Raw genomic sequence first — 57,671 nt, 5'->3', positions numbered from 1 at the left:
AAAATATTCATGATGCGGGTGTTCATTTTCATCCTATACACCGTGTTCTTTTCGACTGTAAGAGTGATGATTTCAAGACAGACCTTCTCGCTTTTCCAGGGGTTTCCATCAAAGATGCAGATTCACAGAAGGATATGGTAAGAGAGGTTAAGTCTCTCAGTGCTGAAGGTAAATTTGCCCTGGGTATGATTACTGCATCTGAATATTCAGTCGTAACTATGGATAATAAGGAAGCATTCCTGGCCTCTGAAGCCTTTCACAAATTTCTTGATCCATGGATGGAAAAAGGTTCTTTTTCTGAAATTGATTATATTCATGGAGATGATGTACTCAGAGAACTCTCTGAAAAAGAGGGGAATATCGGGTTTTATCTTCCCCCTGTGAATAAATCCACCTTCTTCTCGTTTATAAGCAGCCGTGGTCCTATGCCGCGCAAGACTTTCTCCATCGGAGAAGCTGAAGAGAAACGATATTATCTGGAAAGCCGTAAACTGGTACCCTGATGTTCTATATTTCCAAGATCATAACAGCCTTTATTATGCCTCCCGGCCTCATTCTGGCTGTTATGATTTTTATTCTTTTCTTTATCCGTAAAAAAAGATTTCCATTTTTTCTGCTCCTCAGTCTTACACTGTTCTTCTATCTATTAAGCAGCAGGTTCATTTCTGAAGCTCTGATCTATCCTCTGGAAAGCTATGCTGTGGAAGCTGGGAGGGATGCTTATGGTGAAGCTGAACTAATAGTTGTTCTGGGGGGAGGCAGCGTTGTACAAAAAGATGAAAACGATCGGCTCCGGAACAGTCCTGCAAATGTAACTGCAGACCGTCTTCTTGAAGCAATACTGCTGCAGAAAGAGACTGGGCTGCCCCTGCTGTTTACAGGAGGGAATGTTCTTAAGGGCAGGGATGCCCCCGGTGAGGCCGAGGGTGTCCGGATAATCCTGAAACGCTACGGACTCTCTGAAGATATGTATATTCTTGAATCAGAGAGCCGTAATACCTATGAAAATGCTTTGTACTCATCAGAAAAAACCTCGTATAGAGATATTATTCTGATAAGCTCTGCATTTCATCTGAAACGGGCTGCCCTTTGCTTTGAAGCATCCGGTTTCAGAATATCCTCACTTAGAGCCGTAGACTTAAGGGTAGATGAAAAGAAAATAAGTGTTCTTGATTTTCTACCTTCCATGGGAGCCCTGCAGAACAGTTACACAGCACTCCATGAGTACTGGGGACTGCTCTACTACCGGCTCTATTATTTTTCTTCAGTCTGATTCAACTTTTCCGAATCACCTTCAAGGTTCATGGCCCCCAGTCTTTCGGCCAGAGCGGGATGGCTGTAATGAAATGCACTGTATAGACTGTGTGGTGTCAGGTTGGAAAGATTATCCTTACTGAGCATCATAAGAGCACCCTTGAGTGCCGATTTTTCCTCTACTGAATTACAGGCATAGGCATCGGCCTCATACTCATGTTTTCTGGACCAGAAATTACCCAGGGGTGACAGAAAGAATGAAAAGGGTGATGAACAGAACATCAGAATTATCAGAATTGAATGATAGGCTGGAGCCTCAAAAGAGAAGGCATTGTAGAGGGCTTCCCAGTTCATGCAGAGGCTTGTGATATATAATGCTGCTGTAATCATGAGGATTGAGCTCAGAAGTCTTTTGGGGATGTGCCTGAGCTTGTTGTGACCTATCTCATGGGCAAGTACAGCTTCAAGCTCTTCATCACTCAGGGATTCTACCAAAGTATCAAACAAAACTATTCTCCTGAACTTTCCCAGTCCAGTGAAATAGGCATTGCTATGACCCGAACGTCTGCTTCCATCCATTAGAAATATTCCGTTTGTACCGAATCCGCAACGCTCTGCCAGAGCCATCAATCTTGTTTTCAGGTTCCCGTCTTCAAGGGGAGTGAACTTATTGAACAGCGGAGCAATGAGAACAGGGTAGAGAAGAAGCACAATCAGTTGAAAGGCTACAATGAAGCCTGAAGCATAGAGCCACCAGAAAGCTCCTGTTTTCTCCATAAAGAAAAAGAGTCCCCAGAGCATGGGAGTCATCAGAACCACTGAGAGAGCACTCTGTTTTAATGAATCAGTAAAATAGAGGGACAGGCTTGTTTTATTAAAACCGAAATTCTGTTCAATCACAAATTGAGAGTAAAAGCTCAAGGGCAGAGATGCTGCTGAAAAAATCATGGAAAATACAAAAATATAAATAATGCTGAAAAGAGTTCCTTCATGTAAAAATCCAAGGAGGAAGTTTTCCAGCATACCGGGAAAACCGATTAATATAATCAGCAGTAGAAAAATAAAGGACCATGCTGAACTGATAAGTGAGAAACGTCCTTTTACAAGACTGTAGTCTACGGATTTTTTATAATTTTCAGGATCTATGCTGCTGCTGAAAACGGCAGGAACTTCATCCTTGTTGAGGATAATACTGTTCATATTCATGACAGAGAGCATCCAGGAAGCAATAAACTCGGCAATATATAAAACAACAAACAGTGTCAAAATCATTGTGGGTGACATGTTTTCTCCTTTGAAACGAATTCGGGTAGATTGTGAAAAGATTCAGAAACAAAAAAACCCTGCCGTAGCAGGGTTTCTCATACAGGTTGTTGATTAAAGTGCTGCGATAGCTTCTTTCATCTTACCGTTGGCAACAGCAGATTTACACTGCTTGCAGATTACTGCTTTTTTCCCATCAAATTCCTGTGCGTAAACGACTTTGATAGCTGTTCTTTTACAGAGAGGACAAGTTCCTCTACCGCTTTTTACCAATTCTCTGATTCCCTGACCTCTATGTGCTTTAGACATAATCACTCCTTAAGTAAAATACAGGTTATAAAAACCCTATCTAATTTTAAAATATCTATATGAATGCAGTAATACTGTTCAGAATCCTTCAGCTGCAATTAACTGATGCGGAAAATCCGAAGATTTATGCATTTTAAACCTAGAAAACTATAAAGACTGAACAGTAAAAAGTCAATGCTGCTAAACCCTTGAGTGAATTAGAAATACAGTATGGAGTCAATTCTTAATTCTCTTTCACTGAAATCCCTCAGATTTATTCCATAATCGAAACTCAGAGAGAAGCTCGGGAGAAAGACTGGGAAAAGAATCAGAGAGAGGCCGCTTGTATACTGAATGTCTTCACTGCGCAGATTTTCACCGGTACTGATTACAAATCCCATATCTACAAAGGGGACCAGCTGCAGCGCTGTGACCTTTTTTATTGTTACGATATTAATGGGAAAACTCTGATTCCAGAAGGCTCCGATGTGTCCGGATAATTTATAATCAAGTATACCTCTGAGTCTGTCACCGGCATTTCTCTTAAAATCGTTGTAGTAGTAAAAAGAAGAAATCCTGCTGCTGTAATTAAAAAAGGGTGTGTAGATGTATGATTTAAACATTCCGTCAATCCATAGATTGATTTTATTATCGTTTACATCGTATTCAATCTGATTTTCTATACTTGCATCCAGCCCCTGTCTCAGGTTGCCGATCCAGTTTACATCGTCCCATTCAACCATGTGGTTATAAGCCGGAATAAGTCCGCTGCTGCTGAAGTAATCATCATCATGACCTGTATCGTTATACTCAAACTCATAGTTATATGGCCAGCGAAGTATGGGTCTGGTGTAGTAACTCAGATGTTCAGTTATTGGAAATTTCATGCTGACTCTGAGAGTGGACTGTATATAGTCATAGATAAGGTTGGTATCACCATCATCATCTGCAGCTTTTACGGTTTCCCATAACTGATTAAATCTGAAATCCATCAGGTAGGGACCAGCTCTTACATTCATCCAGTCAGAAGTGATCTCTGATTTAACCTCGGAATAATAGAATATGGTAGTGAAATCTGTAAGTGACCCACCTACGTTTTTATAATCCATGTTCAGCCCCATAATCATTCCGAGGTTATCATCATATTTATATATGGGCAGGGGAAGAAGGGTCCAGGATTCTACAAGACTGACTGTAATCTCAACAGTTGTAAGGAAATTATCCTCATAGATATTTTTATAAGAGGTCAGTACTGATTTATAAATTTTTTTGTTAACAAGTATATTTTTCTGTTTCTGAATATATGCATTTAATTCATAAGTGCTCTTGAATACATGCTCATAATCCCAGATCAGCACCTTTTCCAGGGCATTGGAACTGGTATTGCCATCACTCTCATAGATGACCTTCTCTATACGGAAATTATTTACAGGGAGATCTTCACCATGCAGAAAAAGTACAGGGAGAAGAAAAAAAATAAGCAGTGGGAGTCGTAGATCGTGTTGAAAAGTGCTTCTTCCAGAGTTCATAAACAGTATGATAGCTGTTCTGTTATCATAAATCGAGATATTTTTGATTTTTAATCGTTTTTAATCTTATTGCAGGTACAGGCATTTGTTATTAAGATAGGCGTATGATTGAATCGATTGGACGATGGTTCAGGGAGAAACTCAAGGGTTTCAGTTATGCTTTTAATTTCTTTCTCTTTTTACTAAAGGAAACAGCTAATTTCCCCTGGAATAAACGGGTCGGTTTCAAGGTACTGATCATGCAGATCTATTTTACCGGTGTAGAGGCTCTTTCGGTAATTGCTCTTATCTCTTTAGGTATCGGTGCTGTTATCATCATTCAGGGAATGGCAATCCTCCCCATGTTCGGGCAGAGCAATCTTATGTACACCATCCTGATAATGGTTATAACCCGTGAACTGGGACCCATGCTCACAGCCTTTATCATCACAGCGCGTTCAGGAAGTGCGATAACCACAGAACTTGGCAATATGGTTATCAGTCATGAAATTGAAGCTTATCTCTCCGTAGGAATACACCCTGTCTCCTATCTGGGAGTACCCCGGCTGTACGGTGTTATACTCTCAATGTTATTTCTGAATATTTATTTTAACCTTTTCGGGCTCCTTGGTTCCTATCTGGTTGCCTCATTTCTTCACGAAATACCCTTTACAGATTATCTTATGAATCTTGTACTGGCACTGACACCGGCAGATATTATTTCTTCGTTTCTCAAGAGCATTATCTTTGGTTTTATAATAGCCGTTGTTTCCATATATTACGGTTTCAATGTAAACAGAGCCGTAACAGAAGTTCCTCAGAACACAATTAAATCCATAGGGATGAGTATCACCCTCTGTATTATCGCCGATGCCATTCTGGTCATAGTGACCAGGCTTTAGGAGCATATATTTTGAATTGGAATGAAGTTCCTGTTATTTTAAAGGATATAAGTCTGATTGTAGGTTCTGAATATATTCTGGATAGCCTTTCAATCGATTTTATACCATCCAGGGTTACCGTTCTTATGGGCGGTTCAGGCTGCGGGAAATCTACAGTATTAAAAGCTGCTGCAGGTCTGACTCCTCTCAGCGCCGGAAAAGTGCTTTATGGAGATCAGTCAATTTACAGCCTGAATCAGAAAGAGTATGCAAAGATGCAGCAGAACACTGGTTTTATGTTTCAGGACGGGGCCCTGTGGGCAAATAAAAATATAATAGAAAATCTGAGTCTTCCAATAATCATTTCAGATAATTCTGTTAAATCCGAGAGTGTCGAGAAAATGGTTATGGACGGTCTGAAAGCCTTTAATATGGAATTTGCAAAGATGATTCGTCCAGCGGCTCTTTCAGCCGGTGAAAAGAAGATTATCTCATTTCTGAGAGCCGTAATTACGGATCCAGATATACTTTTTCTTGATGAGCCCACTTCATTTATTGACAATCGCAGTTCTCTAAAACTGATTAAGAATCTTTTTCGTTTCAAGAAAGAAGGGAAGACCATAATTATGGTTACCCATGACCTTAAACTGGCTAAAACTCTGGGAGATTACATTGTATTTATGAATGACCGTAAGATAGAACTCTATGATACAGTGGAAGCCTGTCTGGAGTCAGATAATGAATTATGGCGGAACTTCATAGAAGACCGCAGCTCGGATTCAATGGATGAATAGAAAAATTAAAACTATAATAGAGAAAGGTAAGTAATATGAAATTCGGATTCAGGCATGCTGATAAATTTGTCGGCTTATTTATTCTGGTAGCCGTAGTCTTTCTCAGCTCATCACTTGTGGTGACAAGTATCAATAGAAGATGGTTTGCCAGGGATTATGAATATTTCTCCCGTTTCTTTTCTGCAAACGGACTGAGTGTCGGGATGCCTCTGAAGCTCCGCGGCTTCGAAATAGGAAAGATAAAAAGCTTTACCCTCAATTCAGATAATAAGGTAGATGTCACATTGGTTATTTATGACACCTATATTGAGAAAGTGACCGAAGGTTCGGTCCTGGAACTGGCAACAAACCCTCTTGGTCTTGGAGGCGGTCTGAATTTTTATCCCGGTATTGTGAATGATGATGCTCTTGTGGAGTTCAGTTATATCCCCTCTAACCAATCCAAAGAGGGGAAGGCTCTCTTAGCCAGTGATAAAGTGGACAAACCGGGTGGAGAAGATGCAATAAATGCCATTATGGAAAATATCAACCCCATACTTCTGGGTGTTGATAACATGATAGCCTCCATGACAGGAATTATGGATCAGGTTGAAAGTGCTCTAGCCGGAAACCAGGCGACTCCACTGGGCGGTATGCTGGTGAACCTGGAAGATACAACATCCGAACTTAATACAATTCTACCTGCGGTGGAAGCCATTCTCCGTGAAGTTGAGAAAATGACTCATTCCCTGAGTACCCTTATGGTGGAACTGGAGGATCCGACGGGGCTTATTCCAACTCTCCTGGACCCCAGCGGTTCACTTGAAACCATACTCAATGATGATAATGAACTTTATGGGCACCTTATAGGCATACTTGTGGAGATTCAAACCAATCTTGAGAATCTCAGTTCCATGACCAATGATCTTAAGGGGATCACACCCGAACTCAATATGGTCCTTGATGAAACCAGCAGTGCTATTCAGGAAGGTAAGAAGGTTCTTGAAGGACTTTCAAACAATCCTCTGCTAAGAAAGGGAATTTCTGAAGAAGCTTCTGCCGATTATCAGCATGGAACACTTCGGGATGAGGAGTTCTAGATGAAAATAATAAAAATTTTCCTATCAATACTGGTTTTTTCAATTATTCTCGGTTCCTGTTCATCCATTCCCAAGGAAGAGCGGCTTGCCGCTGTGAATGAGAAAAAAGAGCAGTCAGCACTGTTTTTGAGTCAGGGGCATAATGAGTACGGCTGGAAGAACTATGAATCATCCATGACCCTTTATAAATCATCCTTTAGTCTTGCTGCTTCTGTGGACTGGGGGGAGGGGATGATTCGATCTCTTGTACACCTGAGCCGGAGTGCTGACCGTATCGGAGAGAGTGATAAATCACTGGAGTATATGGATGCCGCAGAAGAGCTCCTGAAAGATATTGATAATACAACTTTACTGATTCTTGTAGGTAACAGAAAGAGTGAATGGCTGTTGTTCAATGAGAGTCCACAGAAGGCTATAGAACAATCTGAGGTTGTGATTGCTCTTATAGATTCAGAGAAGTCTGAAGAAGTGGGAGAGAGCTGGAGAATTCAGGCCGCGGCTTACAAAAGAATGAAGAATTATGAAAAAGCCCTTGAATCTATAGAAAATGCCCTTTCCCTCGATGAAGAGCAGCATTATGTTGCTGAGCTGGCCAGTGATTATTATATCCGGGGATCAATACTATCCCTGAGCGGAAGAGAGGCTGATGCCATAGATTCAATGTATCTGGCTTTACAGAAAGATAAATTTATTGAGAATACTCCTGCCATTGCACAGGATTTGTATGCTTTGGCTCTTATTTATGAGAAAAGCGGTCAGAATGAAAATGCAAATCACTATTTTCAACGTTCGTATCTGGTATATAAGGGAGTACGGGAGGAAGTACCCCCCGTACTCGTTGAAAAACTCAAGAATGGTTTAAACAGTCCTCTCCTTTTCCAGGAAACTGATATCTTTTGATCTGTTGTCACAACAATCCATCTCCGATAAAATAAATCCAACACAAATATGTTTTAAAAGGATGCACATATGTTTGGATTTATTGTAATCGTAATCATCGGTGCATTGGCGTTCGCTGCTATCAACTATTCCGCCGTTAAGAAAAAAAGTGCGGGATCCGAAGAGATGCAGTCAATTGCCAGTGCAATTCAGGAGGGAGCAGACGCATTTTTGCGTCTTGAATACTCCCTGATCCTGAAAATTGTTATTGTAATTGCAGCACTGCTGCTTGTGGTCGTCTCCTGGTATGCCAGTGTGGCATTTATCCTTGGAGCCTTTATGAGCGCCAGTGCCGGATGGATAGGTATGAAAATTGCCACTATATCCAATGTCCGGGTGTCAAACACTGCCAATGAAACCAAAGATATCGGTGCCACATTGAAGGTCGCCTTCCAGGGTGGATCTGTAATGGGTCTCTGTGTGGGTGGTTTTGCTCTGTTGGGACTGGCTATTGTTTACTATGTCTTCGGTGTTCTGCTGGGGCAGGTTGATCCTTCCCACCTGGTGATCAAAACAAACTGGCTCGGAATCAATGATATTCCCTTTACAATGACCGTTTCCGGTTATGCACTGGGATGTTCCATCATCGCTATGTTCAACCGTGTGGGTGGAGGTATTTATACCAAGGCCGCCGATATGGGTGCCGACCTTGTAGGAAAAACTGAGGCAGGGATTCCTGAAGATGACCCCCGTAACCCTGCTACCATCGCCGATAATGTTGGTGATAACGTAGGTGATGTTGCCGGTCTCGGTTCAGACCTTCTGGAAAGTTTTGTAGGAGCCATAATATCAGCAATGGTTCTGGCTTCCTACATCTTTTTTACCAGTGGACACTCTGATAATCCCGTTTCAGCTGAGCTTGTAAGCAAACTAATATCATTTCCCATTATTTTTGCTGCGGCCGGACTTGTTTCATCCATGCTGGGAATCTTTATTCTTCTGAAAAGTAATGTCTCTGCAAAACCCCATGCGGAGCTGAACAAGGCAACATTCATTGCTGCAGGGCTTACTATTACAATCAATGCTGTTCTGACCTGGCTTGTTTTCAGGGGAATGGATCTGTCTGCAGCTGGATTTCAGCTTGGAGCTCTCTCTCCCTGGATCTGTGCTGTACTGGGAGTTGTCAGTGGTATTCTGATCGGCCAGATGGCTGAACGTTATACAAGTTATGACTACAAACCCACAAAGGGCATTGCAGCTGCTTCCATGGAAGGTGCTGCTCTTACAATTACCCAGGGTATGGCTGTGGGTATGAAATCTGTAATTGCTCCTGTAATCACACTGGGTGTTGCTATTATTGCTGCACACTCTGTTGCGGGTCTTTACGGTGTGGCCATGGCTGCTATCGGTATGCTCTCATTTGTAACAATGACAGTTTCTGTTGATACATACGGTCCCATTGCAGATAATGCAGGGGGAATCAGCGAGATGGCTCATCTTGATCCTGAAGTAAGAGAAATTACTGACGAGCTTGATGCTGTAGGAAACACAACCGCAGCAATCGGCAAGGGTTTTGCAATCGGATCTGCTGCACTTGCTGCTCTGTCTCTTTTTGCATCCTACCTCTATGCTCAGGCAGGTCCCAAGGCGGCCGAAGGTGTTGATCTTGTTCTTAATATGATCAACACGATGACACTGGCCGGTGCTCTTGTGGGTGCTGCTCTCCCTTATCTGTTCTCAGGTATTCTTATTGAGTCTGTTGCAAATGCAGCCCGGGCAATGGTACAGGAAGTACGTCGTCAGTTCTCAGAACATCCTGGTATACTTACCGGAGAAGAGACTCCCGACTACAGGGAATGCATCTCAATCTCCTCTGCAGGTGCACTTAAGGAGATGAAAATTCCTGCACTTATTTCAGTGGTCACACCCCTGGGTGGCGGATTTATCTTCGGACCTGAGTTTGTAGGTGGTCTTCTTATCGGAACAACCCTCAGTGCCATCATGCTGGCTCTTTTTACAGCCAATGCAGGAGGAGCCTGGGACAACGGTAAAAAGTATGTGGAAAACGGTCACTACGGTGGCAAGGGATCTGATGCCCATTCAGCCGCAGTAATCGGTGATACCGTAGGAGACCCCCTCAAAGATACAGTCGGTCCTTCTCTGGATATCCTGATCAAGATCATGGCAGTTATCTCCCTGATCTCAGTTTCCATTTTCAGCAAATTCAACCTTTTTTCATTGCTGAGCTCATTGATATCATTATAATTAAACTTATCAACCGGTATTTTTTATAATTTTATGAGAGATACCGGTTATCAGAAGGAGAAGAATATGGCTGTACATTACTATCTGACAGTATTTCCCATGGAAGCGATGGTAGCTTCTCAGTTAGAACCCGAACAATTCGGAGCTTATATGGCTCTTGGTGATACAAAAGCGGCTGCGGAGCAGCTGATGTTTATTGAAGTGGAAGGAGGATTCGGTGATTTCTTTGACTGGGATTTCGCAGCAAAGAAATGTAATCCTCATTCCGACGGAAGACCTAAAAGATCACTCTATCTCTCAGTTTACAGAGCCCTTGAAAATGTTCCCCTTGAAGCACTGGGTACAATGTATCTGGTTACTAAAGACGGACGTTCACTGGCCATTGAAAAGGATGAGTACAAGGCCCCTGCAAACTGGCCCGGATTTGCCCTCTACAGAGAGTACTGTCCCATGTCACCTCTGGCTGTAAGTTCACTGGACCCTAAAAACTATGGTGATTATATGACCGATCCTGTAAACAAGGTTCATGCTCCCAGCATTCTTTTTGCAGACCTGCGAGTAGGCAATCTTGACGATATAGAGAATTCCGGTAATGTCGGAAATCTCTATGACAAGAATCTGGATCATCTTAAAGACTGTATTCAGTCTCTTCAGTCCGGAAAAAGGAAGATGACTAAAATTGTCGACCGTTCCAATTTCAATACATCCTTCTACCAGATTCTGGGTGAGGGACTGTATGTTTCAAGTGATACGGGGATTGTCATGTACCCCATGCCCGACCGTGATGCTCTTAAAAAGAATCATTATGACTGGGCAAAATCAGCATTGATTTACTAAGTTAATATATTTTATTTATCTGGTAGTCGGCTGTTGAATAAGCCGGCTACTTTTTTTTCATATTGTTATTTACTCAGCTCTGTATATAATAATTGATAGTTCGCAACGGAGGGATAGATGGAAATACACAAGGAAATGTTCCTGATAAGGAATCTTCTTTTGATGCTGGTGGCTATTGCGGCTCTATTCATCATGAAATCTCTTGCCGGGATTTTGCTGCCTCTGGTTTTTGCACTTCTGCTGAGTATTCTCTATCTTCCTCTTATTATGTTTTTGGAGAAGAAGCATTTTCCAAAAGGGCTGGGTATCGTTCTTATCGTGGTGATGACACTGGGGATCATTCTTGTTGTTGCTAATGTCTTTATTTCAACAATAAATGAAATCATAAATCAGCAGGATTATCTTATAACTCAGCTTCATGACAGATTTTTAGCCATTGCTGCACTCCTGGGAGAGATACCTTATCTTGATATAGATGCTGCAGTTCTGCAGGATGGACTGAATAACCTTTTAAATAAAAATATGATGACATCCGCTGTTGGCGGATTACTGAAAGGGGCAAGCAGTTTCGGATCATCTTTTTTGATGTTTACCCTCTATTTTATTTTTCTCCTTCCCGGTATGTCCAGGTATGAACATTTTATACGTTATGTCGGTGGTGATCAGAATTCTTATCTTGAGGATTACGAAAAGATTCAACAGAATATCTCTACTTATATGATTATTAAAACAACAATCAGTTCTGTGACCGGAACAATTGCCTGGCTGATCTGTACAATGCTGGGTTTGAAATTTGCTTTTTTCTGGGGATTCCTTACATTTATTCTGAATTTCATACCCAGCATAGGTTCAATTATTGCTACTCTGCTGCCCTCTCTTATGGGTCTTATCCTATTGGAAACCTACAATGAGTTTCTTCTCCTCTTTCTTCTTTTAGGGATAAATCAATTGATTATCGGTAATTTTCTGGATCCAAAAATCATGGGAAACAGGCTGCGCCTTAATACTGTAGCCGTACTATTCGGTCTGGTATTCTGGGGTGTTATCTGGGGAATCCCGGGTATGCTGCTATCAGTACCTCTATCGGTGACCCTTAAGCTTATACTGGAAAAATCCAGCTCATGGAGTGTCCTTGCCAGAATAATGGGTTCAGCTGAACCTGAAGAAAAAGAAACAAAGGAATCTTTTTTTAAAAAAATATTCAAAAACAGAAAGAAGAAGGATTCATAAAGCTTCATGTACGACTCATGGACTTATTGAATCCACCGGATTATTCTCATATAATGTTCTTTTATAAAGTTAGGAGTAAACTCACATGACTGTTGATGGATTATTTGAAAAATTGAGCAGGATCGAATTCGGTGAAATGCCGGAGGAGCACCTGAGGACTATATGCGAAAAATATCTTCCCATTATCAATGAGATTGAAGACCTTAAAAAAAAGACAGAGACTGTCATTCTGGCCCATACCTATGTTAAATCAAATATTCTCTATTCTGTAGCTGATTATGTAGGAGATTCCTACGAACTCAGCAAGATTGCAAAAAATGCTGATCAGAAAAGGATCATTTTTGCGGCTGTGCGCTTTATGGGTGAAACTGCCAAGATTCTGAGTCCCGACAAGGAAGTACTTATTCCCGGGTCAGATCCTGCCTGTTCTCTGGCAGACAGTATTACAGGTGAAGATGTTAGAAAACTCAAGAAAGAGTTTCCTGACTATGCATTTCTATGCTATATCAACACCAATGCTGATGTAAAAGCGGAATGTGATGCCTGTGTCACCTCTTCAAATGTGTACAACATTGTAGAAAAATATCCTTCTGATAAAATCTATTTTGTACCCGATCGTCTGATGGGACAGAATATCATTGATGAGATGGAGAACAGGGGTGTTAAAAAAGATATAAAAGTCTGGAACGGCAGCTGTTATGTACATGAAGAGTATGAACCTTCCATGGTCGAGGCGTTGAGAGCCCGTTATGATGACCTGACTGTAATGGTTCATCCTGAATGCGGACCATCTATCGTAGAACATGCAGATTTTGTAGGAAGTACTTCACAGCTCTATAACTATGTTAAAGAGCATAAAGAGGGGCATTTTCTTATGCTGACTGAGTGCGGACTTATTTCACGAGTAGAAGCCGAACTCCCTGGAAGACACTTCGTAGGCAGTTGTTCACTGTGTAAATATATGAAATCAAATACTCTGGAAGGTATTCTGAGAGTTCTTAAAGATCCAAAACCCGAAGACTCTATTCAGATTGATGATGATATTCAGGACAATGCATTGAAATGTATTAATCGGATGTTTGAAATCGCAGAATCCTGATCTTTCTATTAATAAGTAATACGGCTGTAATGGACAATACGCCGCCCGCCATGGTTGTCCATTCGGCTTTTTACCCCGGAAAAATGCTCATATGAGAAAAATGGTATTATGATCATCTGTCGGTGCTGACTGCTGGCCTGCCCATAAACAGCAGTAGAAAAAAGAATTGTCATCTTTTTTCATGTTGAAACTGTCCTTTTAGTCTGTTTAGAAGGGTGGAGCTGTATTTATGCCTTTCAAAGGGTTTTATTCTTTTAATATGATAATGATTTCCTGATTCCTTCATCCACTTATGAAGACACTCTGCAAGAGCATCCTGATCATGGCCCAGACATATATAGTCGGGCCTGATTTTTTCCAGAACTGAAAATGAACCGATTTTCTCATCTGCCAGGCAGGCTTCTGTGACCAGTTCATGATTCTGGATATAGTGGAGTCTGCTTATCTCATCATGGAGAGGATTCTTTTTCTTAAAGGAATACACAAAGCTGTCACGGGCAACAACCACTATCAGCCGCTGTCCAAAGTCATATGCCTGTTTTAAAAAATATTCATGTCCCGGATGTATAGCATCAAAAGTTCCGAACACAAGTGATGTTTTCATTAATTATCTACCTTATTACTGGATCATAACACTTTTTAACCTACTCTGAGTAGTCATGTTATTGAGGGTTCTTAATTAAATAAACAGTTGATTTAAAAGGTAAATATGATATATATTTTTATATATTAAGATATATATACTTTATTTAAAAATAATTTGTGTAATTTATGTAAAGAAAATTGCCATTTATTCATGAGTTGAATAAATAAGCCGTAACATAATTAGGTTGATTTTGTCTTAATTAGTAGAAAATGAATGATTAATCACTATTTTCCCTTTTATTATAAGTGTGTTATATGACAATTGTTGTCATATTTGATCATTGTATGATAAATGTGTGAACAGCATGTGAAGAAGCTGTTTTGTTCACTATTTGCTAATAGCGAACGTTAGGTATATATTATTAAAAAATGATTTGAAAATACTATTGGAGGCATTACATGCAGGTATTAAAAGAATCCGTTAGACAGAGAATCGTAACCTCTGCAAGGAAAGAATTCCGGAAAAAGAGCTTTGAAAAAGCTTCAATGAGAGCCATTGCTTCATCCGCTGGAATGACAGTTGGTAACCTTTATCGTTACTATAAGAACAAAGAAGATTTGTTCGGTTCAATTATTGAGCCCCTTTACAAATCACTTATGAATCTGAAGAAAGAAATTCAGACAGTTGAAGAAGACAAGATTTCCTGGCTTCTTCAGAGTCTTAAAGATCTTCAGAAAGAGTACAGAATCGAATGGCTTATACTTTCTGCCGGTTCCTCCGGATCAAAGTATGAAAAAGCTCTTGATAATGTGTACGCACTTCTTCAGTCCACTATTAAAGATGTACTTGAAGAAAACAACAAAGAGTCCAGCCTTGCAGCACCCGTTGCATCCGCTATTCTCCATGGTCTGAGGACCATTCTGCAGACAGAGAAGAAGAATTCTCCTGAAGTTATTGAAAACTTCCTGCAGTTCATGATGTCAGATATGATTGAACGTGTAGCCTCCTGATAACTCTATATATTATCTAAAAAGCTATATGAAAAACAGGGCTGTTCCTTTTACGGAGGAACAGCCTTTTTTTATGCCCAGACAGTCTTTGCCCCAGGGTTTCTATGACTGACTGTCAGAATAATCATACTATTTGTAATATTCTCTGCTTATCTGACTGGCGAGTCTTACATTGTTGAAAACAAGCTCTACATTGCTGTGCAGACTGCTTCCCTTTGAAAGTTCAGCAATTCTGGAAAGCAGGTAGGGTGTTGATTCCTTCCCCTTGACCCCGTCTTTTTTCATATCCTTCAAAGCGGTCTCAATAACAGAGTTGATCTCTTCAGGGTCCATGGAGAACTCATCGGGTATGGGATTGGCAATCACAACGCCGCCCTTCAGATTCATCTCCCATTTTGCTTTCAGTAATCCGGCGATTTCTGCGGGGCTCTCCATAGAGTAATCAACCTTGAAGCCGCTTTTTTGTGTATAGAAAGCAGGAAGTTCTTCGGTCTTGTAACCAAGAACAGGAATACCATGTGTTTCAAGATATTCCAGGGTCAGTCCAAGGTCCAGTATTGATTTTGCACCTGCACAGATAACAGCCACATCAGTCTGTGCCAGTTCCTGCAGGTCGGCAGATATATCAAAACTGTTTTCCGCCCCCCTGTGTACGCCGCCGATTCCACCTGTGGCAAAGATGGGAATTCCGGCCATACCGGCAATGATCATAGTGGAGGCAACGGTTGTGGCTCCGTCTTCTCCCCGGGAAACCAGATAGGGAAGATCACGCCGGCTGGCTTTGTGAATAGCCGTACCTTTTTTCCCGAAATATTCAATTTCATCAAGGCTGAGTCCGGCTTTGAGTCTGCCGCCGATTATGGCGATAGTTGCAGGAATTACACCTGCCTCTCTTGCGATCTTCTCAACCTTCAGAGCTGTTTCTACATTCTCCGGATAAGGCATACCATGGGAGATTATTGTAGATTCCAGTGCTAATACAGGCTTTTTTTCAGCCAGTGCGTCAGCCACTTCTTCTTTTATATCAAGATAACTGCTGTTCATATTCATACTCCTTGGAAATATTTTTCAGTAAATCAATTGAAAGGTTTTCATTTATGGCTCTGGTACTCAGAAGAGATGCTGCGGCACTTAGATTTGCCAGCCATGAGGATTCAGCAGCAGAGAGTTCAGCGAGTCCGGCAAGAACCAGTGCTGCCGAGGCGGCATCTCCCGCACCTGTAACAGAGAGAGGATTAAGTTTCAACGGAGGAATCAGTGCCTTCTGATTTTTGTCCATTGAAAAGATGCCTTTGCTGCCGGAGGAAATAAACACCCTGGCGGCTCCCTCTTCAATAAGTTTTTCGCAGGCTCTGAAATAGTCGGCATCACAGTTAAGATCAATTCCTGTGTAGCTGGCAGCTTCTATCCTGTTTGGTTTGATGGTATTTACATATGGGAGAAGTCCCTTTAATCTGCCGAATTTTTCAGTGGATACGGGATCAACCAGAATGATTTTATCAGGATAAGTATGACAGATATAATCAAGACTCTCTCTGGGAAGATTGGTGTCAAGTACAAAATGATCCTGCTTCTCAAGATCCTCTCTGCGGGATTCGAAGAATGATGGTGTCAGTTTATTGATCAGATCCATCTGATTGACCGCATAAATCATTTCACCTTCTTCGTTGAGAAGAGCCGAGTATATGCAGGTCGATTCATTTTCCATCTTTATACAGGGGCTGCAGTCAACACCCGTGGTTTCGGTCCTTTTAAGAATGCTCTCTCCGGCTTCATCATCTCCGCAGATACTCAGAAGAGAACAGTTTAAACCAAGGAGACTGCTGTTTTCGGCAATATTTCTGACAACTCCGCCGGGTGAGCGTTTTATAATCCCCGGTACTGAATCTCCAGGTATCAGACGACGATGAGCCTGCATCTGTATGTCCTGATTGAAGCCGCCGATGTATAGCAGCTTTATTCTGGAAATCTGAGCCTCTTCAATTCTGGTAAATAGATTTTTCATCAAGTTTGCTCCTTAAGGATAGACGGGAAATTAAGAGCACAGAGACAGTGCATTACGGCTCCCAGGGGGAGGGCGTCTTCATCCATATTGAAACAGGAGTGATGAAGGGGGAATATACAATTTTTCTCTTCATTTCTGCATCCCAGCCAGTAGAAGGCTCCCGGGATTTTCTGTAAATAGTAGCTGAAGTCTTCACCTGCCATTCGGGGCTGAGGCAACTCTTCCATAATAAAATCATCATTCAGTAATCTTGATGTTTCAAGTACAAAGGAACTCATTTCGGGTGTATTAATCAATGGCGGGTAACCCGGGATAAGTTCGAAGGTATAACTTGCTTTATAGCGGCTGCAGTACATGCTCAGCGTCTTCTCTATCTCAAGCTGTATCTGTTTGCGGATTTCTTCAGAGAAGGTTCTGATGGTTCCTGACAAAGAAACTGAGTCGGGGATGACATTCGGCCTGTATCCACCATGTATACTTCCCAGTGTCAGGACCGCAGGCTGCACCGGGTCGATGAGTCTGCTCACTATAAACTGAAGAGAGTTCACCACCTGAGCTGATATGGCAATGGGATCAACTGACTGGTGGGGCAGGGCTGCATGACCGCCCTTTCCGGTGAGAACTATGTTAAAGCTGTCGGTAGAGGCCATGGCTCTGTCATGGTTGATGCCTCCCTGTCCGCAGGGCAGCTGAGGATCCAGATGAATGCCGAATATACCCTTAAGAGAATCAAGAACTCCTGATTCCATAACAGGCAGAGCTCCTCCGGGATCTTCCTCTCCGGGCTGAAAGATGAAATATGTATCCTGAGGCAGTTCATCCTCTCTTTTCTTAAGAAGAAGAACCGCTGCCATCAGCATGGCCATATGTCCGTCATGACCGCAGGCATGCATTCTGTTTTTATTTTTGGAGGCAAAGGGCAGCCGGGTATTTTCCGGTATCTCAAGAGCATCCATATCCGCTCTGAGACCTACAGGGTTTTCGCTGCTTTTCCCTTTTATTTTTGCTATAACAGTGTGTCCAGGGGTATCACTTAAAATCTCAATGAAATTGCTTTTAAGAAAATCAATGATATAGGCTGCTGTCTCAGGCACTTCAAGCGCAGTTTCAGGATTCCGGTGGAAATGTCTGCGCCATTCGATCATAGTATCCTGAAGATCCCGGGCCTCTTGAAGAACTGTGTCATTATTCTCATTCATAGAGTCTCATTATAAGTAGAGATCTCCTCCTTAGCAAGCTGTCAGGCACAGTTTGCACAGCAGCTGTTTTCCTGTATGATAATCTCAATATCAATGTATTGGCCTTCAGGCCCTGAGCGAATAAAAGGTATAGGAGATCTAGATGCTTCAGGAAGTTCTTAATAACAGCAGAAAAGTTGTACTAAAAATCGGGAGTAATACTCTTTCCCGGGAAGACGGAACACTGAATCGTGACTTTTTTAAGGATCTCTCTTCTCAGATAAATATATTGAAAACCAGGGGCTGTCAGGTTGTTATCGTCTCCTCAGGTGCACGAATTGCAGGAGTATCGACCCTGGGAAAATGGAAACGGAAGGAAGATCTGCATTACAAGCAGGCTCTCTGTTCCATCGGACAGGTGGAGCTGATGGATTCTTATAGAAAAGAACTGAAGGAATTCGGTTTTGTTATAGGACAAATTCTACTGACCAAAGATGACTTCAGTGATCCAAACAGAACTCTCAATATAAGAAATACCCTGTTCACACTACTGGATGAAGGAGTCATACCAATCATTAATGAAAATGACTCTGTTTCTGTAGATGAGATAAAAATCGGTGATAATGATAATCTTGCAGCTTTGACTGCAAATCTATGGAATGCAGATCTTCTGCTTATTATGAGTGATATTGACGGAGTCTATAATAAGGATCCCGGTGAATATGCCGATGCACAACTGATCGAAGTTATTGAAGAGGCTGAAGCCCTGAGTCAGAAAATAGAGATTGGCAGTAAAGGTGATTTCGGCACCGGTGGTATTCTCACAAAGATCGAAGCTGCCTGTAAGGTGAATGAATACGGTATCCCCATGATTCTGGCCAATGGAAAAAGAAAAAACCTGATCCCCGGCCTCCTGGAAGGTAAATATCCGGGAACTATCTTTGTTCCCTGATATCTCTATTCAGGATTCTCCTGCCGCATACTGATAGTTATACAGATTATAATATAGTCCCTCTTTACTTATCAGCTCTTTGTGGGTTCCAGACTCAAGAAGATGACCTTCGGAAAGAACCAGTATCCTGTCAGCCCTCTGTATGGTGCTTATTCTATGGGCAATAACCAGTGATGTTCTCCCTTCGAGGAGTTTGTCCATAGCCTTCTGGATAAGCTTTTCAGTTTCTGTATCAATATTGGCAGTCGCTTCATCCAATATGAGAACAGCCGGATTATGGGCAACGGCTCGTGCAAAGGAGAGGAGCTGTTTCTGTCCTCCTGACAGATTTTTACCTCTTTCCTGGATCTCAGTCTCATATCCCTTTTCCAAGGAATCAATAAACCTGTCCGCCTGTACTGTTGATGCAGCTTTTCTCAGATCTTCATCACTCATTTCAGAACCCAGAGTAATATTCTCTTTCAATGATCCTGAAAAGAGAAAAACATCCTGCTGTACCGACTGAATAGATTTTCGGAGATGGGAGAGGCTGTAATTCTCCAGAGGTTTTCCATCAAGAAGAATCTGTCCGGAATCAATATCCCAGAGGCGTGTTGCCAGAGAGGCGATTGTTGTCTTTCCCGCCCCTGTATAGCCTACAATTGCGATGGTCTCTCCGGGTTTTGCCCTGAAGGAGAGATCTTTGAGTACAGGTTCTCCCTCTCTATATGAAAAACATACATTTCTGAATTCAATTTCGCCCTGTATTCTTTCGTCCTCAAGTTCTCCTTTGTCAGCTATTCTGTGATCCTCCTCAAGTAATGAAAAGACTCTCTCGCCGCCGGCCATGGCTGACTGCATTATTGAGAACTTTTCACTCATATCCATCACAGGTCTGTAGAACTTCTGTATAAGATCTATAAAGGCTATCAGTATTCCCAGAGAGAGAACCTGTCTGTTCAGCATGATAGATCCAGTGTAGATGACTACAGCAAGGGAGACGGATGTGAACAGATCAACCATGGGTCTGAATACGGCAAAGACATACATCTCAGCCATTGAGGCCTTGAGGAGTTCCTCATTATCTTTATTAAATTGATCCCCTGTGGATTTCTCTTTACCGAATATTTGAATGATCTCCATTCCGGCCACATGTTCTGATAGGAAACTGTTAACCCTTGATATCCAATGTCTCTGTTTCCGGTAGGCGCTCCGGGCTCTATTACGGAAAAATATTGAGCCTATGAGTATGGGGGGAAGGGTCAGGAGCGTGATTCCCGCCAGCAGAGGATTGAGGATAAAAAGAGTGATAATGACACCGCTCATAATGGCAATGTCCTTTAGCATGGAGATTGTAACTGAAGTAAAAAACTCGTTTATGGTCTCCACATCACTTGTAATTTTTGAAACCAGAGCACCCACTGGAGTATCTCCCAGGAAGCTCAGAGACTGATGCATGATATGAGAGAACATTGTCAGCCGTATATCTTTCATGACTCCCTGGCTGGTCCAGGCCATGGTCATTATCTGAACAAATGAGAAAACAAGTATAACCATGAGAAGAAGAAAGTACTGAATCACTCTTTTTTTCAATCTTACTACATCATCACTTCTCAGAGCTTTGCGGTCCTCACCGTTAAGCTGCTTAAGTATCCTCATGGGTATGGCATTGAAAGAGTTATCAAGAACTGTTCGCTCATGGAGAGATGAGAGAAGGGCCGGATCAATATCAGAATCCGGAAATACATACCACTCTTCAGAGGCCATCATGGCTTCAGCTTTGATTTTCACCCTGTCACTGCTGCTAATACCCTTCAGATCACTGACCAGTAGAAAAATACGTCCGTCTTCCGAGTGATGATATTCATCCGCATCAGGCAGATCGCTGTACTCCAAAGAGCTGTCTATCCACACCCATCTGGCCATAATATTCCGGTCAATACTCTTCTGAAGTATTATGGGAAGGGCCAGTTCTGCAACTGTGGAAAATAAAAGGGCAATGACTGCCGCAACAAACCAGAGTCTGTATTTCTTAGTAAAACGGAGTAGTTTCAGGATTATTCCTGAATCAAAGTCTTTTGCTTTTTTATTTTCACTCATGATTTATCCAATGATTGAAGTTTATATATTTTCTGATACAGGCCGGGGGAGGCAATAAGATCTTCATGTGTACCGCTCTGTTCGACAGCCCCTTCTGACAGCACAATGATCCTGTCGGCATTCATCAGTGTTGATACTCTGTGTGAGATCAGGATATTGCTTAAATCCTCACGTTTCTTAAAAAATCGGGAAAGAATGAACTCCTCTGTTTTTGTGTCAACAGCAGAGAGGGCATCATCCAGAATCAGAAGCTGCGGGTTGGAGAGAAGAGCTCTTGCCAGTGCTATACGCTGTTTCTGACCACCCGAAAGACTGATTCCCTTTTCGCCGACCTGAGTCGCCAGTCCCAGTGGAAAGTTTTTTAGATCTCTGTCCAGAGTCGTCAGTTCAATGATTTCCTGCAGCTCTTCCTCCGAGGCATGGGGGGCTCCTAATCGGATATTCTCTTCGATGGTGGCAGAGAAGAGAAAAGTTTCCTGGGGAATAATGGATAAAGACTTACGCAGTTGAGATAATTCAAGATCATGCAGATCAATACCATTGTAGCTTATTCGCCCCGGCGTGCTGTCCAGTATACGGGGGAAAAGGTTGACCAGTGTACTTTTTCCACTACCTGTTCTTCCCAGTATTCCGATGGTCTCACCGGCATTCAGTTCAAAATCCAGCTGTCTGATAACATCTGTATCACCAAAAGAAAAATCAAGTTTCTCAACTTTCAGTTTTTCAAATACCGGTACAGTTACGGGATTAGCACAGTTCCTGATATCTGCCTGTTCATTGAGAATGGAGTTGATCCTCTTTAGTGATGCAGCACCTCGCTGCAGAAGATTAACAGTAAATCCTGCTCCGATCATCGGCCAGGTCAACATTCCCAGGTAACTCATGACAGCCACAAAGTCGCCGGCCTGCATAGTTCCCCATATGACCATTCTTCCACCAAAGAACAGAAGAAGACAGGCTGTCATGCCTGTAAGAAAGCCTACGATGGGCATCATGAATCCCCAGATTTTAACAAGACGGATATTGGCTTTTATATAATTATTATTATCTTTGTCAAAGCTGCTGAGGGTCGCATTTTCCTTTCGGAAAGTTTTGATGACCCGAATACCGCTGAGGCTCTCCTGAACTCGGGACGTAAGGTCTGAAAATCTCTCCTGAACATTCCGGAACATATCCCCGAGAAATGATCCCATAAACAAAACAAGAACTGTAATAACAGGAAGAGGAATAATTGTTATGGCTGCCAGTCTGGGATATTGTGAAAACAGAATCCATAGAATTGCTATGGTCATGAATATACCGTCGGTAAATGCAACCAGAGCCATGCCGCTGGCCATACGAATTGCCTTCATATCATTAGTCATTCTGGCCATGATATCACCGGTCTTATGTTTTCCGAAAAAGGTGGAGCTCATGTTTAGAAGGTGATGAAAAATCTGTGCTCTTAGATTCTTCTCGATCTTTCTGGATGCCCCGATGATGAACTTTCTCCAGAAAAAACGTCCCACAGCTATAACCAGGGCAATAACGCACATGGTTAGAACAAGTCTGAGGATTTCGGCTCTATCAGCAGATCCTGATGACATGATATTCAGTGTTCGTTTTATGTACTGGGGGATCAGCAGCTGACCGGCATTTGTTATGATCAGAAAGAAAAGCCCGCCAATGTACTGAAGTCTGTATTTTTTATAATAGGGGTAGAGGGTTCTGTATTCCTTTAGCATATCTAACAAATATACCCGCACATAATAAAAAAGGACAGCCCAAAGGCTGCCCTGAATGTTTTAGATATGGGATGTCTGAAAAATCCTATAGGATATGCTTCAGGAATTGTCTGGTTCGTTCCTCTTTGGCATTGTCAAATATTTCAGAAGGCTTTCCTTCTTCTACAATTTGTCCTTCATCCATAAAAATAACTCTGTCCGCAGCAGCTCTGGCAAATCCCATTTCATGGGAAACAACCATCATGGTCATTCCGTCTTTAGCCAGATCCAGCATTACATCCAGAACTTCCTTGACCATTTCAGGATCGAGGGCTGATGTGGGCTCGTCAAAAAGCATAACCTTGGGATTCATTGCCAGAGCTCTTGCTATGGCGACCCTCTGCTTCTGTCCACCCGAAAGTTCTCCGGGGTAGGAAGCTGCTTTCTCTTCAAGACCTACCCGTTTCAGGAGACGCATTGCATTCTCTTCGGCGGAAGTTTTGGTCTCTTTTTTTACCTGTCTGGGAGAAATTGAAATATTCTCCAGAACAGAAAGGTGAGGGAAGAGATTGAAATCCTGGAATACCATTCCAACCTCTTCTCTTATCTGCCTTATGTCAGAATCGGGATCTGTAACACTTTCACCATCAATGAAGATTTCACCTTCCGTAAGTACTTCAAGTCTGTTAACAGAACGGAGTAGTGTACTCTTACCGCTGCCCGAAGGACCGATAATAAGAACAACCTCACCACTTTTAATATCAAGACTTGCTCCATTTAGAGCCTTTACAATTCCAAAATCCTTGACGGCGTCTTTTATGCTGATTCTATTTTCCACGGTATGCCATCCTTTCTTCCATTATGGCAACCATGCGCGAGAGGAAGAGGGTTAACACAAGATATACCAGTGCTACCATAGTATAACTTTCGAAATACAGAAAGCTGGTGGATGCAAACTCTCTACCTCTGCGGAGCAGGTCTGATATTGCCAGAACCGACACCAGGGAGGAGTCTTTCAGAAGAGCGATAAACTCATTTCCGATTGCAGGAAGTATGACCCGCATAGTCTGTGGAAGTATAATCAGTCTCAGAGCCTGTCCCCGGGACATTCCAAGAGCAATAGCCGCTTCCATCTGTCCTTTGGGAATTGACTGAATACCTGCACGGAAAATCTCTCCCATATAGGCACCATAACAGACAGCCATTGCAATAACAGCGGCAACCATTCCCTGAATATTCAAAAATTTACCAAGGGCAAAGTAGATGTAGAATAACTGTACCAGCAGGGGTATCCCGCGGATCAGCTCTACATATACCGTTGCCACCCGGTTATAGACAACATTCCTGGATATCTGTCCCAACCCTGTAAGAAGGCCTATGAAAGTGGCACAGATAATTGCCATCACAGTAACTTCAAAGGTAATCAGAATACCATCAGGAAGAAATTTCAGAATTCTTAAGTATGGATCCGGTTTGAGAACCGGCAGAAGAATCAGTACCGCAACGGCACCGAAAAAAGTAATCTGCCAGGACGAAAAGAGCCCCTTATTTCCTTTAGCGGGAATAAGGGCTCCATCTGTGACTTCAATCCGGGGATGATTATTATCTAGCGAAGCCATTTATTGATCAGCTCGTCTCTTTCGCCGGATGCGATAACAGACTCAAGACCTGCGTTAAGTATAGCAAGAATATCACTGTTACCTTTCTTAACGGCTACACCGTAGAATTCATCAGTAAAGGGTTCACCAACAATTTCAAGTACAGATTTGTACGTATCATTTCCGAGAACATAGTCTGCTGCGATGGGGCTGTCAGCAACTACACCTTCAATGTTTCCGTTAGCCAGATCTTCAATGGCCAGACCAAGCTCATCATAGGTTTTCAGTTCAACATTTCCGGCATCAGAAATAGCGATAGCACCGGTTGTTCCGATCTGTGCACCGACTTTTTTTCCTGCCATATCAGCAAGAGTTGTCATTCCGGATGATTCTTTAGCTACAATCAGAACCTGACCAGCATTGATATAGGGAACTGAAAAGTCCATAGCTGCTTTTCTATCATCTGTAATGGTTACTGAAGAAATAACGGCATCATAGTTACCATTGGCCAGACCTGCAAAAATTCCGTCCCATGCAGTGTTTACTACTTTTACTTCAAAACCACCTGCTTTTGCTGCAGCTTTGATAAGGTCTACATCAAAACCTATGATTTCTTTATTTTCATTCAGAAACTCCATGGGAGGCCATGTGGCATCTGATGCGATTGTAATAACACTACTGTCTTCTTTCTTACTGCAGCCTGTAATAAATAGTACGGAAGCACTCATAATCAGGATCAGGGAGAGAAATAAGATTTTTTTCATAACTGAACTCCATTTGCTCATATTTTTGATTTATTATATTTATACCAGAAACTTACCGTCTTATAAAGTGATTTCGCATAATTAGTATGAAAAATTGCAATTATATAGGCAAAAACTACGTTTTTGTACTATATGGCCAGTATCTTTATAGCAGAGCTGTGAATGAGCGGTAAATATTTATACAAGAATGTCTGAATCGAAATGCTGCTGATATTACTTAAAAATCACTTGTCTGACCTGTTGATTCTCATAAATTAAAGTGATAGGCTGAGCACCTGAAAAGATAAAGCTTATATATTCCAGATAATATGGTTCTGCGAGTTTCTACAGATCCCCGAAAAGGATCTTCTATAAGTTTACCTATAAACCTCAATTTCTTTCTATCCCGGAATGGCGCTGGAGATGTTGATGTGTTGCCTTAAGAGCTTTATTCAGTACAGAAATAAAATTCGAATCGTAAAGATTCAGGAGGAATGCATCACAACATGAGTGATTTTTTCCGTGTTTATGTAGAGAAAAGAGCGGGGCAGGATAATGAAGCCCGCGGTCTAAAGTCGGATCTTCAGGAAACTCTCGGTATTTCGGGAGTTAGTCGTGTCAGAATAGTCAATATCTATGAGTTGACGTCAGTAGATGATAATCAGCTGACAAAAATTTCTGCAACAGTATTTTCAGAAACACCTTCTGATCTCATTCATATTGAAATCCCTTCTGCAGAGAAATCTTTCGCCCTGGAATATCTTCCGGGACAGTTTGATCAGAGAGCAGATTCAGCGGCTCAGTGTATTCACCTGATCTATCCGGACTGGTCCGGAGTTGTCCGAAGCAGTAAGCTGATCCTCCTTGAGGGACATATCACTGCCTCTGATCTGGATAGAATAAAGACATACTGCATCAACCCTGTAGAAGCCAGAGAGAAAAATCTTTCAGGGCATTCTCTTTTTGATCTGGGATCCGCAGCGGATAAGGTACCTTATCTGGACAGCTTCAATTCTGATGACCCTGCCTCCATTATACGTTCAATGGGACTCGCCATGTCGGTAGAGGATATAAAATCCTGTCAGGAGTATTTCGGGAACATCGAGAAGCGGAGTCCCACAGAAACTGAAATTCGAGTACTCGATACTTACTGGTCGGATCATTGCCGGCATACCACATTCGAAACAGAGTTAAGAAATATTATTCTTCCCCGGGATAGATTCCAGGAGAAACTTGAACAGACACTGAATCATTATAAAAGCATCCGCCGGCTATGTGAGCGGGAAGAGAAACCTCAGACATTGATGGATCTGGCAACCATCTCGGGACGCCGGATGCGTAATGAGGGACTTCTGGATGATATGGAAGTTTCAGAAGAGATCAATGCCTGTTCAGTCAGGATCAAGGTTGATGTAAACGGCAGGGAGGAACCCTGGCTTCTGATGTTTAAAAATGAAACTCATAATCATCCTACAGAGATTGAACCATTCGGGGGTGCATCCACCTGTATCGGCGGTGCCATCAGAGACCCCCTTTCAGGGCGTTCCTATGTATATCAGGCAATGAGAATCACAGGTGCTTCCGATCCAACTGAATCCATGGAGAATACCACTCCGGGGAAACTCCCCCAGAAATATATTACCAGAACCGCAGCCCATGGATATAGCTCATATGGTAACCAGATTGGTCTGGCTACAACCTTTGTCAGGGAGATCTACGATCCCGGTTATAAGGCAAAGCGTATGGAAGTCGGTGCAGTGGTGGGAGCCGTACCTGAAGAGATGGTTCGCAGAGAGTCTCCAGAACCCGGAGATGCAATAGTGCTCATCGGTGGTAAAACCGGACGCGACGGATGCGGAGGTGCCACGGGGTCTTCCAAGGAACATACGAGTGAATCCCTTGAAAGCTGCAGTGCCGAAGTTCAGAAGGGTAATGCTCCGGAAGAGCGTAAAATCCAGAGGCTTTTCAGAAATCCTGAACTAACAGCTCTGATCAAGAAATGTAATGATTTCGGAGCAGGGGGTGTCTCTGTTGCTATCGGTGAGCTTGCTCCCGGCCTGATAATAGATCTTGATAAAGTACCTACAAAATATAAGGGTCTCAGTGGTACAGAACTTGCAATATCTGAATCCCAGGAGAGAATGGCTGTGGTTGTTGCTCCGGAAGACATGGATGCACTTATAGCCTTTGCTTCCGAGGAAAATCTGGATGCAACTCATGTTGCCGATGTAACTGTAGAAAACAGACTGGTCCTTAACTGGGGTGGTAAAGCCGTTGTGGATCTGGATCGTGATTTTCTTGATACCAACGGTGTCAGACAGTCCACCGATGCAGTTCTGCCGAAGATAGACTGGGATGTTAATCCTTATGCAAAAACTGAAAAAATTGATCCTGCTCTTTCTGAAAAAGAGAAAATGCATACAGTTCTTAAAGATCTTAATGTCTGTTCCCAGAAAGGTCTTGTGGAGATGTTTGATGCCTCCATCGGAGCCGGAACAGTTCAGATGCCCTACGGCGGTGCACTGCAGCTCAGCGAATCTGAGGCGTCCATCCATAAACTGCCTGTTCCCGGGGGGAAAACAAAAACCTGCAGTCTTATGGCCTATGGATTTGATCCGGAAGTCAGCCGCTGGAGTCCATATCACGGAAGTATTCATGCCGTTGTTACATCCCTTGCACGTCTGACGGCGAGTGGAGGACGATGGAGAAAGGCCCGTCTGAGTTTTCAGGAGTATTTTAAACGTCTTGGAAAAGATCCTGAAAACTGGGGACTTCCTCTGGCAGCACTTCTAGGTGCTCTTGAGGTTCAGGAGCAGCTGGATATCCCTGCTATAGGCGGAAAGGACAGTATGTCCGGTACCTTTCATGATATTCATGTGCCCCCTACACTGATCTCTTTTGCCGTAACAACGGCTGATATTGAAAATACGGTCTCTTCTGAATTCAAAAAGAGTGGAAACACCGTTTATATGCTTCCTGTTTCAGTTGATGAATATCAGCTGCCCCTGTGGGAGATCCTCAAGGCCTCTTTTGACAGGATGGAATCCTGGATAAAAGAAGCTAGGGTTCTGAGTGCCGCCACTGTAAAAGAGGGCGGAATTGCTGCCCAGATATTCAGAATGGCCGCCGGTAACTCTGTGGGATTCAGACTAGCTGACTCAGATCTTCCTCTTTTTGATAAGGGACGGGGTGAGATAATCTTTGAATCTGCGGATGACTCTCTATGTAATGAATATCCCGGTCTGATACTGCTGGGGCAGACAAAGGATTCATCAGTTCTGGATTTTATATCTTTTAAGCTTACTATCGATGATGCGGTTCAAAGCTGGAAAAGTACACTGGACACCGTCTTTCCCGATGATCCGGACAATGGAGCTGCTGAAAGCTGTGAGATCAAGGTGTTCACCCCTTCCAATTCTCCAGCTGCTTCAACTGTTTCAGATCTGTCCAGGGGAAAACCAAAGGCTTTTATACCTGTTTTTCCGGGAACAAACTGTGAGTATGATACGGAGCGCTCTTTCCGTGAGGCTGGGGCTGATACATTGAGTACTGTTTTCTGTAATAGAGACCGTTCTGATGTTCTGGCAAGTCTTGATAAAATGGTTGAGGGAATCAATGGATCTCAGATCCTGATGCTCTCTGGAGGCTTTTCAGCAGGTGATGAACCCGAAGGCTCAGGTAAGTTTATAGCTAATGTTCTCAGAAACCCTGAAGTTGCCGAAGCGGTTCATAAGCTTCTGGAGCGGGACGGTCTGATACTGGGGATCTGTAACGGATTTCAGGCCCTTGTTAAATCCGGCCTGCTTCCCTACGGAAGAGTTCAGGAGCTAAGCGCCGAGGCACCCACACTGGCTCGAAATATAAATAACAGACATATATCCCGTATGGTCACTACAAAGGTCTGCAGTACCGGGTCACCCTGGCTTCAATCCATGGCAGCAGGAGATTTACATGAAATTGCAGTCTCTCACGGAGAGGGACGTTTTACGGCTCCCGAGGCTGTGCTGAATGATCTGGTGAAAAATGGTCAGATTGCATTTCAGTATACAGATTCTGATGGAAGGGCCGTAATGAACCCCCGTTTCAATCCAAATGGTTCGGATCTGGCCATAGAGGGAATTATTTCTGAATGCGGCAGAATCCTTGGAAAGATGGGACATAGCGAACGTTTCAGTTCTGATAATTTTAAAAACATACCCGGTGAGAAGTATCAGTCACTCTTTGAATCGGGAGTTCAATATTTTAAATAACCATCGCCTCGGTAGGACATAAGGAGTCAAATATGAAATGTGCAATTTTTTTCGGCAGCCGTTCAGATCAGGAGAAGATGAAAGGCGCCGCTGATTGCTTAAAGGAATTCGGAGTTGAATATGAAGCTCATATTCTTTCTGCTCACAGGGTTCCGGAAAAACTGGTCGAAGTCATAAGAAGACTGGAAGATGAGGGTTGCGAGTTTATCATTGCCGGGGCGGGCCTTTCGGCTCATCTCCCGGGAGTTGTCGCATCAAAAACCATCCTTCCTGTTATCGGTGTTCCTCTGGATGCCGCATTCCATGGGATGGATGCACTGTTTTCCATAGTTCAGATGCCTAAATCAATTCCTGTGGCAACGGTTGGTGTGAATAACTCATACAACGCAGCCATGCTCGGAGTTCAGATTCTGGCTATAAAGTATCCGGACATTAAAGAAAAACTGATTCAGTTCAGAAAAGATATGAAAGAAAATTTTATTGCTGACAACAGCGAGGGAGTCGAATTGTGAAAGATATTCAGAAGACGGAAATGATGTATGAAGGTAAGGCTAAGAAGGTCTATGCTACAAACGATCCTGCCTATGTAATTGTCAGCTACAAAGATGATGCTACAGCTTTTAACGGTGAGAAAAAAGGACAGATTGCAGATAAGGGTGTATTCAATAATGCAATAACCACAGCTCTGTTCAAACTTCTTGAAGAAAAAAAAGTACCCACCCACTTTGTTGAAAAACTGGATGACCGGGATCAGCTGTGTAAGGCTGTCACCATTGTCCCTCTGGAAGTCATTGTACGAAATGTAATCGCCGGAAGCATGTCCAAGAGACTTGGTATTGAAGAGGGCACTGAAATATCCAATACAATATTTGAAATCTGCTATAAAAATGATGATTTAGGGGATCCCCTGATCAATGACCACCATGCAGTTGCCATGGGACTCAGCACTTACGAAGAACTGAAGCAGATCTATGCCATCACAGCGGATGTAAACAGAATCATGACAGCATTCTTTGACAAACAGGGAATCCGTCTGATTGACTTCAAGCTGGAATTCGGCAAAACGGCAGACGGTACACTTCTACTGGCCGATGAAATAAGCCCGGACACCTGCCGTTTCTGGGATAAGGAAACCGGACAGAAACTGGATAAAGACAGATTCAGAAGAGACCTTGGTAATATTCAGGAAGCTTATAAAGAGATCCTCTCCAGAGTGGAAAAAGGTTGATATGATACCCCATGAAGCTCAGCCTCTGGACGATAAACTGCATGAAGAGTGCGGAGTTTTCGGTATTTACTCCCTATCCGACTGCCCTGCTGCCGAAATGACCTATCTTGGTCTTCTCGGACTGCAGCACCGGGGTCAGGAGAGTGCCGGAATTACGGTCAGTCACGAAGGAAATCTCTCTACAAAAAAAGGGATGGGACTTGTTTCAGAAGTCTTTCGGGATAATGCGGTACAGGAATTGAACGGCGGAAATGCTGCTATCGGTCATGTACGTTATACCACGGCCGGAGACAGCAGCATTGTCAATGCTCAGCCTCTGGAAGGTCACTGTAAACTCGGATCCCTTGCGGTTGCTCATAATGGCAATCTGGTTAATGCAGAAATTATCCGTTCACTCATGGAAGACGGCGGGGCTATTTTTCAGACAAGCAGTGATACTGAAGTCATACTGAATATGGTCGCCAGAGGTGCCTCCAAGGGGATAGAAAAAGCGGTAAGAGACGCTGCACAGGCCATTAAAGGCTCCTATGCTATTGTTCTCTTTATTGATAATAAGCTTATCGGAGTCCGGGATCCTCACGGCATCAGACCTCTGTGCCTCGGCAAACTGAATGACTGCTGGATTTTATCCTCTGAATCATGTGCTCTCAATACTGTGGGTGCCGAATTTGTAAGAGATCTTGAACCAGGAGAAATCGTTGTTATTGATGAAACCGGTGTGAACTCACTGGGCCATGACAGTTCTTCAAATCTGTCTACCTGTATCTTTGAATATATCTATTTCGCAAGGCCTGACAGTCAGATTGACGGGATCAATGTTATGCAGGCGCGTAAGAGGTGCGGTGCGGAGTACTACAAGGAAAATCCTGTTGATGCAGATATCGTCGTGGCCGTACCGGATTCAGGTCTGTCTGCAGCCATAGGTTATTCACAAGCCTCGGGTATTCCCTTTGAAATGGGGTTTATTAAAAACAGATATATTGGAAGAACCTTTATCGCACCCTCCCAGGAGATGCGTGAGAAGGCTGTCTCTGTGAAGCTCAATGTTGTTAAATCCGTAGTTGAGGGTAAGCGGGTCATCCTTATTGATGATTCAATTGTCAGAGGAACTACAAGCCGTCATCTGGTTGCGCTGATGCGAAAGGCCGGAGCCGCAGAAGTTCATCTGGGAATAGTCTCTCCGCCAATTAAACACTCCTGTTATTTCGGGATCGATACTCCCGATACTGAACAGCTTATTGCCAGCGGCAGGGATGTTCAGGAAATATGCAAGGAAATAGGTGCAGACAGCCTGGGTTATATAAGTCTTGAAGGTCTGACCCGGGCATTGAGTCCTGAAGAGACCCATTTTTGCAACGGATGTCTTACGGGTATTTATCCTCTGACTCCCAATAACTGAGCTGATCAAGATTTTACTGAGTAATAAATAAAATACGGAAGGTATAATGCACACATATAAGGATTCTGGTGTTGATAAGGAAGAGGGTTACAAAGCCGTTGATAAGATCAAGGCTGCTGTTGCCGAGACTCATAATGAAAACGTCCTTTCAGGACTGGGCAGTTTTGCCTCTCTTTATGCTTTAAAGGATTATAAAAATCCCGTACTGGTTTCCGGTACCGACGGAGTGGGAACAAAGCTGGCCATTGCCTTTGCAAAAAATCTTTATGACACTGTCGGACAGGACTGCTTTGCCATGTGTGCCAATGACATTCTCTGTCAGGGGGCCAAACCTCTTTTCTTTCTTGATTATCTGGCCTGCGGAAAGCTGGATTCAGATGTTTCCAGCCGAATTGTTCTGGGAATGGCTGCTGCCTGTAAGGATGCAGACTGTTCTCTTGTTGGTGGTGAAACTGCCGAGATGCCGGGATTCTATAAAGACGGTGATTACGATATGGCCGGTTTCTGTGTGGGTGCCGTTGAAAGAGATGAAATCATCAATGGTGAAGCCATACAAGAGGGAGATATCCTTCTGGGACTGGCATCAAGCGGTGTTCATTCCAATGGTTTCAGCCTTGTCCGTTCACTTGTTAAGGATCTTGATGAAGATTTTCAGGGAGAACCTGTTTACAAAGAACTGATGAAACCAACAAGGGTTTATGTAAAAACAGTTCTCTCTGCCATGAAGATGCATCCTGGAGCTGTAAGTGGTATGGCACATATTACGGGCGGAGGAATCCCCGAAAATCTTCCACGTACTATTCCCGCTGGATTTACAGCGAATGTAAATAAGGCAGATATTCCGGTTCTTCCCATATTTGACTGGCTTCAGAAAAAGGGAGTCCCCCGGGAAGAGATGTGGGGAACTTTTAATATGGGCGTCGGAATGATTCTTGTGGTAAGAGAATCTGAGGCTGAAGGATTTAAAAAATCTCTTGAAGAATCAGGTGAACAGGTTGCGGTACTCGGGTATATCAGTAAAGGTGCAGAGCCCTTATGTTTAAAATAGCTGTCCTCATTTCCGGAGGCGGTTCCAATCTTCAGTCACTTATTGATGCATCCAATTCCGGCAATCTTGGTAACGGGATTATTACAACTGTAATAAGTGACAGATCAGCCTATGGTCTTGAGCGTGCTGCTGCTTCAGATATCAGTTGTTATCTTATTGACAGAAAAGTCCATAAGAGAGATCTTTCTGAAAAGATAATGGAAAAAATTCCAATAGATACGGATCTTATAGTTCTTGCTGGATACCTGTCGATTCTCAGTCCTGAATTTGTCAGTGCATGGCAGGGGAAAATTATAAACATTCATCCGGCTCTTCTGCCTGATTTCGGCGGCAAGGGAATGTATGGAATGAATGTACATCGTGCCGTGGTCGAAGCAGGACGCAGGAAAAGCGGATGTTCAGTCCATTTTGTGGAAATAGGTGTGGATACTGGTAAAATAATCCTGCAGAAGGAAGTTCCTGTTGAAAACGGAGACAGTCCTGAAGATCTTCAGGACAGAATATTGGTACAGGAGCATATTGCTCTGGTGGAAGCCGTAAATATTCTTATTAAACAAAGTCAATAAAACCTCGTATTAGGGAAGGGATAAATGAAAAGAGCGCTTATCAGTGTTTTCAAAAAAGATGGAATTCTCGAATTGGGAAAATTTCTCAAGGCAGAAGGATGGGAAATCGTTTCTACAGGCGGAACTTACCGATATCTGCAGGAACAGGGGCTGGAGCCGGTTGAAGTGGCAGCAGTAACTGGCGGCCGTGAGATGCTGGACGGAAGAGTGAAGACTCTCCATCCTGTAATACACGGCGGAATCCTTGCCATTAGAGATAATGATGAGCATATGTCTACATTGAAAGAGGAGGGAATTGGAACAATCGATATGGTTGTTGTAAATCTGTATCCTTTTTTTGATGAGGTGGAAACTGATAAGAGTTTTGAAGAAAAAGTCGAGTTTATTGATATCGGCGGTCCTACCATGCTGCGCTCAGCTGCCAAAAACTTCCAGGACGTAACAGTCCTCTGTAATACAGAAGATTACACCACCGTAATGGATGAGATGAAAGAAGCCGGTGATGTCTCTTTTGATACAAGAAAAACTCTGGCAGGAAAAGTTTTCAATCTTACTTCTGCCTATGACGGTGCAATCAGTCAGTTTTTCCTGAACCGTGACTCAATGCCGGCTTTCCTGAATGGCTCCTATAAAAAAAATATGGACCTCCGTTACGGTGAAAACCCCCACCAGAAGGCTGCCTTCTATACCAATACGTGGGGCGGCGGTGCATTCAGTGATTTTAAACAGCTTGGGGGCAAGGAGCTTTCATTCAATAATATTCGTGATATGGATGTGGCCTGGAAGATCGTCAATGAGTTTGAAGAAATCGCCTGCTGCGGTCTGAAACATTCAACTCCCTGTGGTGTTGCCCTCGGGAAAGATGCTGCGGATGCCTATATCAAGGCTTACGAATGTGATCCCACTTCAATATTCGGTGGTATTGTTGCTCTTAACAGAGAAGTGACAAAAGAGGCCGCTCAGGAGATGGTAAAAATCTTTCTGGAAATCGTTGTAGCACCTTCCTTTTCAGACGACGCTCTGGAAGTACTTAAGGGTAAAAAGAATCTGAGAATCATTCAGACTGATAATACACCTTCAGATCCCCTTGAAATCGTTAAAGTGGACGGTGGAATTCTGGTTCAGGATGCGGATCTCAGTTTCTCAAAAGATTTTGAAGTTGTTACCGAGGCTCAGCCTGATCCCTCACTGAAAGAAGATTTGATTTTCGGACAGAAAGTTGTAAAGCATGTTAAATCCAATGCCATCGTTGTAGTCAAGGACAGCAAGGCCACAGGAATCGGTACAGGTCAGACGAACAGGATCTGGGCTGCACAGCAGGCCATTGAAAGAGCCGGTGACGGAACAGTCCTGGCTTCTGATGCATTCTTCCCCTTTGATGATGTAGTTACTCTGTGTGCTGAAAAAGGAATCAAGGCTATTATTCAGCCCGGTGGTTCCATACGGGATAAGGATTCAATCAAAGCCTGTAACGAAAGGGGAATCCCTATGATCTTTACAGGGATGCGTCACTTTAAACATTAATATTACAGCCAAGCTATTGAGGCCCTTAGGCCTGATCAAAGAAACCGCCGAAGCCTTAAACCGGCTTCGGCAGCACATAGGGAGTCCTGGATGAAAATACTCGTAACCGGCAGTGGAGGGAGAGAACACGCTCTCGTAGCTAAGCTGCTTCAGAATCCTTCTGTTACTAAAGTCTATTGTGCACCCGGAAACGGAGGTACGGCTCGCGAAGAGGGCTGTGAGAACATAGCACTGACAGATATTCGTGCCCTGGCTGAATTTGCAGCCGAAAAAGATATAGATCTGGCACTGCCGGGTTCTGAGGATATGCTGGTTGCAGGGATTGCGGATCTTTTCAAAGAGAAGGGAATTCCTGTTCTGGGACCCCACAGGGACGCTGCAGTTCTGGAAGGCAGCAAATGTCTTGCGAAAGATTTTATGAAAAAATATGGAATAAAAACGGCTGCCTATGAAAATTTCAGCAATCTGAAAGATGCCGGAAGGTTTCTTGAGAGCTGTGATTTCCCTATAGTCCTCAAGGCTGACGGCCTGGCTGCCGGAAAGGGAGTCCTTATCTGTCAGAACCGGGATGAGGCTTTTGAGGCTCTTAATGCTCTAATGAGTGATAAGAAGTTTGGAGCTGCAGGGGACAGTATAGTGATTGAAGAGTTTCTGGAGGGTGTTGAAGCCTCAATTCTCTCATTTTATGATGGAAAGACAATATTGCCTCTACTCAGTGCCAAGGATCACAAGAAAATCGGTGAAGGGGAGAGCGGTGCTAATACAGGGGGGATGGGTGTCATTTCTCCTAATCCTTATGTTGATGAAAAGGTTCTGTCTCTCTTTCAGGAAGAGATAATGAAGCCCACAATCAGGGGGCTTGCTGAAGAGGGACTACAGTTTGCCGGTGTGATCTTCTTTGGTTTGATGATAAACGAGAGGGGAGTCTATCTCCTCGAATACAATCTGAGGATGGGAGATCCCGAGACTCAGGCGGTTCTGGCCCTTCTTGACTCTGATCTTCTGGAGATGATCCAGGCTGCCCTTGAGGGCTCCCTGGAGAGTTGTACTCCTAAGTGGAAAGAGGGAAGCTCCTGCTGCGTAGTTATGGCGTCCGGAGGATATCCGGAGGCATATGAGAAGAATAAACTTATCAGTGGTATTAAAGATTGTTCCGCTTCTGTCTTTATAGCGGGAGCCTCTCTGAAAGATAATGTTTTATACAGTTCCGGAGGGCGGGTTCTTAATGTGGTCGCCACAGCCCACGATCTGGAGGCTGCCAGGAAGGCATGTTATGAGGATGTATCCAAAATTTCGTTTCAGGATGCTGTGTTCAGAAGAGATATCGGTGGTGATGTCATTGGCTGATTATGTAAAAGTTTTTGTATACCCTGTCTTTGAAAAATAACAGTACCGGCAGGGCTTCGTTAATAATCATATTTTTGTTTTTTTAAAACAGTAAAAAGTTACTGAAAAACAATGGTTTCCAATTTTTCAATATTTTTTTTAATATCCAAAAAACAACAAAATTGTATTTTTTGGATTTTTTTTAAGAAAAAAAAGAGTGAAAATAACAGTTGACAACACTTAAGTTGTTAAAAGATGAGTTCTCTACTAATATAAAATAGGCGTTTTGACATGATTATTATAATGTAATATGAAAATGAACAACAGATTATATGTAAAAATGAAGGTTTTATTAAGAAAAACGTATTTTTCAATTAAATATTTTCCATAAATATCTGAATTAGCTGCAAAAATGGTGTTTCTCTATCAATTTTGTGTTCCTATTAACTAAACATTGACAATTCACACTTTTAATCCTATAAAAAGTAGCAACCTTATAAAAGGTTATTACTTGTACAAGGAGAAAAAAATGAAAAAGATCTTAGTACTTCTACTTATTTCTTTCGTAACCTTCGGCGCTTTTGCCACAGGTCAGGGAGAAGGTGGAACAATTAAAATCGGTGTTGCTGGTGCTCATTCGGGAGACCTTGCGTCTTATGGTATTCCTTCCATCAAGGCTGCTGAACTTGTTGTTGATATGTATAACGCCAAGGGCGGTGTACTTGGAAAACAAATTGAACTCGTAATTGAAGATGATGTATGTAAACCTGAAGTGGCTACAAACACAGCTGCAAAACTTGTAGGTGAAGAAGTTGTAGCGGTTATCGGTCATATCTGCAGTGGTGCTACAAAAGCGGCACTGGGTATCTACAAGGATGAAAATATCATTACAATTTCTCCTTCTGCTACCAACCCTCCTCTGACAAAGAGCGGAGATTATCCCAACTTCCTGAGAACCATCGCTCCCGATGATGCTCAGGCTGATGTTGAAGTAACTTTTGCTGTTGATAAGATGGGATTCAAAAAGATTGCTGTACTTCATGATAAGGGTGACTACGGAAAAGGTTTTGCCGAGTTCTGTAAAGCACAGCTTGAAACCAGATCCGGTGTTGAAGTTGTTCTGTATGAAGGTATTCAGGTTGGTGCTGTAGACTATTCTGCGATCATCAATAAAGTTGGAAACTCTGGTGCTGAAGCTGTAATTTTCGGTGGATATCACCCCGAAGCTTCAAAACTGATCAGCCAGATGAAAAAGAAAAATATGGATATTGCCTTCCTGTCGGACGACGGTGTTAAGGACCCCACATTTATCAAGGTTGCCGGTGAGTATTCAGAAGGTGTATATGCTACAGGTCCTGTAGATACTTCTTCCAACCCCATGGCTGTTAAAGCTGTTGAAGATCACAAAGCAAAATATGGAGAAGAGCCCGGTGCTTTCTTCCTGAATGCTTATGCTGCTACAATCGCTGTACTGAATGCTATCGATAAAGCCGGTACTACCGAATATGAAGCAGTTTCTGCTGCACTGAGAAGTGAATATGTAGAAACTCCTCTTGGTAAAATCAGCTTTGATGCAAATGGTGATGCCATTGGTGTAGGTTTTGCTGTATACCAGGTTCAGAACGGTGTTTACGTAGAACTTAAATAAGTTTTCCGAATCTACCTCTTAAAATAATCCGGAGCAGATACTTATTTGTGTCTGCTCCCGGTTTTCTATGGGGATTTAAAAAATAGGAGAAATATTATTTCATGAACCTTGAGTACTTTTTTTCCCTTTTCCTGGGCGGACTTACCCGTGGAAGTATCTATGCTCTTATAGCACTGGGATACACCATGGTTTACGGTATTATTAAACTTATAAATTTTGCCCACGGTGAAATTTATATGATTGGTGCTTTCACTGCACTCATAATCGGAGCGGCTCTGGCAATGACAGGCCTCAATCCGATCCTAATATTTGTACTTGCCTGTCTGGCTGCCATTATTTATTCGGCTGCCTATGGTGTTACAATCGAAAAACTGGCTTACCGGCCTTTGAGAAAAGCCCCGCGGCTTTCTGTTCTCATTTCTGCTATAGGTATGTCCATTTTCCTTCAGAATTATGTTCTGCTGGCACAGACTTCAGATTTTCTTCCGTTTCCCAATTTACTTCCTGAAATGAAGATTCTGGATCCAATTTCACATTTAATGACTACATCTCAGTTTTTAATACTGGTTTCAACAGCGGTGGTTATGATTCTTTTAACCATTCTGATAAAATTTACAAGAATGGGTAAGGCCATGAGAGCCACGGCTCAGGATACGGATATGGCCAAGCTTGTAGGTATCAATGTAGACAGGGTTATCTCTCTGACATTCCTCATCGGATCTGCAACAGCTGCACTCGGAGGTGTTCTGATAAGTTCTCATATAGGACAGATCAACTTCTATATTGGTTTTATCGCCGGTATAAAAGCCTTTGTTGCGGCGGTATTGGGAGGTATCGGAAGTATTCCCGGTGCCGTATTAGGCAGCTTTGTACTGGGTCTGACCGAAAGTTTCGGTACAGGTTACATCTCCAGTGACTATGAAGATGCTTTTGCCTTTATCATTCTGATCGTCATTCTTATTTTCAAACCTTCCGGTCTTCTCGGAAGAAAAGAAAATGAGAAAGTATGATGTTTAAAAAGAGAGACAAATAGATGTTTAATATAAAAGACTTAAAAAAAGCGCTTTTAAACTCTTTATGGTTTATGTTTCTGACCTTTCCAATAATGGTTATGAAAGTAAATACCATAAATGATACCCTTATCTGGCGCTGGATGAATCTTGTTTATATCGGTGTGGGCACTTTTTTCCTGACTCTGATCGGCAAATACTTGTCTGTCAGAAAAGAAAAGCGGGCAGAAATTGTAAAACCCACATTGGTACAGCTTGTAAATAAGAAGATGGAGAATAAAAAAGTACGGTATTCCAGTATGATCACTTTAGTGCTGATTGTAATTCTCTATCCCTTTATCATGTCAATGTATCAGACCAGTATCATGACTACAGCTCTTATGTATGTAGTTCTAGGTCTGGGTTTGAATATCGTAGTAGGATTCGGTGGACTGCTCCATCTGGGATATGCTGCATTTTATGCTGTAGGTGCCTACACATATGGACTTCTGTTCTATCATTTTGGTATAAATTTCTGGATATGTCTTCCCCTGGGTGCCTTTCTCAGTGCCATATTCGGTATTCTCCTGGGTTTTCCTATTTTACGTCTGAGAGGGGACTACCTGGCAATTGTAACTCTGGCGTTCGGTGAAATCGTAAAACTGGTTCTTGAGAACTGGAATGACTTCTCCTTCGGACCAAGTGGAATCGCAAATATTGCACGTCCTTCTTTTTTTGGACAGAAACTGAAGCTGGCGCAGGTTACTAATTTCACATATTTTATTGCCATAGGTCTTACCATTTTTACCATCTTTGTAATCAGAAGAATGGAGAGCTCAAAAATGGGCCGTGCCTGGGAAGCTATGAGAGAGGATGAAATTGCATGTCAGGCCATGGGAATAGATATTACAAAAGCCAAGCTGACGGCATTCTCTATGGGAGCAGTCTGGGCTGGTTTTATGGGTGTGTTATTTGCAGCCAAAACCACCTTTATCAATCCCGCAAGTTTCACAACATGGGAGTCCATCGTAATTCTCTGTGTTGTTGTTATCGGCGGTATGGGTTCTATTCCAGGTGTAATAGTAGGAGCCCTTATATTTATTCTGACTCCTGAATATCTGAGAGCATTTTCACAATACAGAATGCTCATTTTCGGAATTGCTCTGGTAATGATGATGATTTTCAGACCCGGTGGTATTATCCCTAAAATTAGAAGGGTTTACAAATTTGCAGCTGACAAAGATGATTCACAGGAGGTAGAGGCATGAGTGATGCTCCCGTTCTGGAAGTCAATAACCTGTCTATGGTATTCGGAGGACTTCGGGCTGTAGACAATGTCAGTCTCAATATAAAAAAGGGTGAAATTGTTGCCCTGATCGGACCAAATGGTGCCGGTAAAACAACTTTCTTTAACTGTGTGACCGGTGTATATATCCCTACACAGGGTGAAGTAAAAGTAAATACACCCGATGGTAAAAGCACAGTTCTTAACGGACTCAAACCTAATGTAATAAATGAGAAGGGTCTTGCCCGTACTTTCCAGAATATAAGACTGTTCAGCAATATGTCTGTTCTCGAAAATGTAATGATCGGCCGTCATCAGTCCCTTAAGTCCGGGATTCTCAGTTCTGTTCTTAGAACTAAAAAGAATCGCATCGAGGAAAACAAGGTCATTGAAGACAGTTACGAAATTCTCAGAAAGATCGGTTTGGAAATGTATGTCAATGAACTTGCCTGCAACCTGCCCTACGGTGCACAGAGAAGGCTGGAAATAGCCAGAGCCATGGCGACAAACCCCTTTCTTCTGCTCCTTGATGAGCCTGCGGCAGGAATGAACCCTCAGGAAACAAATGATCTTGTTGATCTTATTCAGAGACTGCGGAAGGACGAGGATATTACTATTCTTCTGATTGAGCATGATATGAGTCTGGTTATGAGCCTTTCTGAAAGAATCTACGTCGTTGATTACGGTAAAATGATTGCAGAGGGAACTCCCGTGGAAATCAAGAATAACAAGGAAGTTATTAAAGCCTATCTTGGAGAAGATATTGATGCTTAAAATAAAAAATATAAGTACTTATTACGGAAACATACAGGCACTGAAAGATATATCAATTGATGTCTCCGAGGGAGAGATTATTACACTGATTGGTGCAAACGGTGCCGGTAAATCTACAACCCTCATGTCCCTCTGCGGTATTGTTCCCATCAAATCGGGCAGTATTGAATTTGAAGGAGAGGATATTTCAAAGATGAATCCCGACAAAATTGTCTCTCTTGGGATTTCCCAGGTTCCCGAAGGTCGAAGAATCTTTCCTCAGCTTTCGGTTAAAGAGAATCTTGATATGGGTGCTTTTCTGAGAAATGACAAGGAGGAGATCAAAAAAGATTTTGATTATGTTTATGATCTTTTTCCCCGTCTTGCAGAGAGAAGAAATCAACAGGGCGGTACTCTAAGTGGTGGCGAGCAGCAGATGCTGGCTATCTCAAGAGCCTTGATGGCAAGACCTCGTCTGCTTCTTCTGGATGAGCCTTCACTTGGACTGGCGCCTCTTATCGTTCAACAGATATTTGAGATCATCAAGAAAGTGAACAAGGAAAATAATACTACAGTATTCCTGGTAGAGCAGAATGCCAATATGGCTTTGAAGATTGCTCACCGGGGTTATGTTCTTGAAACAGGTCGGATAAGTATGACTGATGATGCTGATAAACTTCTTGCCAACGAAGATGTTAAGAAGGCATATCTGGGAATCTGATCCCGAATATACCTGTTTCAGATATTTGAAAAAGCCCTGAGGTTGATATTAAAACCCTCAGGGCTGAATTATATTAGATTTCCTGCCTGAATATTGTTTTTGACTTCTCCCGGGGGCATGAGTGTCTCAATCTGGGAGTTGATTTCTTCAGCCATATCCATCAGATATATCAATCTGCTCCAGGGATACCCTGCATTGTAGATTTCTGATTTCATTCTTATTAAATTTTCAGGATTCTTCATCCAGAGATAAGTTACTGCTGTGATTCTATCTTCCGGAATGAGTTTCAGCATAGTCGGCAATACGCTGCCATCAAGCCAGAATGGATAGATGGATCTTCCCATATATAACAGATACCAATAACTGAATTCACTTCGCTCGTCATAAAAGTCTCTGACCATCCATGGCATATCCTGTAAAAGAAGACTGTGATCAATCAGGTATGCGAGATCATCCAGAATTGTCTCTCTATCATCTGAAAGGATTTGAAAAGCGGAGTTTAGATACTCACTTTTTTCATCATCGGACCAATTTCTATACAGCAGATCTTCATATATCCGCTGTACTGCAAGTTGATCTTTATCAGCCCAGTAATTTATCTGATGCATCAGCCATTCTCTGTTATCTATGTTTCTTTCAGGGGAAATATGAGCGTTTTTATACAGATTCAACAAGCCATTAAATTCATTTAATCCTTGGTAAACGGTTGTTTCCTGAATTACAATTTCAGTGGGTTCTTCTGTTTTTTCACTGACGGTTTCCACAGGCAGTGTTGAACATGAATAAAAAAAGAACAGCAGGGGCAGAAGTGATATATATCTGTGCATAAATTACCTCAACTTTAATATGGAACAAAAATAATATAATAACCATATTTTGAAAAAGGAATTGACTAAAATAAAAAGCCCTGTTAAGTTATATATATTGAAATCAATATATTGATTTATAAGTATTAAATTATATAATTGCTGATATAAAGGAAAACATCATGGAACTTAATAAAGTTGATGCAATCAATATACGTTATACAGAGCTTGCTGACAGTGACTGTTGTCTATCATGCGGTAAAGCCATTCAGTTTGCTGGAGCCCAGGCAGGTGAAGTCTGTCTGGATCTTGGAAGCGGAAGAGGAAGCGACGTTCTTCGAATGGCCGATCAGGTGGGTGAAGAAGGGTATGTTTACGGTATCGATCTATCAGACGGAATGATAAGAAAAGCAGAGAAAACTGCCAAAAAACTCGGAAAAACAAATGTTGAGTTCTTACATTCCAATCTTGAAAAATTACCTCTGAAATGTGGAACCGTAGATTTGATTATATCAAACTGTGTTCTTAATCATGTTGCTGACAAAGCTCAAACCTGGGCTGAAATATATAGAGTCTTAAAAACAGGTGGACGTTTCACAGTCAGTGATATCTATTCGACAGTGGATGTTCCCGATGAATATGCAAATGACCCCGTAGCCGTTTCAGAGTGCTGGGCCGGTGCCGTGACCAGGGAAGTCTATATGAGCCTTCTGGAAGGGGCAGGTTTTGAGCATATCAATATACTTGAGGAGTCCCAACCTTATGAAAAGGGCAAAATATCTGTAGTCAGTTTCACAGTCTCCGGTTTTAAAACCGGAAGCTGTTGCTGTTAATAAAGACAGGAGGTGGATTATGAAATCTCTAATTAAGAAAAAACAGGGTGATGTTAAGAAAACAGCTCAGTGCTGTGCAAAGATTTCTCCCGTTGTGGCTGGTTGTCACGACTGATTTTATCCGGGCCTTCTGGCCCGGTTTTTTGAAACAATAAGGAAATAAAGTGAGTTTAAGAAAATCCCTACATACATTTTGTGCTCCCATTAAGGATTCTGAATCCTGGTATATTATCAATCCCCTATCTGGTCAGGCCGATCTGATAGGGCCTGAAATAGCCGGAGACTTTCTGGATGATAAACTGCAGGATCCTCAGCCTTTTATAGAAAAGGGTTATTATATGGAAGAAGATAAAGAGAAAGCTCTTTTTAATTCCTCATATCTGGATTTTATTGATCAGCAGGATGACGCTGAGGTGCAGATCTTTTATGTACCCGACTATTTCTGTAATTTCAAATGTACATACTGTTATCAGGAAGAATACGGTGTATCAACAGCAGTAAAGGATCAGACAGAGATCATCGATGCCTTTTTCAAATATCTGGATAAAAATTTTGCAGGCAGATCATATTATCTCACCCTTTTCGGCGGAGAGCCGCTGCTGACATCAGAATCACATAAGAAGAATATTTTTCATTTCCTTGACAGAGCTGATGAACGGGGATTATCCCTGGCAATCGTTACAAACGGTTATTCTCTTGAATCTTATCTACCGCGTTTGAAACAGTCAAAGATCAGGGAAATACAGATTACTCTGGACGGGCCTGCAGCTATTCACGATGTACGACGACCCTTGAAGGGGGGAGTAGGAACATTTCAGAAAGTTTCTGATGCTGTGAACATGACTCTCCAAGCAGGGATACGGGTAAATCTCAGAGCAGTTATAGATAAACATAATATTGATTCCCTTCCTGCACTGGCTCAATATGCCATTGATCAGGGATGGACTGAATCAGATCTATTTGTGACACAGCTTGGGCGAAATTATGAGCTTCACAGCTGTCAGAAAGACCATGCATATCTTTATACAAGAATAGGAATGTACGAAAAAATTTATGAATTGATCAATGATCATCCTGAAATTCTTGAGTTTCATAAACCGGCGTTCTCTTTGTCCCGCTTCCTGTCGGAAGAGGGTGAACTGCCCCAGCCGCTTTTTGATTCCTGTCCGGGAGCAAAGACTGAATGGGCCTTTGATTATACAGGCAATATCTACTCATGTACGGCTACTGTAGGTAAAAAAGGTGAAGAGCTGGGACAGTTCTTTCCTGAAATAATAATGAATGAAGAAACTATTGAGGAATGGCAGGAGCGGGATGTCTGCTCTATTGAAAAATGCCGGAGCTGTGCAGTACAGCTTGCCTGTGGAGGCGGTTGCGCCGCTGTTGCAAAGAATCGGACCGGCAGCATTATGAATGCAGACTGCCGGCCAATTAAGGAGTTGATGACCCTCGGGTTGTCCGCTTATCTGGAAGAGTAGGCCTCATAGCCTTTATCAATTTCAATAACCCGGGCTGTAGATCAGTCAAGGTAGAATTAGGAGATATTCAAATGGCAGGGAAAATTAAAGAAATCAATGCAGTAGACTGGGATCGGGATGTTCTGAAGGGTGGAAAAGTTGTAGTAGACTTTTATTCCACAGAGTGTCCTCCCTGTGAGGCTCTGGCCAGCAAATATGCCGCCTTGAGTGAACTTTATGGTAATGACCTTAAATTTCTGAAGATTTTCAGACAGGGAAACAGAGAACTGTCCCAGGATCTGGAAGTAGTCAGCTCTCCTACTGTTATTTTTTATGAAGATGGTAAAGAGATGGCAGATAGACAGACCGGAGGAATCAAACGTTCTTCACTGGTTGAAACACTGGATAAAATGGTCGGTGACAAGAGAGCTGTAGAGATCAAAAACAGTATTGAACCTTTTACAAGTGAATATGATGTAGCTGTTATGGGAGGAGGTCCTGCCGGACTGACTGCAGCCACCTATCTGGGACAGGCTCACCTTAAGACTGTAATTATTGATACAGCTCTCACAGGTGGATATGTCGCAACAACCCATCAGGTATCTAACTATCCCGGTTTTATTGAACCCCAGCAGGGAATGATGCTGGCACACTTCATGAGTGAGCAGACAAAGGGTGCAGGTGTTGATTTCAGAGCGGCTGTGGATGTTACATCCATCGATCTGAATAAAAAAGAAATACTGATTGATGGTGTTGAAACCATCAAAGCTAAAAAAGTAATAATCGCAACCGGATCATCTCCCAGACCACTGGGCCTTCCCGGAGAGCTTGAATACAGAGGGAACGGAATATCCTATTGTGCCACCTGCGATGCAAAATATTTTGATGATAAGGATGTCGTCGTGATCGGCGGTGGAAATTCTGCAATCGAAGAATCTCTATTTATTGCCAGGTTTGCAAAATCCATTACCATTGTTCATCAGTTTGATGAGCTTCAGGCAAATAAGGAAGCTCAGAAAGAAGTATTTGCCAATGAAAAGATCAATATTCTTTTTGAACATGAGCCCAGAGAGTTTGTAAGAAACGGAGCCATGGATATGTCTGTGGTTGTTGAAGATCTTAAAACTAAAGAGATGAAAACACTCAATACCAACGGAATATTTGTATTTGTAGGTTTTCTTCCCAACCTGGACGGATTTACAGCAGATCTTAAAAAAGATGACTGGGGATACCTTATATCAGATGAAGACATGAAAACAAACATTCCCGATATATATGTTGCCGGTGATGTCAGAACAAAAAAATTCAGACAGATTACAACAGCTGTATCAGACGGAACTATCGCCGCCATATCAATTTCCAGGGAACTGGGCTGATTCTCAGATCTTTAACCTCTCTGGAAAGGGGGGTATTATAAAGCTGTCGTACAGATAAAAGTCGGCGGCTTTTTTTTACATGAGCGGTGAAAACAGTCTGCAAACAGAATTTCTCAGTTTTCTAGAAGAACTCATGGACTGAATTTCCTCAAGGGTTATTTCCCGGCAGCAAAGGCTGTCCAATACAAACTGATCCTTCAGGTTCTTTGAAATATCATTATCATAAAATACCGCATTAACTTCATAGTTCAGCCTGAAACTGCGTATATCCATATTACAGGTTCCCACTGTGCTTACAATGCTGTCCATTATCACTACCTTGGAATGAAGAAAGCCTTCCTCATAATGGAGTATCTTTACTCCCGCCTCAAGGAGAGGTTCAAAATAGGTGAATGCTGTCCACCAGGCTATCTTCTTATCAGGGATTCCAGCCATCATCAGAGTTATATCAATTCCAGACATTGCTGCCGATTCCATTGCCTTCATCATGGCTAGATCCGGGATAAAGTAGGGGCTTTGGATAAAGACCTCATGATTGGCATTGGTTATCATATTAAATATAAGCAGCTCTATGGAATTCCACTGTGAATCCGGGCCGCTTACAGCTATCTGAACGGGTACATTAATAAGGTCATCAGGAAGTTGTTCCGGCAGCTCTTCAGGAAAGAAGTCATCTTCAATCAGCATCTCATGTCCACAGTTAAACCAGTCTGTTAGAAAGATTGACTGGAGAATATGGACACATTTCCCTTTCAGCCGTACGTGAGTGTCTCTCCAGGACTCAAAAGATGCTCCGCCGTCAATATACTCCATGCCGACATTCATGCCCCCTGTGTAGGCTATAATGCTGTCTATGACTACAATTTTTTTGTGATTGCTGTAATTTATTTTCATTCGTGCCATCAAACGATTCAGATCTTTAAAATAGCTGAATTTGACACCGGCCTTTCTAAGTTCTTTTTTATATTTGAAAGAAATTCTACCAAAGGATCCAAGCCCGTCAAAAATAAGTTTGACATCCACACCCTGTGCGGATTTCCTGACAAGAATATCCTTTATTTTTTGACCCAGCTCATCAGATTTCCAGATAAAATACTCCATATGAATGGACTGATTGGCATTCTCAAGATCTGCCAGCAGCTTTTCGTAGAGTTTTTTCCCTGAATAGTATATTTCAACACTGTTATCCAGGGTCAGAGCAGCCTGATTGGAGTTTAGAAGAAGTTTTATACTTTTCATTACATCAGTCATAGATTCACTATCACCGATTTCACTCTCCTGCAGCAGTTCCCGCTGTGATTGAAGAAGAGGCTTAAGCTTTTCTGCAAATAGTTCTTCAGGTCTTTTAGGGATTATTTTTGAATTCTTAACGTCCATTCCAATGAGTAGAAACAACAGGAACCCCCAAATGGGAATTGCCATAATAAGCATCATCCAGGCAAGACTTGCTTCACTCTCCTTATTGGAGAGAAGAATATAGATTATAGAAAAGAATATTATAACAAAGTTAATATAATAAAAAATATCCGGGAGAAAACTAAACATACTATTCCTTTTTATACCGAGACTGAATAAAAGCTTTAGTAATCACTTTAAATCAAGGTTTGAGAACCTCTATATCTTAAATATTAGGTTATTGAATAACGGCAAAGCAAGCGTCATCTACCTGCTATCATAAGTGTTAGAGGCTTAAGAATATAATAATATACCAATACATTAGCATACAACTTCCCTTAATGCTGTTTTTTTGTTATTTTCTTGATCATTATGGAAGTATTTATACTGGGAACAGGAGGCATGATGCCTCTGCCGGGGAGACACCTGACCTCTGTCCTTATGAGAAGAGAGGGAGATCTCTTTCTCTTTGACTGTGGTGAAGGTACTCAGGTCTCTCTGAGGAAGCTTAATTTACGTTGGAAAAAAATTACAAAAATATTCATATCTCATACACATGCGGATCATATTACCGGGCTGCCAGGAATTCTGATGCTCTCTTCTCAGGTTGAGAGAACCGAACCTCTGACCATTATCGGACCAGCCAAGATCAAAGAGTATGTTGAGAGCAGTCGCAAGGTTCTTGATATGTATGTCAATTATGAGATAATTATTGAAGAAATAGCCGAACCGGACAAACCTGGAATTGTTTATGAAGACGAAGAGATGACCATTCGTTCGATTCCACTGAATCATTCAAAAGTCTGTGTCGGTTATGTTCTGGAAGAAAAGGAACGTCCGGGAGTCTTTTTTCCTGAGAAAGCAAAAGAGGCTGGTGTCCCTGTGGGTCCTTCATGGTCCAGGCTGCAGAATGGTGAATCCGTAGAGCTTGAAAACGGACAGGTTATTCTTCCGGAACATGTGATGGGTAAGACGAGAAAGGGGAGGAAATTCAGTTTTGTAACTGATACAGCTGTTGTTCCCGGTCTTTCTGAAGAAGTAAAAGATTCAGATCTGTTTATATGTGAAGGAATGTTTGATAAATCACTGCAGGCTTCTGCTCGAGAGAAAAAGCATCTCACCAGTCAGCAGGCGGCAAGCATCGCCGAAGCTGCCGGTGGTATTAAAAGGATGGGGCTGATTCATTACAGTCCCCGGTATACAGAAAAAGAGCTGCAAAATCTTTTACGGGAAGCAAAAGAGATCTTTCCTGATACCTTTCTCACCCGTGACAGAATGAAGATAGAAATTCCCTACGAGGAATAAAATCTTTCCCCCATAACTCAGAAACAAAAAAATCCCCCGGTTTTCCGGGGGATAAATAATCTAATCAGATAAATAAGTTTATGACTTATTACTCAAATACTCTCTGAACTTTTCAGGATCTGATCTGAAGCCTACGATGGGGTTTTCCTCATCAGCCTTGTTCAATGATGTATCTGCTTCCTTGATAAGTCTTTTACCAGTGATTAAGCGTCCATTACGTGAAGAGAGTCCGCATTTAAGATTACTGAATCCGGATTCCTGTTCAAGTTTTTTGATAAGACTCTGAGCATCACTTATAGCATCATCGAGATCCTTATTCGGTTCAATGAGGGCCAAAGAATTTTCACCGGCTTCAAAGATAAGATCATGATAACTGTATTCATCTCTGACTGCAGCAGAAATCTGTTCCATTTCATTCTCATTTCCCATATCTCTTATCATCAGCAGAACCAGATCCTGATCAAAGGATGCTGATCGCTCCAGTTCAAGACCAAGTCTTTCATCAAGAAACGCTTCCCAGCCGAGACCGGTTTCGGGATTATAGAGGGTGGGTGAGCCGTCTCCTGCAGCAGGTTCAACATCATCTAGATGCGAATCATCAATATCAAGGTCATCAGATGACATTTCATCAAAAAGACTGTCGTCTGCAGGAAATTCAAAATCATCAGCAGAATCATCTGCTGCGGCCGAATCTACAAAATCATCTGATGGCAGCTCTTCATGATCCATACCAAGAAGATCTTCTTCATCGGGTATGTCGGGAATGCTGTCTTCAAGATTCATATCATCAAGGTTCATATCATCCAGATCAGAATCCAGACTGAGGTCATCATCGTCCATTGAAAAGTCAGAATCCGAAGCTGGGACAGGTTCATCGGAAGGAATATCAAAATCAAGATCATCATCCATAGAGAAATCTGAACTGTCATCCGAGCCAAAGCTGTCATCAGACAAACTGTCATTGCCGAAAGAATCATCACCAAAGCTATCTTCCCCCAATCCTGAATCCAGGGAGGATCCGCTCATGTCTTCAGCAAGAGCATCAGAAAAGTCAGAAGCCGTATCGGATTCTTCATTCCAATCTTCTTCTGTTTTCCCCTTTGGAGCTTTCTCCTTTGATAGACTGAACGCTACAATCAAAATCAAAGTTATTACAAAAAGGACTATTACTGCCAGAAGTGCAATTTTAAGAACATAGAAAACAGATGTTCTTGGAAGAACAGTGAATATGATATCAATATTGCTGCCTGGTTTGTTTTTAATCTGAAGAGGTACAGAACCTATGCTGTTTGAAAAACTCAGTCCCTTGTATGCGGGATTCTGTTCAAGAGCATCAGATTCTTCACTGACGATCTTAACCTGTCCGTTCCTACTGTAAAAATATTCAATACCCGTATCATAGGAGTATATGGATAATGCAATAATATCCTTATTCTCAGTAAATATCTGCTTGATATCCTCGCCGAAACCCTTGTCGTAGAGAGTTTCACTATTGCTGAGAGAACCGGAGACTCTCTGGACTAACGCCGGTAATCTGGACGCATTGTTTTCAGTATTAAACTGACGCTGATTATACAGGTAGTACCCTGACCAACCCGCGGTTGCCAACAGCCCCAGAATCACTATAATTGTATGTACAGTTGTAATTGCCTTTTTCATAGTAAACATTATACGCAGAAATAAAGTTTTGTGCATTATTTTTTAAAGGATTTTTATGGATCAGAGAAAAATGATGCTGCCTGAAGGCTGGTATCCCCATTCCATCGGGTCAGCAGAAATGCAGTTAAAAAGCTGGGAATCTAAAAATTTCAGCAATGGCGGAGAAACTGCCGCTGGAATTGCGCCCCATGCGGGCTGGGATTTTTCCGGTTCAATGGCCTGGCAGATTATCAATTCCATACCCCGGGACTGTGATCTTGTCATCATAGCCGGAGGTCATCTCTCAAGCTCAGCTGAGTGCAGAGTGCTGGATTACAGCAGCCTGGCAACTCCTTTCGGAGAGCTGAATGTAGACAGGGAAATACTGCAGCTTCTCTGCAGTGGATTTATACCGGACAGAGATATGGACAACACTGTTGAAATTATGCTGCCTATGATTAAAAATATTCTTCCACAGATCACTGTTCTTCCTGTAAGAATGCCTGCTTCCGTACAGTCTGTGGACTGGGGAAGGAGGGCCCGGCAGATATGTTCTGATAAGGGCAAGAAGACTTTTCTTCTTGGTTCTACTGATCTGAGCCATTATGGTGCACGATTCGGCTACATGGATTATGGATTAAGTGATCAGGCCAGAGCTGTAGTCCGGGAAAAAGATAGTAGGTACCTTGAATTACTGGCTGCTCTTAAAGTAGAAGAGTCGATCAGCTATGCACTTACTGAAAACACAGCATGTTCATCAGGAGCCGCCGCTGCGGCTGCAGGCTTCGCCCTGGAAGCAGGTATCCTGGAAGGCCGGATCTGCGAGCATAAATATAGTTATGATGTATACGATTCAGGAAGTGATTTTGTAGGATACGGTTCTGTTCTTTATCAGTAATTCACAGTTTTTCTACGAATCAGATCTATTGTCCACGATCTTGCCTGATTAAGTGCAGTTGTTCCCGAGTCACATTTTTTCCTGAAATGGGCTGCTGCAGGAAGAATAGAAAGAAGTATCTCTTTCTGACTCTTATTCAGTGAGTCCAGAAACTCATTAATATTTCCCTTCAACTCAGGGATATCATTAATCTTTTCTGCAAGTTCTTTTAGAAAATCCTGCCGGCTCTGATATGATCTACCTGCACTCATCATTCTGAACTCATTCCCGGGCTTTGATTTTATTCCTGAAAATTTGAGGTGAACTCCGTCTGCACGGATGTTTTCTATATGTGCAGACATTCTCTCAGCTTTTTTTTCCAGGCTGGATTTATAATGGATCATCGGTTTGGAGATATATCGGAATCCACCTTCAAAGATCTCCTTATTCAGGGACTTGTTATGAAGGACAAAATCCATAACCTGATTTTCAATACCCGAAATCCGACAGCTTGATTTCTGAAAATAGGGAAATACATAGCTTCCCCGGGCATAAGGTTTACCGTAAGGGTATGAAAAATCTGCACCATAGAGCTGTATATGTTTAGCCCCGAGAGATTCAGCAAGGCTGAGGGCAGCATGGGTCACATTGCCTCCCGAAGTATCAATATGAGGAAACTGTCTGAAATTCTTACTCACATAGTTGGAAAAAGGATGATCGCTGGTAAAGAAAAAACAGTTTTTTGCAATACGGGTAAGAAAAGGAGGTGAAGCCAGATCCAGAACAAGTGGAACATCTTCGGGATAACCCTTCATGAAATGGTGATAACTTATATGCTGACAGTCTATGGAAATGACCATATCAGGGGTGAGCCCATTAGCAAGAAGTACCGGAAGAGATGTATCAGTGGCAATAAGAGTAGATTTTTCCCTGTTTCTGATAAGGTGAGGCATTTGTTTTTCCAGTCCAGGACCGGCAGCTGTAATCTGAACCTTATGTACCGGCTTAAGGGTGACAGTAGTCTCCTCAGAGGCTTCAAGGTTATTCAGTGTATTTACAAACCATTTCTTCCCGAAATGAGTCTGTACGGTGTAATCATCAGTTATAGCAGAGATTGATTCCTGAACTACTTCCGCTAATCTATGATAGAACTCAGGATCTCTCTCAATTCTGGTTCTCAAACTGATACTCTGCAGATCACCCGACAATACAGGTACATATTTTGTCAGCAATGTTTTTTTAAAATCTTCAGGATTTTCAGAAATCCAGAGTCTGACCCGTTTATCCAGGAAAAGAGAACTCAGATCCATAAGACTGAGAATCGACCTGACAATAGAAGGATCATTTTCAATAATAATCAGACTGCTAAGCTCTTTATTACTCAGAAGGGGAAGAAGGTGATAAGCACCTCCCAGACCATAGGCCAGAATCATGCCGCCCTTTATGTACTGCCGGGACAGCCTTTCGCCCTCTCTGACAGGATTAAACCTTGAATGGAGAGGTTTTTCTACAAGTACAGGAACAGGGTTTCCGTCTCTGGATGTTATCACCGTTATTTCATCTGTGTCCCTGCAGTGAGAAATCAGGGATGCAGCTTCTGAAGATGTAGACGCGAGGCAGAGTAGATTTTTGTCCAGAATCTTATTATCCATTGGAAATACAGCCTATTTTTTTTATGAGATATTTTATCTTATACAGAAAATCGGATTTTGCGGAGTTTTCATTTAAATTATTTTTTTCAGAATTGAGTCTGAATTTTGGAAAAACTTCTGCTGTAAACTCAGAAAGGTGGGAGGACATTTTGTCATTATTCTCAAAATCCAGTATCATATTATTTAAATTCTGCTCTATGTTTTTAACTCGTCTACGTCTCTCAGAAAAATCCGGATACTCTGTATTCATTTCAGTTTTTATTTTAAAGGTCAATGCAGGTTTTATAGGCAGAGAATCCAACTCAGGAATCGGAAGGCTTACGGCTGCAGGTTTAAGTCTGAAGACTTTATTGTTGAAATTCTGCTGCTTGAACCAGGCCGTATAGGTATTCATGTTTCTAGTGAGTCTGTACTGTCCGTCAATACTCTGTGTCATAGACGCTGCTCTGTTATAGAAAGCACTATATCCGGGATTCAATCTAGATTCGTCCTTGAGAATATATGATGTAAATGAGTGAGGCTGAGCATGCATTTTAATGTCACTCATGCAAAAATCAAGACCGGTAATATATATCTTGTTCCGGGTGAGTTTCATTAGGTAAAAAAGAGCTGTAGCTGCTACAGTTCCCATCTCAGGAAAGCCCTGCAGTTCATTCTCTCTTAATAAAAGATTCTCAGGAAAGCTGTGCTGATTTATTCCACAGCAGAAATTCTCAGATTCAATCAGGGATGAGATTACTGAACTGATAATTATTGTATCCTTGTGGAGGAAACGTAAATGTTCCCGGGCATAAAATCCGGGATCAGTAGTGAATAGTATATCCGGTATCACTCCATATGAGCTGAGCAGGGCTAGTGATGAGGGTAGAGCAGCAATAACATAGCTGTTCTTCAACTCAGAAATCCGGCTGATATGCTGTTCAAGGCTCGGACCGGAAGCAGTTAGAATTACAGGAGCCTCGATAGAAAGGATACGACCTGAGAAATCCTGATAAAGATAGTTTCTGAAACTATTAAGAATCCACTTGAGGGCAAAATGATTTCTGGTCATCTCTGAGCCATGGGATATTGATAAATGTTCCAGAATCTTTTTCTGATAATTATTATGAATGTCGGAAAAAAGTGCTGCTGTGGAAGGCAGTTCAAAAAAAAGGATGTTTCTTATATCTATATCATAAAGTATTGAGCCGAGAAATCCATCCAGACTCAAATCACTCCCAGGATGATAATATTTTATATTATCCAGGAGCCCCTGAGATTTACAATAGTTGTAACAATCGGAATCATAGAAAAATATAATAATATTTGAACTGTCATGTACACTTTTAAGTTTTTCAAGAATATATCCAAGACCGGGTTCAAAAACCAGAACTGTCTTTTGACTGTTGTAATCTTCCTGTGCTGTGAAATTATTTAATAGCTGAACTGCTTCTTTTTCAGGATCATAACGGGAATGAATATATCTGTTAATGAATCTGGCAGTCAAAGGTCCTTTACGACTCTTTTCCAGAAGCATTTTACATCAGAGCCCTTATCAGTTCATCCTGTTCTTCTTCTGTAGCAGGAAAATCAAAATCCCTGGTGCTGAGCACAGGAGAAGTCTCAAGGTCCTGAAAGAGCAGGGGCAGGGATGCTGAAAGCTGATGAATAAAAAGGGATTTATCAGGAACACGCTGTTTGTCCAGAATAAGAAGAACCTTGTTATTTCCCAGGTCAATCAGCTCCTGTTGAGGTCCGGCCATGGTTCTGAAAACAGAAAGTATCTCTTTTTTCAGATGTAACATGGAAAGACCTTCCTTGATATTCATAAGCATTTTAATCAGAGGAGAGAGATCAACTTCAATTATATAGACATCCTTTCCGGCAAGAGCCTTGAGTTTGTCCAGAAGTTCCACTTTTCCGGGTCTTCGAACATTAGTATTTCCTTGTACCACAAGAGCTTTTCTACTGTTAAATACATTCTGAGAGAAACGGCTGCTAATATTATTAAATAGATTCTGCCAGTCATCGGGAACAAAATTATGCCACTGACTAATCATTATTATGCAGATTATTCTATTTTCATGAAAAAAGGGGAGCCAGTGAATCTCTTCTATAAGACCGAATTCTCTTGAAGACATATACTCTTTCAAAAAGTGAGTTGCCTGAGATGTTACAAGACTGTTTTTCTGTTCAAGCATTGAAGTAAACTCAGTTGTTTCAATTGTATGACGGTCCATTCTGAGTCGATTGGTTGTTGTCTTGTCATAACCCTTGGAACTGAGACAGTTAAAACTATCGTCTGAATCAGATTTTAAAAAAACAGCTGCTTTTTCTATAGAAAGGTGGTTTATCAGCTGCTGAAAAAGTACAACAGGATAGTCCACCCCTTTTTCGAGATTGTGTAATTTCTGAAGAAAATCATCCCCCGTACCGTTGACCGGCACCTGGGAGTCTCTGGCTCTGTCTAATAAACCCATCAGCTGGTGATTCCAAGTTCCTCAAATATCTTTTTGTATACTTCGAAATGTTCACTACGGGCGAATTCCTGAATCTTGTCTTCTGGAAGGGATTCAAGTAACTGATCCATATAAGTCAGTATTTCCCGGATCTCTTCTTTAAGTTCAGGGGGAAGTTTCTTGAGACTTGCACTACTGTTGGCTTCATCAAGATATGAACGCTGTGGGGTTTCGGGCACTTCCTGAACTGTCGGCCCATGAGCAGGTTCTATAGCTTCATGAACTTCCGGTACAGGAGTTTCATCCAGCTTTGCGGCTTCGGGCTCAACTAACTCATTATCAAAAACAGACTCTTCAGGAGCCACTTTCAATTCAGCTTCTTCATCTAATTCAGCTTCTTCAAGTAATTCAGGTACAATATCATCCGAAAGATCATGGGGGAGATCAATTGAAATAACTTCTTCTTCATCCTCAGCTTCTGCCGGTTCAAGATCTTCAGATAGCCCGTCAGTAAGATCACCGGGGACATCATCCAGATCAATTTCTATGGTTTCAGTCTCTTCATTTAACTCTTGAGGAACGGATTCTTCCTCAGGGATCGCCAAAGCTTCAAGAGAACTGAGATCGATCTCTTCTGTACCGGGCAGATCTTCATGATCTTCTTCTACCATAAAGGATTCAGCTTCATCCAGAATTGAATCAATAGAATCCAGTTCATGCTGCATTTCATCATTAAGTTCAATGGATTCTTCTTCACTTATTTCATCCAGATCGAAATCATCAATCTCTACTTCCGGATTTTCAGAAATATCAAGGATGATTTCATCATCTGATTCAGTGATATTAGGAATATTGTTGTCAATTTCCAGATCATCAAAATTATCTATTTCAGGTAGGTCGGATGTATCAAGGCTGAAATCATCAAAACCATCGTTATCCACATCCATCAGACTGATAGTCGCAGGCTCTTCGACAGTATCTTCAGCAGATTCTTCAAGATCATCAAAATCATCAGAAATTGTTATATCATCAATATTGATATCATCCAGGTCGTCAAGTTCACTAAGATCAGATATATCTTCTATGGAGGCTTCTGGTATATCCAGATCATCAAGCCCAAGAGATATATCTTCCAGACTCTCATCAAGTTCTTCACTATCCGGTTCAATTACACCAAGATCCGGATTATCACCGAGATCTACAACTTCACCTTCATCAAAATCGTCTTCCTGTTCATCAGAGAGGGTGAGGTCAAAATCAAAATCTTCTTCCTCATCTTCGTTGGTTTCAGTTTCTGCTGATGAAAAAGAATCAAGATCATCCAGGGAAACTTCCTCAATTTCATCCAGTTCAAGATCGACTTCAGGAGCTTCTTCCCCGTCAGCTTCGAGTTCATCCATATTAAAATCGAAATCATCCAGGGAAACTTCTTCAATACCATCATCAGTCAGAAGACTGTCTATGTCTGATTCATCTAATTCAGGTTCTGCTTCTTCAGGATTCTCTGAAGTAAGATCAAGAACCAGTTCGTCTTCATCAAGACTTATATCCTCATCAAGACTTATATCCTCATCAAGAGAGAAATCATCCAGACTCAGATCATCTTCTATATTTAAATCATCACTATCCAGTGTAATTTCTTCTTCTGCAACATCGGAGAGTTCATCCAGATCCAAATTATCGTCAAAATTGAGATCATCTGTGTCTAGATTTATCTCATCAACAAAATCATCTTCGAGACTTAACTCGTCAGTATCCAGTGACAGATCGTCATCGAGACTTAACTCTTCAGTATCCAATGACAGATCGTCATCGAGACTTAACTCTTCAGTATCCAATGACAGATCGTCATCGAGACTTAACTCTTCAGTATCCAATGACAGATCGTCATCGAGACTTAACTCTTCAGTATCCAATGACAGATCG

At 42.1% G+C, this 57,671-nt stretch carries 50 protein-coding genes and 1 riboswitch (1 of these 51 running past the window's edge); of the genes, 30 read left to right on the top strand and 20 right to left on the bottom strand.

Annotated elements, in window-relative coordinates; all coding sequences use genetic code 11:
* Both DV872_RS17855 and DV872_RS17850 read left to right on the top strand, forming a co-directional pair.
* Positions 1 to 503, top strand: partial view of a DUF1015 domain-containing protein gene (locus DV872_RS17855; protein ID WP_158547038.1) — the final stretch only. The gene continues 790 nt to the left of window position 1, outside the view; the window shows 503 of its 1,293 coding nt (coding positions 791-1,293); its start codon lies beyond the left edge, outside the window; its stop codon occupies positions 501 to 503.
* Positions 503 to 1,273: a YdcF family protein gene (locus DV872_RS17850; RefSeq protein WP_114631312.1), complete on the top strand. Its 771-nt coding sequence runs from the start codon at positions 503 to 505 to the stop codon at positions 1,271 to 1,273. Before DV872_RS17855 ends, DV872_RS17850 begins: the two co-directional genes overlap by 1 nt.
* On the opposite strand, the gene DV872_RS17845 is transcribed toward DV872_RS17850, so the two are convergent.
* From DV872_RS17845 to DV872_RS17835, 3 genes are all read right to left on the bottom strand, one after another.
* Positions 1,255 to 2,538: a M48 family metallopeptidase gene (locus DV872_RS17845; protein WP_114631311.1), complete on the bottom strand. Its 1,284-nt coding sequence runs from the start codon at positions 2,536 to 2,538 to the stop codon at positions 1,255 to 1,257. The genes DV872_RS17850 and DV872_RS17845 overlap by 19 nt on opposite strands.
* 93 nt (positions 2,539 to 2,631) lie before the next feature.
* The gene (locus tag DV872_RS17840) at positions 2,632 to 2,826 is read right to left on the bottom strand and encodes a hypothetical protein (RefSeq protein ID WP_114631310.1); all 195 of its coding nucleotides are present in this window, start codon (positions 2,824 to 2,826) and stop codon (positions 2,632 to 2,634) included.
* A gap of 197 nt (positions 2,827 to 3,023) precedes the next feature.
* Positions 3,024 to 4,334, bottom strand: coding sequence for a hypothetical protein (locus tag DV872_RS17835; RefSeq protein WP_114631309.1), 1,311 nt, complete (start codon positions 4,332 to 4,334; stop codon positions 3,024 to 3,026).
* 104 nt (positions 4,335 to 4,438) lie between these two features.
* On the opposite strand from DV872_RS17835, the gene DV872_RS17830 reads away from it, so the two are divergent.
* The 8 genes from DV872_RS17830 to nadA all read left to right on the top strand — a co-directional run bounded on the left by DV872_RS17830 (position 4,439) and on the right by nadA (position 13,377).
* Positions 4,439 to 5,215 (top strand): ABC transporter permease, encoded by a 777-nt coding sequence (locus DV872_RS17830; RefSeq protein WP_114631308.1) that lies wholly within the window; start codon positions 4,439 to 4,441, stop codon positions 5,213 to 5,215.
* Between the two features lie 11 nt (positions 5,216 to 5,226).
* Positions 5,227 to 5,988 (top strand): ATP-binding cassette domain-containing protein, encoded by a 762-nt coding sequence (locus DV872_RS17825; protein WP_158547037.1) that lies wholly within the window; start codon positions 5,227 to 5,229, stop codon positions 5,986 to 5,988.
* Between the two features lie 35 nt (positions 5,989 to 6,023).
* Positions 6,024 to 7,067 carry an MlaD family protein gene (locus tag DV872_RS17820; RefSeq protein ID WP_114631306.1) on the top strand — a complete coding sequence of 348 codons (1,044 nt, stop codon included), beginning with the start codon at positions 6,024 to 6,026 and terminating at the stop codon, positions 7,065 to 7,067.
* Positions 7,068 to 7,967 (top strand): tetratricopeptide repeat protein, encoded by a 900-nt coding sequence (locus DV872_RS17815; protein ID WP_114631305.1) that lies wholly within the window; start codon positions 7,068 to 7,070, stop codon positions 7,965 to 7,967.
* A gap of 69 nt (positions 7,968 to 8,036) precedes the next feature.
* Positions 8,037 to 10,211: a sodium-translocating pyrophosphatase gene (locus DV872_RS17810; RefSeq protein WP_114631304.1), complete on the top strand. Its 2,175-nt coding sequence runs from the start codon at positions 8,037 to 8,039 to the stop codon at positions 10,209 to 10,211.
* A 66-nt stretch (positions 10,212 to 10,277) separates the two neighbouring features.
* Positions 10,278 to 11,048, top strand: a complete 771-nt coding sequence (locus tag DV872_RS17805; protein WP_114631303.1) for a hypothetical protein — start codon at positions 10,278 to 10,280, stop codon at positions 11,046 to 11,048.
* Positions 11,049 to 11,165: 117 nt separating this feature from the next.
* Positions 11,166 to 12,278, top strand: coding sequence for an AI-2E family transporter (locus tag DV872_RS17800; protein ID WP_114631302.1), 1,113 nt, complete (start codon positions 11,166 to 11,168; stop codon positions 12,276 to 12,278).
* An 85-nt stretch (positions 12,279 to 12,363) separates the two neighbouring features.
* Complete coding sequence (gene nadA / locus DV872_RS17795) at positions 12,364 to 13,377, top strand: quinolinate synthase NadA (RefSeq protein WP_114631301.1); 1,014 nt, start codon at positions 12,364 to 12,366, stop codon at positions 13,375 to 13,377.
* An 8-nt stretch (positions 13,378 to 13,385) separates the two neighbouring features.
* Here nadA and DV872_RS26640 read toward each other — a convergent pair whose 3' ends face one another.
* Entirely contained in the window at positions 13,386 to 13,550 is a 165-nt protein-coding gene (locus DV872_RS26640) for a hypothetical protein (RefSeq protein WP_158547036.1), read from the bottom strand.
* Entirely contained in the window at positions 13,547 to 13,981 is a 435-nt protein-coding gene (locus DV872_RS17790) for an adenylyltransferase/cytidyltransferase family protein (protein ID WP_114631300.1), read from the bottom strand. The genes DV872_RS26640 and DV872_RS17790 overlap by 4 nt, the downstream gene beginning before the upstream one ends.
* A 440-nt stretch (positions 13,982 to 14,421) precedes the next feature.
* Here DV872_RS17790 and DV872_RS17785 point away from each other — a divergent pair, with 440 nt between their 5' ends.
* Entirely contained in the window at positions 14,422 to 14,973 is a 552-nt protein-coding gene (locus DV872_RS17785) for a TetR/AcrR family transcriptional regulator (RefSeq protein ID WP_114631299.1), read from the top strand.
* A gap of 129 nt (positions 14,974 to 15,102) precedes the next feature.
* Here DV872_RS17785 and DV872_RS17780 read toward each other — a convergent pair whose 3' ends face one another.
* The 3 genes from DV872_RS17780 to DV872_RS17770 are packed head-to-tail and all read right to left on the bottom strand — an operon-like array spanning position 15,103 to position 18,177.
* On the bottom strand, positions 15,103 to 16,017 hold the full coding sequence (locus DV872_RS17780) for a pseudouridine-5'-phosphate glycosidase (RefSeq protein WP_114631298.1): 915 nt from the start codon (positions 16,015 to 16,017) through the stop codon (positions 15,103 to 15,105).
* On the bottom strand, positions 15,998 to 16,978 hold the full coding sequence (locus DV872_RS17775; protein WP_114631297.1) for a carbohydrate kinase family protein: 981 nt from the start codon (positions 16,976 to 16,978) through the stop codon (positions 15,998 to 16,000). Before DV872_RS17775 ends, DV872_RS17780 begins: the two co-directional genes overlap by 20 nt.
* Positions 16,978 to 18,177 (bottom strand): M20 family metallopeptidase, encoded by a 1,200-nt coding sequence (locus tag DV872_RS17770; protein WP_114631296.1) that lies wholly within the window; start codon positions 18,175 to 18,177, stop codon positions 16,978 to 16,980. The genes DV872_RS17775 and DV872_RS17770 overlap by 1 nt, the downstream gene beginning before the upstream one ends.
* 142 nt (positions 18,178 to 18,319) lie before the next feature.
* Here DV872_RS17770 and proB point away from each other — a divergent pair, with 142 nt between their 5' ends.
* Entirely contained in the window at positions 18,320 to 19,108 is a 789-nt protein-coding gene (gene proB, locus DV872_RS17765; RefSeq protein WP_114631295.1) for a glutamate 5-kinase, read from the top strand.
* Positions 19,109 to 19,117: 9 nt separating this feature from the next.
* Here the strand turns inward: proB and DV872_RS17760 are convergent, their stop codons facing one another.
* From DV872_RS17760 to DV872_RS17740, 5 genes are all read right to left on the bottom strand, one after another.
* Entirely contained in the window at positions 19,118 to 21,187 is a 2,070-nt protein-coding gene (locus DV872_RS17760; RefSeq protein WP_114631294.1) for an ABC transporter ATP-binding protein, read from the bottom strand.
* On the bottom strand, positions 21,184 to 22,911 hold the full coding sequence (locus tag DV872_RS17755) for an ABC transporter ATP-binding protein (protein ID WP_114631293.1): 1,728 nt from the start codon (positions 22,909 to 22,911) through the stop codon (positions 21,184 to 21,186). The genes DV872_RS17760 and DV872_RS17755 overlap by 4 nt, the downstream gene beginning before the upstream one ends.
* Before the next feature lie 85 nt (positions 22,912 to 22,996).
* Positions 22,997 to 23,728 carry an amino acid ABC transporter ATP-binding protein gene (locus DV872_RS17750; protein WP_114631292.1) on the bottom strand — a complete coding sequence of 244 codons (732 nt, stop codon included), beginning with the start codon at positions 23,726 to 23,728 and terminating at the stop codon, positions 22,997 to 22,999.
* Entirely contained in the window at positions 23,718 to 24,509 is a 792-nt protein-coding gene (locus DV872_RS17745) for an amino acid ABC transporter permease (protein WP_114631291.1), read from the bottom strand. Before DV872_RS17745 ends, DV872_RS17750 begins: the two co-directional genes overlap by 11 nt.
* Positions 24,497 to 25,252 (bottom strand): basic amino acid ABC transporter substrate-binding protein, encoded by a 756-nt coding sequence (locus DV872_RS17740; protein WP_114631290.1) that lies wholly within the window; start codon positions 25,250 to 25,252, stop codon positions 24,497 to 24,499. The genes DV872_RS17745 and DV872_RS17740 overlap by 13 nt, the downstream gene beginning before the upstream one ends.
* A gap of 270 nt (positions 25,253 to 25,522) precedes the next feature.
* A riboswitch (purine riboswitch) is annotated at positions 25,523 to 25,623 on the top strand.
* A 114-nt stretch (positions 25,624 to 25,737) separates the two neighbouring features.
* On the opposite strand from DV872_RS17740, the gene DV872_RS17735 reads away from it, so the two are divergent.
* The 13 genes from DV872_RS17735 (at position 25,738) to DV872_RS17675 (ending at position 41,968) form a co-directional block, all read left to right on the top strand.
* Entirely contained in the window at positions 25,738 to 29,481 is a 3,744-nt protein-coding gene (locus DV872_RS17735; RefSeq protein WP_114631289.1) for a phosphoribosylformylglycinamidine synthase, read from the top strand.
* Positions 29,482 to 29,513: 32 nt separating this feature from the next.
* Entirely contained in the window at positions 29,514 to 29,993 is a 480-nt protein-coding gene (gene purE, locus DV872_RS17730) for a 5-(carboxyamino)imidazole ribonucleotide mutase (RefSeq protein WP_114631288.1), read from the top strand.
* Positions 29,994 to 30,013: 20 nt separating this feature from the next.
* Positions 30,014 to 30,709 (top strand): phosphoribosylaminoimidazolesuccinocarboxamide synthase, encoded by a 696-nt coding sequence (purC, locus tag DV872_RS17725; RefSeq protein WP_216664413.1) that lies wholly within the window; start codon positions 30,014 to 30,016, stop codon positions 30,707 to 30,709.
* A 1-nt stretch (position 30,710) separates the two neighbouring features.
* Positions 30,711 to 32,108, top strand: a complete 1,398-nt coding sequence (purF, locus tag DV872_RS17720) for an amidophosphoribosyltransferase (RefSeq protein WP_114631287.1) — start codon at positions 30,711 to 30,713, stop codon at positions 32,106 to 32,108.
* Between the two features lie 46 nt (positions 32,109 to 32,154).
* Positions 32,155 to 33,156, top strand: a complete 1,002-nt coding sequence (purM, locus tag DV872_RS17715) for a phosphoribosylformylglycinamidine cyclo-ligase (RefSeq protein WP_199563505.1) — start codon at positions 32,155 to 32,157, stop codon at positions 33,154 to 33,156.
* Positions 33,144 to 33,722 (top strand): phosphoribosylglycinamide formyltransferase, encoded by a 579-nt coding sequence (purN, locus tag DV872_RS17710; protein ID WP_114631285.1) that lies wholly within the window; start codon positions 33,144 to 33,146, stop codon positions 33,720 to 33,722. Before purM ends, purN begins: the two co-directional genes overlap by 13 nt.
* A gap of 24 nt (positions 33,723 to 33,746) precedes the next feature.
* Positions 33,747 to 35,246 carry a bifunctional phosphoribosylaminoimidazolecarboxamide formyltransferase/IMP cyclohydrolase gene (gene purH / locus DV872_RS17705; RefSeq protein ID WP_114631284.1) on the top strand — a complete coding sequence of 500 codons (1,500 nt, stop codon included), beginning with the start codon at positions 33,747 to 33,749 and terminating at the stop codon, positions 35,244 to 35,246.
* A 90-nt stretch (positions 35,247 to 35,336) separates the two neighbouring features.
* On the top strand, positions 35,337 to 36,593 hold the full coding sequence (gene purD, locus DV872_RS17700; protein ID WP_114631283.1) for a phosphoribosylamine--glycine ligase: 1,257 nt from the start codon (positions 35,337 to 35,339) through the stop codon (positions 36,591 to 36,593).
* Between the two features lie 508 nt (positions 36,594 to 37,101).
* Positions 37,102 to 38,220, top strand: coding sequence for a branched-chain amino acid ABC transporter substrate-binding protein (locus tag DV872_RS17695; RefSeq protein WP_114631282.1), 1,119 nt, complete (start codon positions 37,102 to 37,104; stop codon positions 38,218 to 38,220).
* 101 nt (positions 38,221 to 38,321) lie between these two features.
* Positions 38,322 to 39,230: a branched-chain amino acid ABC transporter permease gene (locus tag DV872_RS17690; RefSeq protein ID WP_114631281.1), complete on the top strand. Its 909-nt coding sequence runs from the start codon at positions 38,322 to 38,324 to the stop codon at positions 39,228 to 39,230.
* A 101-nt stretch (positions 39,231 to 39,331) separates the two neighbouring features.
* A complete protein-coding gene (locus DV872_RS17685; protein WP_230391495.1) occupies positions 39,332 to 40,477 on the top strand; it encodes a branched-chain amino acid ABC transporter permease in 1,146 nt (381 codons plus the stop codon).
* Positions 40,474 to 41,268 (top strand): ABC transporter ATP-binding protein, encoded by a 795-nt coding sequence (locus DV872_RS17680; RefSeq protein ID WP_114631279.1) that lies wholly within the window; start codon positions 40,474 to 40,476, stop codon positions 41,266 to 41,268. Before DV872_RS17685 ends, DV872_RS17680 begins: the two co-directional genes overlap by 4 nt.
* Complete coding sequence (locus DV872_RS17675; protein ID WP_114631278.1) at positions 41,261 to 41,968, top strand: ABC transporter ATP-binding protein; 708 nt, start codon at positions 41,261 to 41,263, stop codon at positions 41,966 to 41,968. Before DV872_RS17680 ends, DV872_RS17675 begins: the two co-directional genes overlap by 8 nt.
* Positions 41,969 to 42,036: 68 nt before the next feature.
* On the opposite strand, the gene DV872_RS17670 is transcribed toward DV872_RS17675, so the two are convergent.
* Positions 42,037 to 42,795 (bottom strand): hypothetical protein, encoded by a 759-nt coding sequence (locus DV872_RS17670; RefSeq protein ID WP_114631277.1) that lies wholly within the window; start codon positions 42,793 to 42,795, stop codon positions 42,037 to 42,039.
* Between the two features lie 161 nt (positions 42,796 to 42,956).
* On the opposite strand from DV872_RS17670, the gene DV872_RS17665 reads away from it, so the two are divergent.
* The 3 genes from DV872_RS17665 (at position 42,957) to DV872_RS17655 (ending at position 46,440) form a co-directional block, all read left to right on the top strand.
* Positions 42,957 to 43,607, top strand: a complete 651-nt coding sequence (locus DV872_RS17665; RefSeq protein WP_114631276.1) for a methyltransferase domain-containing protein — start codon at positions 42,957 to 42,959, stop codon at positions 43,605 to 43,607.
* A gap of 164 nt (positions 43,608 to 43,771) precedes the next feature.
* On the top strand, positions 43,772 to 45,085 hold the full coding sequence (locus DV872_RS17660; RefSeq protein WP_114631275.1) for a radical SAM/SPASM domain-containing protein: 1,314 nt from the start codon (positions 43,772 to 43,774) through the stop codon (positions 45,083 to 45,085).
* Positions 45,086 to 45,156: 71 nt separating this feature from the next.
* Positions 45,157 to 46,440 carry an FAD-dependent oxidoreductase gene (locus DV872_RS17655; RefSeq protein WP_114631274.1) on the top strand — a complete coding sequence of 428 codons (1,284 nt, stop codon included), beginning with the start codon at positions 45,157 to 45,159 and terminating at the stop codon, positions 46,438 to 46,440.
* A 75-nt stretch (positions 46,441 to 46,515) separates the two neighbouring features.
* Here the strand turns inward: DV872_RS17655 and cls are convergent, their stop codons facing one another.
* Positions 46,516 to 47,985: a cardiolipin synthase gene (gene cls, locus DV872_RS17650; protein WP_114631273.1), complete on the bottom strand. Its 1,470-nt coding sequence runs from the start codon at positions 47,983 to 47,985 to the stop codon at positions 46,516 to 46,518.
* Positions 47,986 to 48,201: 216 nt separating this feature from the next.
* On the opposite strand from cls, the gene DV872_RS17645 reads away from it, so the two are divergent.
* On the top strand, positions 48,202 to 49,140 hold the full coding sequence (locus tag DV872_RS17645) for a ribonuclease Z (RefSeq protein WP_114631328.1): 939 nt from the start codon (positions 48,202 to 48,204) through the stop codon (positions 49,138 to 49,140).
* Between the two features lie 78 nt (positions 49,141 to 49,218).
* Here the strand turns inward: DV872_RS17645 and DV872_RS17640 are convergent, their stop codons facing one another.
* Positions 49,219 to 50,799 carry a GGDEF domain-containing protein gene (locus tag DV872_RS17640; RefSeq protein WP_114631272.1) on the bottom strand — a complete coding sequence of 527 codons (1,581 nt, stop codon included), beginning with the start codon at positions 50,797 to 50,799 and terminating at the stop codon, positions 49,219 to 49,221.
* A 55-nt stretch (positions 50,800 to 50,854) separates the two neighbouring features.
* Here DV872_RS17640 and amrB point away from each other — a divergent pair, with 55 nt between their 5' ends.
* Entirely contained in the window at positions 50,855 to 51,676 is an 822-nt protein-coding gene (gene amrB / locus DV872_RS17635; protein WP_114631271.1) for an AmmeMemoRadiSam system protein B, read from the top strand.
* Here amrB and DV872_RS17630 read toward each other — a convergent pair.
* From DV872_RS17630 to DV872_RS26635, 4 genes are all read right to left on the bottom strand, one after another.
* Positions 51,670 to 53,307 (bottom strand): motility associated factor glycosyltransferase family protein, encoded by a 1,638-nt coding sequence (locus DV872_RS17630; protein WP_114631270.1) that lies wholly within the window; start codon positions 53,305 to 53,307, stop codon positions 51,670 to 51,672. The two genes, amrB and DV872_RS17630, sit on opposite strands and share 7 nt — an antisense overlap.
* Positions 53,300 to 54,823, bottom strand: a complete 1,524-nt coding sequence (locus DV872_RS17625) for a 6-hydroxymethylpterin diphosphokinase MptE-like protein (RefSeq protein ID WP_114631269.1) — start codon at positions 54,821 to 54,823, stop codon at positions 53,300 to 53,302. Before DV872_RS17625 ends, DV872_RS17630 begins: the two co-directional genes overlap by 8 nt.
* Position 54,824: 1 nt before the next feature.
* Complete coding sequence (locus DV872_RS17620; RefSeq protein WP_114631268.1) at positions 54,825 to 55,766, bottom strand: hypothetical protein; 942 nt, start codon at positions 55,764 to 55,766, stop codon at positions 54,825 to 54,827.
* Positions 55,766 to 57,671, bottom strand: a 1,906-nt coding sequence (locus DV872_RS26635; protein ID WP_158547035.1) for a hypothetical protein, incomplete at its 5' end; no start/stop codon positions are given. The genes DV872_RS26635 and DV872_RS17620, both read right to left, overlap by 1 nt.

This window comes from Oceanispirochaeta sp. M1 (assembly GCF_003346715.1).
GTDB lineage: Bacteria > Spirochaetota > Spirochaetia > DSM-2461 > DSM-2461 > Oceanispirochaeta.
Note: the sequence above shows the minus strand (reverse complement) of the source record. Positions and strands in the feature narration are given on the sequence as shown.

Excerpts from the sequence above, each read along its gene's own strand:
- DV872_RS17665 (WP_114631276.1), top strand. The coding sequence starts at position 42,957 with ATGGAACTTAATAAAGTTGATGCAATCAATATACGTTATACAGAGCTT.
- DV872_RS17655 (WP_114631274.1), top strand. The coding sequence starts at position 45,157 with ATGGCAGGGAAAATTAAAGAAATCAATGCAGTAGACTGGGATCGGGAT.
- DV872_RS17680 (WP_114631279.1), top strand. The coding sequence starts at position 40,474 with ATGAGTGATGCTCCCGTTCTGGAAGTCAATAACCTGTCTATGGTATTC.
- purH (WP_114631284.1), top strand. The coding sequence starts at position 33,747 with ATGAAAAGAGCGCTTATCAGTGTTTTCAAAAAAGATGGAATTCTCGAA.
- proB (WP_114631295.1), top strand. The coding sequence starts at position 18,320 with ATGCTTCAGGAAGTTCTTAATAACAGCAGAAAAGTTGTACTAAAAATC.
- DV872_RS26640 (WP_158547036.1), bottom strand. The coding sequence starts at position 13,550 with ATGACAATTCTTTTTTCTACTGCTGTTTATGGGCAGGCCAGCAGTCAG.
- purM (WP_199563505.1), top strand. The coding sequence starts at position 32,155 with ATGCACACATATAAGGATTCTGGTGTTGATAAGGAAGAGGGTTACAAA.
- DV872_RS17690 (WP_114631281.1), top strand. The coding sequence starts at position 38,322 with ATGAACCTTGAGTACTTTTTTTCCCTTTTCCTGGGCGGACTTACCCGT.
- purN (WP_114631285.1), top strand. The coding sequence starts at position 33,144 with ATGTTTAAAATAGCTGTCCTCATTTCCGGAGGCGGTTCCAATCTTCAG.
- DV872_RS17630 (WP_114631270.1), bottom strand. The coding sequence starts at position 53,307 with ATGGATAATAAGATTCTGGACAAAAATCTACTCTGCCTCGCGTCTACA.
- DV872_RS17845 (WP_114631311.1), bottom strand. The coding sequence starts at position 2,538 with ATGTCACCCACAATGATTTTGACACTGTTTGTTGTTTTATATATTGCC.
- cls (WP_114631273.1), bottom strand. The coding sequence starts at position 47,985 with ATGTTTAGTTTTCTCCCGGATATTTTTTATTATATTAACTTTGTTATA.
- purC (WP_216664413.1), top strand. The coding sequence starts at position 30,014 with ATGATGTATGAAGGTAAGGCTAAGAAGGTCTATGCTACAAACGATCCT.
- DV872_RS17695 (WP_114631282.1), top strand. The coding sequence starts at position 37,102 with ATGAAAAAGATCTTAGTACTTCTACTTATTTCTTTCGTAACCTTCGGC.
- DV872_RS17830 (WP_114631308.1), top strand. The coding sequence starts at position 4,439 with ATGATTGAATCGATTGGACGATGGTTCAGGGAGAAACTCAAGGGTTTC.
- amrB (WP_114631271.1), top strand. The coding sequence starts at position 50,855 with ATGGATCAGAGAAAAATGATGCTGCCTGAAGGCTGGTATCCCCATTCC.
- DV872_RS17850 (WP_114631312.1), top strand. The coding sequence starts at position 503 with ATGTTCTATATTTCCAAGATCATAACAGCCTTTATTATGCCTCCCGGC.
- DV872_RS17785 (WP_114631299.1), top strand. The coding sequence starts at position 14,422 with ATGCAGGTATTAAAAGAATCCGTTAGACAGAGAATCGTAACCTCTGCA.
- DV872_RS17815 (WP_114631305.1), top strand. The coding sequence starts at position 7,068 with ATGAAAATAATAAAAATTTTCCTATCAATACTGGTTTTTTCAATTATT.
- DV872_RS17755 (WP_114631293.1), bottom strand. The coding sequence starts at position 22,911 with ATGCTAAAGGAATACAGAACCCTCTACCCCTATTATAAAAAATACAGA.
- DV872_RS17835 (WP_114631309.1), bottom strand. The coding sequence starts at position 4,334 with ATGAACTCTGGAAGAAGCACTTTTCAACACGATCTACGACTCCCACTG.
- DV872_RS17790 (WP_114631300.1), bottom strand. The coding sequence starts at position 13,981 with ATGAAAACATCACTTGTGTTCGGAACTTTTGATGCTATACATCCGGGA.
- DV872_RS17685 (WP_230391495.1), top strand. The coding sequence starts at position 39,332 with ATGAAAGTAAATACCATAAATGATACCCTTATCTGGCGCTGGATGAAT.
- DV872_RS17625 (WP_114631269.1), bottom strand. The coding sequence starts at position 54,823 with ATGCTTCTGGAAAAGAGTCGTAAAGGACCTTTGACTGCCAGATTCATT.
- purF (WP_114631287.1), top strand. The coding sequence starts at position 30,711 with ATGATACCCCATGAAGCTCAGCCTCTGGACGATAAACTGCATGAAGAG.
- DV872_RS17775 (WP_114631297.1), bottom strand. The coding sequence starts at position 16,978 with ATGAAAAATCTATTTACCAGAATTGAAGAGGCTCAGATTTCCAGAATA.
- nadA (WP_114631301.1), top strand. The coding sequence starts at position 12,364 with ATGACTGTTGATGGATTATTTGAAAAATTGAGCAGGATCGAATTCGGT.
- DV872_RS17675 (WP_114631278.1), top strand. The coding sequence starts at position 41,261 with ATGCTTAAAATAAAAAATATAAGTACTTATTACGGAAACATACAGGCA.
- DV872_RS17745 (WP_114631291.1), bottom strand. The coding sequence starts at position 24,509 with ATGGCTTCGCTAGATAATAATCATCCCCGGATTGAAGTCACAGATGGA.
- DV872_RS17760 (WP_114631294.1), bottom strand. The coding sequence starts at position 21,187 with ATGAGTGAAAATAAAAAAGCAAAAGACTTTGATTCAGGAATAATCCTG.
- DV872_RS17810 (WP_114631304.1), top strand. The coding sequence starts at position 8,037 with ATGTTTGGATTTATTGTAATCGTAATCATCGGTGCATTGGCGTTCGCT.
- DV872_RS17770 (WP_114631296.1), bottom strand. The coding sequence starts at position 18,177 with ATGAATGAGAATAATGACACAGTTCTTCAAGAGGCCCGGGATCTTCAG.
- DV872_RS17735 (WP_114631289.1), top strand. The coding sequence starts at position 25,738 with ATGAGTGATTTTTTCCGTGTTTATGTAGAGAAAAGAGCGGGGCAGGAT.
- DV872_RS17640 (WP_114631272.1), bottom strand. The coding sequence starts at position 50,799 with ATGAAAAAGGCAATTACAACTGTACATACAATTATAGTGATTCTGGGG.
- DV872_RS17805 (WP_114631303.1), top strand. The coding sequence starts at position 10,278 with ATGGCTGTACATTACTATCTGACAGTATTTCCCATGGAAGCGATGGTA.
- purD (WP_114631283.1), top strand. The coding sequence starts at position 35,337 with ATGAAAATACTCGTAACCGGCAGTGGAGGGAGAGAACACGCTCTCGTA.
- DV872_RS17780 (WP_114631298.1), bottom strand. The coding sequence starts at position 16,017 with ATGAACAGCAGTTATCTTGATATAAAAGAAGAAGTGGCTGACGCACTG.
- DV872_RS17800 (WP_114631302.1), top strand. The coding sequence starts at position 11,166 with ATGGAAATACACAAGGAAATGTTCCTGATAAGGAATCTTCTTTTGATG.
- DV872_RS17740 (WP_114631290.1), bottom strand. The coding sequence starts at position 25,252 with ATGAAAAAAATCTTATTTCTCTCCCTGATCCTGATTATGAGTGCTTCC.
- purE (WP_114631288.1), top strand. The coding sequence starts at position 29,514 with ATGAAATGTGCAATTTTTTTCGGCAGCCGTTCAGATCAGGAGAAGATG.
- DV872_RS17820 (WP_114631306.1), top strand. The coding sequence starts at position 6,024 with ATGAAATTCGGATTCAGGCATGCTGATAAATTTGTCGGCTTATTTATT.
- DV872_RS17840 (WP_114631310.1), bottom strand. The coding sequence starts at position 2,826 with ATGTCTAAAGCACATAGAGGTCAGGGAATCAGAGAATTGGTAAAAAGC.
- DV872_RS17670 (WP_114631277.1), bottom strand. The coding sequence starts at position 42,795 with ATGCACAGATATATATCACTTCTGCCCCTGCTGTTCTTTTTTTATTCA.
- DV872_RS17620 (WP_114631268.1), bottom strand. The coding sequence starts at position 55,766 with ATGGGTTTATTAGACAGAGCCAGAGACTCCCAGGTGCCGGTCAACGGT.